Source organism: Rhizobium lusitanum (assembly GCF_014189535.1).
In the GTDB taxonomy this organism is placed as follows: Bacteria; Pseudomonadota; Alphaproteobacteria; order Rhizobiales; family Rhizobiaceae; genus Rhizobium; species Rhizobium lusitanum_C.
Window position 1 is genome coordinate 168899 of sequence record NZ_CP050304.1, and the last position, 57671, is coordinate 226569.

The following is a 57671-nucleotide window of genomic DNA, read 5'->3' on the forward strand; positions in this document are numbered from 1 at the left end:
AACTGGGCACCAATACGCTGCCATCGTCGTCGGTTTTTTTCGACGATGTGGAGGCTCACGAGGACGAGGTGATCGGGACGATCGATGGCGGCTGGGAGCAGTTGCTCGACGTGCTGAACACGGAGCGTGTCGTCACGACGGCGGGTTTGGTCGGCGCAGGATATCTCGGCATTTCGCTAGCCGTAAACTATGCGAAGGAACGCAAGGTCTTCAACGGCAAGCCGATCGGCAGTTACCAGGGGGTCCAATTTCCGCTTGCCCAGCACTGGGCGGAGATTGAGGCCGCGCGGCTGCTTAATCTCAAGGCCGCCTCCAATTTCGACAATGGATTGCCCTTCGGCTCGGAGAGCAACGCCGCAAAGCTGATCGCAAGTCAGGCCGCTTCGGCTGTCATCGAACGAGCAATGCAGGTGATGGGTGGAATGGGATACGCCAAGGAGTTTCATGTCGAACGACTGTGGCGCGACGCACGACTGTTCCGGTTCGCTCCGGTCTCGGAGGAGATGATTCTGAATTTCATCGCGATGAACAATCTCGGTTTGCCTCGCTCTTACTGACCTTTGGGGATCCTGACCATGCGGAGTTTCACGGTCATTTTTCCCATTACCGCCAAGGCCCGACCAGTGCTCACCAGACCCTGACACTATGTCGTTCGGCCAAATAACAGCTCCAATCTTCACTGTTCGAGGAAAACCAAACTGAGAGATCAAGACGCAAAATAAATTTCTGAAAGGGGAGGACAGGAAATGAAATACTGCGAAACGATAAAGGGTTACCGGCGTAGTCTAGCTGAACGACGTCCTGCGAACAAATTTTCCAACGGGAGGACAGATCATCGCTTTCGCCGGCAGGTGCTTGTTTCTTTCGGAATTGTGCTCGGTGTACTTGTGGCAGGTGTGCACCCCGCCGCGGCAACAGACCCTTCGGAACCGCTACCACACATCGAGAAATTGGCCAGGCCATCCTTAAAGGACAAGAAGGACGCGCAAAAGGACAAAAAGGACGTTCATTCCGAGAGTATCTCAAACAGGCAGCCGATGGACTCCGCCGCGCGCGCCCAGGCCCTGGATAAGGTATATGGCTATAAGGGATGGAATATCATATTTCCATCTTTCGCCGACAGCCTGACTCAAGACGATGGTTACTGGCGAACTAGGCTGGCATCATACGGCTTTGGGTTCCAGACCCAAAACTCAGCCATATTCCAGGGCAATATTCTCAACACACCTCGGAATGTGCCCTCGGCTGGCTTTCTGCCGTGCCAGCCAGCAAACATTCGCTACAATTGCGCGGGAGGGCGTTCGTATGCCGGGCAGCAGCCCCTAGCCTACATTTCTGGCCTTGGGTTTTTGACATATGACATGAGCCAGTGGGGGATTCCTGATGGTCAGATTGCTGCCGCCGGTAGTTATCAGATCTCCACGGACCAGCAGTTCAGTCCAACCACTTTCCGTTTCCAGGGCCTGTCATGGTACCAAACACTGGCTGATAAAAAATTTGAATTCCAAGTTGGATACTTCCCGTCCATGCCGGAATTTGCCGGAACGTTCGTTGGTGGTCTCGTAACAAGTCCGTTCGGTCCGTCTGCGTCAGTGCCAATCGTCTTGGGGCAGTCGCCAAATAGTATGGGAACTCCGAACTTCCGCGCAACATGGAACATCACTGACGAACTATATGCGCAGACAGGCATTCAGAGAAGTCTACCGGTTAATGGGCCTACGGGGAATCCAATTTATGACGAAGTAAAGTCGAATCCTTCGGGCTTTGGCTTCACGTCTTCAGTCCCCGGAACCCGAATATTGTATACCAACGAGCTTGGCTACAAGACGCAAGCGGCGCCAGGGAATCCATTTACATGGCTTCGTACCGGTTTAATGTACAACTCGTCCACATTCAAAGATTATAGCCGGCTCCTCGTGGATCCTACCGCGACGAAGGATGGTGCGCTCGGGTTCTACGCTCTTGGTGACTACCAGATATGGCAACAGGATCCGTCCTCACCTAACACCGCATATCGGGGGATCTATCTGGGTGGCACCTTTATGTACGGCCCGCCGGAAACAACGGCTTTTACGCAGTACTATGAGGCTCGCGCCTATTGGTTTGCACCGTTCGACAGTCGACCACGAGATATGCTCTCCATTATTTATAGCCACAATAAAGTGAGCAAGAATGTTCAGAGAGTCATAAATAACTTCTCTGAGTTCACAAATTTCTCCGCGATTGATTCTTCAAATAGCATCACAGCCTCGTATATGTTTAATATTAGGCCAGGACTATACGCGACTTTCGGCGCCGGATATACCGACAAACCAAGTCTTCAGTACTTCAAAGGCGAAGGAAGTTCTCTAAGCTTGTTATTTAGTATCTATGCAATGCTGTAGGTATGCAGCATTGATGGAGTCTCGTGCGTGACTTCCGACAAGTCATCTGCGAGGGCTTCCCCTCGATGAAAAGGAGCGTCCGGGCGGTGGCTTTCAAGATCCCGCTACGGACCGCCCAATGCGCAATTCCATGAGGAGGACAAGATGAGGCAAATACTGCATGTGAAGCCACGAAACACGAAACAGGGAGAGGATGAAACCACGATGGGTCAGCTCGATGCTATCCTTACGCTCGCAGGCAGGAGAGCGCTTATAACCGGAGGGGCATCCGGCATGGGCCGGGCGGCATCGCTGCTGTTTGCCGCTCATGGCGCCCACGTCATCATCGTCGATCGAAACGGTGAGGGCGCCGACGACACGGTGGCAGAGATCCGCCGGCTGGGAGGGTCTGCAGAGGCGCACAGGGTCGATTTGGTTGACCAAAACGCTCTTGATGGATTCATCGACACATTCGTGCGTGATGACGAAGTCCTCGATATTCTGTTCAATCATGCAGGGCTCCCGGGCCCGCCCGCATTCCAATACGATGCCGAGAGTTGGTATACCTGCATGGCGATCAACGTATGGGTTCCGATGATCCTGACCAAGCGACTGTTGCCGCAACTTCGTCGCTCTAAATCTGCTTCCATCATCTGCACGGCATCGATCGCGGGGCTTCGTGCCGTGTCTTTCCTGCCGACATATTCTGCGAGCAAGGCCGCGCTGATCCAGTTCGTGAAGTCGGCTGCGCAAATGCTCGCGGCCGAGGGCATTCGAATAAACGCGATCTGCCCAGGCGCGACCGATACTCCGGCTTTGCGACGGGATCTCAGTGACGGGACGCTCAACACGACGATTGAGGCTATTGCGGCCAGTGTGCCGATGAAGCGAATGGGTACGCCACAGGATATGGCGCACATGGCACTATTTCTCGCGTCCGATGCGTCGAGCTTCATGACGGGGGTCGCCATCCCCGTCGATGGCGGTGCTACCGCCTGACATCGGCCTTCGCACACATTGGAGCAATTTGCTTGCTCCTGAATACGCAACGAGAACCTATCGAGAGGATGACAACGTGGAAAACACTCAACTGCATCTCCCCGGCAAGCTTGGAAACCCTGATCTGGTAATCAGGGACGACCCGCGCGCCGACCGGCGCCTCGTCGCCGCTTTGGACGCGGCTCAAATGGGCGGCGAGCCGCCGGTCTATATCGACGCAAATACGCCACTTGAGGGTATCCTCCAGTACCTCAGTGCGGCCGAGGCAGGGTCCGTGGCATTCTTTGAAGCCTCGGTCGCTGGCATACCGCCGGTGGAGGGTGTGACGACCAGCGTCGCGAAGACGACTGGCGTGGATGGAAACGAGATCACGCTTTACATCCACCGGCCGGATAATACCGACGGTCCGATCCCGGGCGTGCTGCACCTGCATGGCGGCGGAATGTGCATTCTTGACGCCGAAGGGCCGCTCTACACCCGGTGGCGCAACGATCTAGCCACCAGGAAACTGGTGGTCATAGGAGTTGAGTTTCGCAACGCCGCCGGCAGGCTTGGTGCGCATCCTTTCCCCGCCGGACTTAACGATGTCACATCCGCGCTTCGTTGGGTGAACGAGAACAAAGGGAAGCTCGGTATCTCCAAGCTTGTCATTTCTGGTGACTCAGGTGGAGCTAACCTTGGCCTGGCGGCCACACTCAAGGCCAAGAGGGAGGGACGGCTGCCTCAGATTGATGGCGTGTACGCCCTTTGCCCGTACATCTCCAACGCTTATGTCCAGAAGTCGCCCGCTCTGCAATCACTCTACGAAAATGACGGGCTGTACACTCCCCTTGCTGTCGTGGCCGCGACCGCGATTGCCTACGACCCCAACGCAGAGAACGCTGACAATCCGTTGGCGTGGCCCTACCACGCCAGCAAATCCGATCTCGAAGGACTGCCTCCCCATGTCGTTTCGGTAAATGAACTCGACCCATTCCGCGATGAAGGCCTTGGCTATTACCGGAAACTCCAGGCTGCCGGCGTGCAGTCAAGAGCCAGAACGGTCAACGGCACATGTCACGCTGCCGAGATCAACTTTATGAAGGCAATCCCGGATGTGTATCACGCGACGCTCGGTGACATTGCCGGTTTTGCGTATTCGCTTTGATCGCTGAAAGGAAAAACGTCATGCAAAAATCCGCCATCCAGGAAAAACCTCACCCGATCGATGTTGACATGCTGATTGTCGGGGCGGGCATCACGGGCCTCTACCAGCTATATTGCGCGCGCCAGGCGGGCTTCAGGGCGATAGTGGTCGAGGCAGGCGATGGCATCGGGGGCACGTGGTTCTGGAACCGCTACCCCGAGGCCAGGTTCGATTCGGAGAGCTACACATACGCCTATTTATTCTCCAAGGAGCTCTTTGAAGACTGGCGGTGGACGGAGCATTTCGCCGGGCAACCCGAGATCGAACGCTATCTCAACCATGTCGCGGACCGGTTCGAGTTGCGTCAACATGTTCGCTTCGGTGCCAAGGTCACCTCCGCGGTGTTCGACGAGGAAACTGGCACGTACACCGTCAAGACAAGCGATGGCAGCACGCATATCACGAGGTATCTCGTCGCGGCCACGGGCGTGCTTTCGGTGCCGTTCTTCCCCGCCGTGCCCGGGCGCGATGACTTTATCGGGGAATCCTATCACACAGGGCTTTGGCCTTTTGCGCCCGTCGATTTCAAGGGCAAGCGTGTCGCTGTCGTCGGGACCGGCTCGAGTGGCATTCAGGTCATCCCAGCAATCGCCGACGAGGTGGCCTCACTGACGGTCTACCAGCGCTCGCCCAACTGGTGCACCCCGCTTAACAACCGGCCAATCACGATTGAAGAGCAGGAAGAGCTTCGGGCCAACTACCAGGCAATCAAGCAAAAGCTCGATACCAGCATCAGCGGCTTCCTGCACGAACCGAACGACCGTGCCTCCACCGATGACAACAAGCACGAGCGCGTTGCCTTCTTCGAAAAGCTTTGGGCTAGTCCTGGTTTCTCGAAGATGACCGCCAATTACACTGATTTCTTTACGAACCCCGATCTCAGGAAAGAGTTCTCAGAGTTCCTCGCCGGCAAGATTCGCAGCATCATCAAAGACCCAGCAACTGCAGACAAGCTCATCCCGAAGGATCATACATACGCCCAGAAACGCCCTCCGTACGCGACCGGATTTTATGAGGCGTTCAACAAGCCCAATGTTTCCCTTGTCTCCCTTGATGAGACCCCGATGTTGCGCGTGACGCAAACTGGCATCGAGACGGCGGCAGGGTTGGAGGAGTTTGACATCATCGTCTGGGCGACCGGCTTCGATTTCGCTCGCGCGCTACACAGCATGGGCATTCGCGGACGCAACGGAGTCGCACTGGAAGAGGCCTGGAAGGATGGCCCGAGCACATTTCTCGGTATCCAGGCCGCCGGGTTCCCGAACCTCTTCTTTCCTGGCGGTCCACATGGTGCTGCCGCAAACAACCCCCGCTACAACGGCGATCAGATCGACTTCATCATGGAGCTTCTCCGCCACATGCGCGAACACGGCTACACCGTGGTGGAACCCACCCAGGATGCGGAGGACGAGTGGAGTAACATGATCAACAGTCTAGCCACCTACACTCCTTTTTCCCCGGAGCACAGTTACTTTTTTGGCTCCAACATTCCAGGCAAGCCACGCAAGTTCCTTCTTAACCCGGCGGGGCGAGGAATGCTCTTCCAGGTCATGGCCAAGAGCCGCGAGAGCAAGTTCAATACGTTTGCCATGTCGACTGTGACGGCTGCCGCCGTTTCCGCGTAGCGCCGGCAGGAAAGACAGGTTGGTCAGGCCAGAGAGGACAATGGACGATGATGGGAACCCATACTGCCATGCATAGTGGTGCGGTTTCCGCGTCGGCCGTTAGAACTGCGTCGATAGGAGGATGGGTATGGTGATGACAACAAGAGCCAATTTGGGTGCCCGCGAATTCCGGGTAGCCAGACTATTCCACCCCACTATTCACGTACCGGACATTCCGGAAGCCGAACGATGGTTCGAGCGCGTTTTTGGGCGCAAGAGTACGTCCCTGGAGGTGATGCTGCCATCGACTCCCGCCTACCCCACCGACTATTCGACTTTCACCGTCGTGCGGGACGTGCTGTTTGACTCCATCGATCCCAAACGGCACTTCGTATCCGGTTTTCAACGCTATCCCGCGGTGCAGGTGCCGACCCTCAAGGGGCTCGGCTGGTACGTCGACGGGATGGTCGAGTTGTACGGTGATCTTCGTCGCCATGGCATTCGTTCCATGAACCTGTCGGACGAAATCGCAGATGGTGACGATCCGCCATTGTCGCCGGGAGGAGGCGTCGTGGTTTTCTTCACGGTGCCGGCGGACGCCGGGTTGCAGTACCAGTTTTTCCGCGAAGGAACGCCGTTTCCTATCGATCCCCGGGCGACGCCTGGTTGGATTCTCCCGCCTGTCGACGACAATGACCCCCTCGGCATCGAGCATTGCTCCCACCACACGATCCTGACAAGCCGTCCTGAGCGGGCACTCAACTTTGTCGTGGACACCCTTGGCGGGGTGGTCTTGCACCAGGGGCGCAACAACGTGCTGGGTACTACGAGCACGTTTGTCGCACTTGCCGATGGCCTGCTGGAATATGCGGTGCCCGATGTCAGGACGCTTAGGCACGCTGACCTGGAGGCACCAGAGCCAAACGATTCCTACCATTCCATCACCTGGAAGGTAAAGGATCTCGACCGCGTCGCGCATCACCTGGCGGCAGAGGGTGTGGGCATCCAGGTACGGTCCAAAGACGTGATCGTCACAGACCCAGCCACCAGCCTCGGTATTCCATGGGGATTCACAACTTCGCTCCGGCCAGGCGATCCGCGACGAGGTGGCGACAACATGCAAGCGTAGGCAGAAATGCGGCGCCTAATCCGCAGGGTGGTGATCAATAGGAACCGGCGCAAAAATGGCTGACGTTGCTCCGTCAGCCCCAGCTGACGACCATCACGGGGAGAAGGGATGCTTGAGCGCTGAGATTTTCAAATGCGTATGTCTCACGAGACAACAGCAGGCCTATGAGGCGGCTAGTCTTCAAAAGCGCCGATGACGTCTACGGTCAAGCCGATTTCGGCGAGTATGGGAAAGACACGTTCAAGGCTGTTGTCATGGGTCTCCCGACGTAGATCGGTTATTGCATCAGATACGACGACGAGGCCGTAACCGAGGTCATAAGCCGCCCGGGCGGAGGACTCGATGCCTATACTTGTTGCAACCCCGACAAGCACCAAGCGTGTAATGCCGCGTTCCTTCAGGATGGGATCGAGTTCCGTGCCCGCAAAACCGCTCCAAGTTGTCTTCTCGATCAGGATGTCTCCGGGGACCGGATGTAATCCGGGAAGCGGCGAGAGAAAATCAACCGGCGCCTCTTGGCCTTCCGTTTTAACGCTGCCGTTTCGGCTTGGACGCGCATTTGGACGAAAGGTGACGAACACGACAGGGAGCTGATGGCGGCGAAACACCGTGACCAACTTCGAGGCGTTCTCGATCACACCGGCGATTGGATGAATGAAGGGATTCTTTGCCGTGCCCTGCTGTAGGTCGATGATAACAAGGGCGGTGTCGATCCCGATCGCGCGGAGGGTCATTTTAAACTCCAAAATAGGATAGCTTCGAGAATTATGAATTCAGGGCGAGCCGCGACTTGGCTGCCATTGGAGGCTAACTGGTCTACCCAATTTGAGCGAGGGGTTTCTGTGGCAAACGGAGTTGGTACGCCGATCGGTATGCGGGCGCAATTCAGTCTTTGATGACGTTTGTCATTTTGTCTCCTGCAGCGGACGAATTTCTGGCGTGCACAGATGAGCATTCGGTTAAAGATGGCGACGTCGATCGCAGCCTCCGTCTGTTGAGCGGGTAATGATCTCGCCACGCCGGGCCTTGACACCGTGCCTTTCTACCCGCCATTGGCCCGCGCCATCGATCTTTAACCCGGCGCCTTCAACCAGAACTTGAAGGCCCCTATCTGCGATAAGCTGACGGTCACTGCCTTTGGCGGGTCGCATCCAGGCTCTTGCCCACTGGCTGAGGGTCTTGTGGTCGGGCATGGGAAGCTCCAATCCCATGAGCTTAGTCACCAAGCCCAGCAATCCTTCACCCTTTCGGAGCGACAACCCAAACGCCATGCCGAGCGTCAAGGTGGCCTCGATGGCAAGATCCGAATAGCGCGGTTGGCCGCCGCGTGTCGTGCGTCTTGGCGAAGACCCCGCTTCATACTCCCGCCAGTTCGTCACCTTGAATTTCATCTTGCCGATGCGATAACGGCGAGCGACGTTATGCTTATGCTGTTTTACCATTTGGTGCTGACCCGGCTGTTCTGCCCAACCGAATGAAAAGCAATCAATCTCAAGCCGCATTCAGGGTTGTGACGAAATGAAAAACTGGGTGAATTCTGAGCAGAAATCAACAGAGCGCCGTCAGTACACTGCGTCCTGGCCAGTTTGTGGTTGGCTGATGATCCGATAGCATGGTGCCTATGGGGAGCATCATGCCCGCTGCGACCGTCAAGAAAATGAAGTTAATCAACGTAGCATAGGAGGCAAGCTTCTCGAACTTCAGAACCAGTTTGTAGCCGACGATTGCCACCACCATTGCAACGACGCCGAGGACACTCTGAAACAGTGTCCCTTGTTCCATTCCGGTAACATCCACCATGGCTTGCGCGCCAGTTTGAATGAAGAAGATGGCGAAACCGAACTGTACACGGGATTGGATCATCTGGGGCAGGTCCATGCGCGGCCCCTGGGCGCCGTGAACAGCCTGAAACATTGTGCCGCATGTACTTCCCACGACGACCGCAACCAGAGCCCACACAAAATCCAGGCCATAGAGCGGGCCGACAGCTCCGGTATAAAGTGTAATCAGCGTCGCATTTATCATGAACCACAGTTGGAATTGTGATCGAAGATTGCCGTGTCGTTCAGCTTCCGGAACGAAGTCGAAGGAGCGCGCTTCGACAAGATCTTGGTTTTCCATTTCCCCCCTTGTGGATGCCGAATCCGGACATCAAAAATTGAATTCGTGATTGGTCATCGATGTGACGCCGGGGAGAGTAGGGCTCGTTTTCTGTCTGTGCTCGTCTTTGCTTGCCGTATCCTTGTCACAGGTGGCCATTTTTGGCCCACGGGGATCGTGCACGGGCGCGCACCATACGTGCTGCTGGCTCAGTGCGCAGTGCAGTCTCATGTCGTCCCGTTCTGCGACGGCTGGCCAATTGAATGGACTGCCCCGGACCATTTGATGGACGGAGCGTGATTGGCAACTTCGAGCAAACGATTGGCACGGAGAGACCAGCACCGGGCGAGGAAAGCGCTTAGTCAGATGCTAAAGCTTGGTCACATCGAACATACCGTCATTAGGAGAACCCTTCATGAGGACGCTCATCCTTGCTCAACTCTTGCTGTGCAGTTCGGGTTTGCTGATGTCGCAGGCGTCCGCTCAAGATCTGAAACGAGCCGATGTCATCCACTGGTGGACTTCGGCATCCGAAGCAAAGTCGATCAAGGTCATTGCCGACGCGTTCAAGGCGGCCGGCGGGGAATGGGTCGATGCCGCCGTGGCGGGCACAGACGCTGCAAAGGCGGCGGCAGCTACCCGCATACAAGCCGGCGATCCGCCCGCTGCGGTGGTCTATAATTCCGTTAAAGACATTGATGATCTTGTCGCCAACGGGCAGATCACCAACCTCGACGATGTCGCCGCGTCCGGAAAGTGGAAGGCAAACATGCCGGCTGCGATCCTCAGCGCGATCACACGCGACGGACACATCTACGGCGCGCCAATCAATCTTGGGGTCAACAATTACCTTTGGTCTTCCCCGATTGCTCTTGCCAAGATTGGCGTCACCGAGCCACCCAAAACGTGGGACGAGTTTTTTGCTGCCGGCGACAAGCTCAAGCAGGCGGGCATCATTCCATTTGCCCAGTCCGGAATGTGGTACTGGTATCTGATGACCTTCGGCAACGTTCTGGCAACCCAAAGCGCGGACGCCTACACGAAGTTCCACATGATGGATCCGACTGTTTTCGATATGCCCCAATTCAGGAAAGCCGTCGAGATTTTCGCCCGGCTGCGTGACTATTCAGATCCCGGAGTTTCAGGGCGTGAGTGGAACGCTTCCAACTCCATGATCATCCGTGGCGAGGCCGCCTTCCAGTTGATGGGAGATTGGGCAAAGGGCGAAATTCTCGCTGCCGGTAAAGTGCCGGGCAAGGACGTCCTGTGTACCGTCGGCCTCGATAATTCTCCGGTCTCGATCAGCGGCGATGTCTTCGCATTCCCGGCGAATACGAACGCGGACACGGTTGCCGCCCAGAAGCTTCTCGCTGAAGTGGTTACTACGCCGGCTGTCCAGCTCGCATACAGCGAGACGAAGGGATCGTTGCCCGTCCGCACCGATGTCGAAGGCGCCAAGTTCGACACCTGCGCTCAAATCGCCTTGGACCAGGAGGCGGCACATTCCAGCGTGCCGGGCTATCCTGTGCTTCTGTCACCCGATGCAGCGGGGTCGATCGCCGATGTACTCGGAAACTTCTGGGTCGATACATCGGCGTCCGGAGACGATCTGATCGGCCAGTTGCAGGACGCATTTTCCTCGCTCCGGTAGCGAGTCTTCGAGCCCTTTCCATGAGGGACGCGCAGGATTTTCATTCAGGAAGGATTGGCCCGTTGAAGAAACCGCTCACTGGTATTGGCGCGCATATCGCCCTCGCGCCCGCCTGGATCATTCTGATTGTCGCCTATGTCGGCACGGTGATCTGGACTGTCCAGATCTCGTTCACCAACTCCAAGGTCGTTCCGATCAACACATTTGTCGGCCTCGACCAGTATGCCCGCCTTTTCACGTCGCTGCGATGGTTGCAATCCTTGCAGAATATGCTGGTGTTCGGCGTCCTGTTCATTGGCGGATGCCTCGTCGTCGGGTTCGTTCTGGCGGTGCTTCTCGACCAAAAGATAAAGGCCGAAGGGGTCTTCCGCACCGTATTCCTCTATCCCTACGCGGTTTCCTTTATCGTGACCGGCCTTGTCTGGCAGTGGATCCTCAATCCGACGCTCGGATTGCAGCACGCCGTTCAAGGATTTGGCTGGGAAACCTTCACCTTCGACTGGTTGGTCAGACCGGACAGGGCGATCTTCGTCATGGTCATCGCGGGGATCTGGCAGGGCGCGGGTCTTGTCATGGCGCTGCTGCTGGCCGGCCTGCGTGGTGTGGACGGAGACCTTTGGAAGGCGGCGAAGATCGATGGTATCTCGCCGGTGCACTACTATTTGCGGATCGTGCTGCCGATCCTCACACCGACGATCGCCTCGGCCGTCGTGCTGCTCGCTCTTGGTGTCGTCAAGGCCTACGATCTCGTCGTGGCGCTGACCGGCGGCGGGCCTGGAGCGGCTACGGAGATGCCGGCGAAGTTCGTCATGGACTATCTCTTCGGGCGTCAAAACCTCGGTCTTGCCACCGCCGCGTCCACCGTCATGCTGGTGAGCGTGATCGCAATGCTCGCTCCCTGGCTCTACTTCCAGTCCTATCAAAAGAAACGCAAGGCAGTCTGACCATGGCGAAAGACATCTTTCCCGAACATGCCAGTGGCGCGCGCCCACGACAGATCGACGCTGCGCGTATCGGTCTCTACGTCTTCCTGATTGTTTCTGCCGCAGTCTTTCTCTTCCCGCTCTACGTGATGATCGCAACGTCGCTGAAGAGCATGGACGAGGTTCGCCAAGGTTCGATCTTTGCCTGGCCAGCCTCTCCCTCGGTGGAGGCCTGGAAGACTGCCTGGTCCAGCGCCTGTACCGGCCTGAGCTGCGAGGGCGTGCAGGCAGGTTTCCTCAACTCGATCAGGATCCTCGTTCCCAGCACAATACTCCCCATCGCGCTCGGTTCGGTCACGGGATACGCCTTGTCGTTCTGGCGTCCAAAGGGCGGAAACATCCTGTTTGGCGGGCTGCTTCTTGGCATGTTCGTGCCCTATCAGGTGTTCATCTATCCGCTCGTGCGCTCACTTGCGGCCACCGGTCTGTACGGAAACCTCGGGGGCATCGTCACCGTCCATACGGTCTTCGCGATGCCGATCATGGTCCTGTTGTTTCGCAACTACTATGCGGCCTTGCCGCTGGACCTCTTCAAGGCCGCGCGCATTGACGGTGGAAATTTCTGGACAATCTTCTGGAAACTCATGCTGCCGATGTCGGCCCCGATCATCATCGTGGCCGTCATCCTGCAAGTGACGGGCGTGTGGAACGACTTCCTGTTCGGCCTGATTTTCGCCGGTCGCGACAATCTGCCGATGACGGTGCAACTCAACAATATCGTCAATTCGGCGCGCGGCGCAAAAGAATACAACGTCCATATGGCGGCGACCATCCTCACCGCGATGCTTCCTCTCGTCGTCTATTTCTTCTCGGGCCGCTGGTTCGTGCGCGGTATCACGTCCGGCGCTGTGAAAGGCTGATCCATGTCCAAAGTTTCCGTCAAGAATCTCAATATCACCTTTGGGCCGGTCAAGGTCATCAAAAACCTCGATCTGGAGATCACCAAGGGCGAGTTCCTCGTACTACTGGGATCGTCGGGTTGCGGCAAATCGACGTTGCTTAACGCCATTGCTGGCCTTCTCGATGTATCGGCGGGCCAGATCTGGATCGGCGAGAAGAATGTGACATGGGCCGAACCGAAAGATCGCGGCATCGGCATGGTGTTCCAGTCCTACGCGCTTTATCCGCGGATGACCGTCGAGCAGAATATGTCGTTCGGCCTGCAGATGGCCGGGGTTGCGAAAGCGGAGATCGTGCGCCGCGTCGAAGACGCCGCGCGCATGCTTCAACTCAAGCCCCTCATAGCGCGCCGTCCATCGGAGCTGTCCGGCGGCCAACGCCAGCGCGTCGCCATCGGTCGCGCGCTCGTCCGGGATGCGGGCGTCTATCTGTTCGATGAACCGCTTTCTAACCTTGATGCCAAGCTTCGCACAGAACTGCGTGTCGAACTCAAGAAGCTGCATGCCAGCCTCGGCTCGACCATGATCTATGTAACGCATGACCAGATCGAAGCGCTGACACTGGCGGACCGGATTGCGGTCATGCAGAATGGCGTGATCCAGCAACTGGCGTCACCAGCCGAGGTTTACGAGACGCCCGTCAACCGTTTTGTCGCCGGTTTTGTCGGTTCGCCAGGCATGAGTTTTCTCGAAGGCAAACTGAAGGTGTCCGGCGATGCGATCCTGTTTTCGACAGATGAGGGTGATCTCGATGTCTCGGGATATGGTTTTGCAGTTAAGCCCGGCGATGGGCAGCCCGTGACGCTCGGTATAAGGCCCGAGCAGCTGAGCCTTGACAGCGCAGAAGGCCGCAAGGCGAGCAAGCTGGCGGTATCCGTTTACGAGCCCATGGGCGCTGATACGCTGATCTGGGGAACGGTGCTGGGACAGGGCGCTTCTATGCGGATCGACGGCGAACGTCGCTTCACCCCGGCCTCCGGTGAGAGCCTCGATGTATTCTACCGGCCAAACCGTCTGTCCATCTTCGACCAGGCCAACGGAAACCGTGTCTAATAGAAAAATGGAGATCCTGACAATGTACACTGTCGCTTTCATCTTCAAGCGCAAGCCCGGCTTGCCGCTGGACGAATTTCTTGCCTATTACCGGGATAGTCATGGGCCATTGATGATTAGTCTGATCAAGGACAAAGGACTGATTTCCTATGAGCACCTTCCCGTCGATACAACTGTGACCGATGGTCGATACGTCGCCGATGACGGCCCGGCTTTTGATGCGATTTCGGTCTACAGCTTCGGCAGCAAGGAGGAGGCCGAAGCCTGCTGGGCCATTCCGGAAGTGATCGCCGACAGCGCAGCCTTCATCGACTTCGACACGATGGTGACCCTGCCCGCAAATCGTCGAACTGTCTTTCCGGTTTGATCGATGAGCGTCCTTTCCAGCCTGGCGAAGCCGCCCTTCAATCTCGATGCGGAAGCCATCGTCTGGGTCGAGGGGCTGCTTGCCCGCCTCAGCCTTGATGAAAAGCTGCAGCAGCTTTTCGTTCATTTGACGATCGGCGACGAGCCCGGGCCGATCGAACATCTGATGGCGCGAAAGCCCGGCGGTATCCACCGGTTTTTCGGCAACCGGATCGAGGAGGCATGGCAGGGAACCCGCCGCGCACTAGAACTCGAAACCGTTCCCCTCCTGATCACCGGCGATCTCGAGGCGGGCGGCCACGGTCCCTACAGTATGAGCCGGATGCCAAATCAGCTGTCAACGGCTGCGGCGGACGATCTCGAGCTTTCTGACCGGCTGGTGCGTGCCCTGGCGCGCGAAGGCCGGGCTCTGGGGTTCAACTGGTCTTTCACACCGGTGGTGGATGTCAGCAGGAACATCCACAGCGCAATTGTCGGCACCCGCTCCTACGGGTCGAACATCGAAACAATTATCGCCCAGGCAGTGACCCACATCAGAGCATTGCAGGAGAGCGGCATTGCTGCCACGGCGAAGCATTGGCCGGGGGAGGGGTTCGATCCACGCGACCAGCATCTGGTGACGACGATCAATCCGCTGTCCACAAGCGAATGGGACGACACGTTCGGGCGCATCTACCGCGCGGCTTTCGATGCCGGCGTCATGACGGTCATGTCCGCCCATATCGCCCTACCGAGCTGGGCTGAGAAGCTGGGCGTCCCGGACAGCGTGGAGCGTTATGCCCCCGCGTCGCAATCGGCGGCGCTCAATTTCGGCCTGATGCGGGACGAACTCGGCTTTAATGGTTTGATCGTCTCCGACGCGACCGAAATGGCTGGGCTCGGATCCTGGACGGATCGCGCCACGGCGGTGCCGCGCGTCATCGCCAGCGGATGCGATGTTTTCCTGTTTTCGAAGGACGTTGATGCCGATCTGGCTTTGATGAAACAGGGCATGCGGCAAGGGGTTCTGACGGAACAGCGGGTCGAAGACGCGGTCACCCGGGTCCTCGGCCTCAAGGCCGCTCTCGGGCTGCACCGCAAAAGCCGCGATGAACGCTTGCCGGCGCTGGATACGGTGCGAACCAGGGTTGACACCGATGAACACCGGGAAACCGCCCGAGCGGTTTCCGCAAAAGCCATCACGCTGGTGAAGGACACGACTGGAACCTTGCCTCTGACCGTTGAGAGGCATCGTCGTATCGTCATCATTTCGTCTGGAACCCGTGAACATCCGATCAGCGGCCCTCCAAAGCAGCTTGACGGTCTCATAGACGGGCTGAAGACGTCAGGCTTCGATGTCCGGCATTTCGATCCGGCGCAACCGCCGGCACCGGACAATGCCGATCTCGTGCTTCATGTGCTGGCCGTGGAGTCGGCGCTCACACTTTCGCGCATTTTCATCGACTGGAACCGTGATCACGGCGGCTTCCCACATTCGCTGGACCGGTATTGGCATGAAATTCCGACCGTGATGGTGTCCTTCGGGCATCCCTATCATTTGTTCGACGCGCCGCGTGTTCCAACCTACATCAATGCCTACACGACAATCGATGCTGCCCAGGAGGCGGTCGTGCGAAAGCTGACCGGTGCCGAGCCATTTTCGGGCGTAAGCCCGGTCGATGCTTTCTGCGGGTTGCCAGACGCGAGGTACTGATAAGGTTTCTCTGACGTTTGATATAACCCGCCGTGGCCCCCGGAACCGGACTAAGCATCGGCCCAAAGCCTCGCAGCGCTCATGTCCCGAGCGGCGATCGCCACCATAGCGCGCCGGTGCCGCAAGCTGGCGGCAGATTTTTGCGCCGATGCCAGATGCATCCGTTACCGACACTTTCCCAAAATGTATAATAGGTGGGCGGGCGGTTTCTATATGATTCTACGCACGACAATACAGGACTCAGCGTGTCAATGTTGCCATCGGCATCTGTCGAGGTTGTTCATCAGACCGTCCCGCAGGCGACACGGTGGCGGCGTGACCCCTTTTGATGGAGATGGCCGTTTTCGACGGTGCTGCAATGGCATCGGTTCAGGCCATGTTGTTGAAGAGTGTGCCGCGATGAAAAGCCGGCAATCGGCGGCGCGTCAATGCCTTGCCAGCAGACTGTTTGGGCTGTGACCATACGCTTTCTTGAACGTTCTCGAAAAGTGAGAAAGTTCGCAGAACCCTGCGGAGAAGGCAGCTTCGGTGACGCTGGAAATCTTTCGTTCGGTCAAGGCGGTGTACGCCCAAGCCAGGCGTTGCGCCTGAAGCCAGCCCATCGGCGTGGATCCTGTTTCGGCGAACAAGCGGCTGAGAGTGCGAACCGAAACGTTTTGGTCACGCGCAATCGCCTCCAATGTCAGCGAGTCGTCCGCGAGGTTGCTCTTCATGTAGCTTTGAACGCGCTGCAGTAGCGCCGAATGCGTGGAATTATGAAGAACGCGATTGCCGCCCGCCTGGCGAATCGCCGCGGCGATCATATCCAGCGTTGGGCCGCTGAATTCCATGGTGTCGATGCCGTCCGCCTTCGAGGCGATTTCGAAGGATTCCTGCATAAGTGACCCGACCAGATGGCCAAGGGGCCCGCCGGCCTTCAAAACCACCCCACCAAGGTCGTCCACGTTGGGAAGCCTGGCTTCGATTGTCGGTCTTGATATCCGAAGCAGTATGGAACGGTAGGCGCGCTTGTGATGATATAGATACGGGCGGCCGGCATCGTAGATCAGCACGTCACCCGTTTCATGCGCCTGTTGCTTACCATTCTGCTCGAACTGGGCGCTGCCTTCCACCATGAGGGAAACAAAAATATCATCGCGAGGACCACAGCGGAGATCGTGCTTGCGTCGTTCGTATCGAATGGGCGAGGATATGACGTCGCTGATTTCGACGCTGCCGAAGTTCAGGACTGCCGTGCGGGCATTAAAATCAGCCTTGTTTTCAACCGAGCCCAAGCAATGCGCATAGTTGCGGCACACGACTTCATGCCAGTAGTCGAACCTGTCCTTCAGACCCATGGTCTGCGTGGAAAACGGAGACTCCATCGCATTCTCTCCCTGACAAGCCGACATGATAGTAGGTGTAAGCAATATTCATGCCGACCTTCTACCCACCTGCAATATCTGCCAATTCAGCCATCTCCCCAATATGTCTGCCAAAAAATAAGGCATTAAATCGAGAAGTGTGCCTCGGAGACGCGCGCAACGCACGTTGCTGTAAGCCTCAGATCGCCTGCGACGCTTCAATCGCTACCGATTGGCAAGATAAGCCAAGTCTTTGGCATCCACAGGCAATCACCGAACTCCCCGCCGGATAGGATACGTCATGAAAGCGGACCGATGGCTGGCGAGGCCACACGGTTCGCTCACGTATCCAACGAGCGAGGACCCGGACGATGGGAAGGCAGTCAGTGCTCATAGCGACCGGCATTTCCAAGCAGTACGGTGGCGTTTTCGCTCTGGACAATGTTGGCTTTGAGTTAGTGGCGGGCGAAATTCACGGCCTTTGCGGGGAAAACGGCGCCGGCAAGAGCACGCTCGTCAAAATCCTGGGTGGCCTCGTTGAGCCGAGCAGCGGAGAACTTACGATAGACGGTCATGGCGTCGTGCTCGGCAGGCGAATTGACCCCTCGCTCATCACGATCGTCCATCAAGAGCTGTCCATCCTCCCGCATCTGAGTGTGCTCGACAATATCGTCATCGGAATGCAGGACAAAAGCATGCTGTACCTGCGAAAGCGTTATGTTGCGCGGGTGAAGCACCATCTTTCCGCGGTCGGACTTGATCATGTCGATCCATGGTCACGTGCCGGCGGTCTCTCCCTTGCGGAGCGTCAGTTGGTGGAGATTGCCCGAGGCCTTGCGAGCGGCGCCAAGGTCTTGCTGCTCGACGAGCCTACGGCCACCCTTTCCGATGCAGAGATCGAAAAAGTTTTCGCCGTCATGCGCAAGCTGAAGGATGGCGGAACGACCATGGTCATCATCAGCCACCGGCTTGATGAAATTTTTGCAATAACGGATCGCGTCACGGTGTTCAGGAGTGGGCGGCACATCTTCACCCGCGATACCGCCGCACTGACCGGGCCAGAACTTGTTCGCGCCATGCTCGGCCACGATGTCGAGCGTGGCGTGGAGCGGCCGGTCCGTGCAACTGGCAAATGCCGACTTGCCCTGGAAAAGGCCGAGGTCGCGGGGGCCTACGAGCCCTGTGATCTCACCTTCGCGGAAGGCGAGATCGTGGCCATTGTCGGTCAGCTTGGCTCGGGCGCTGACGTCATCCTGAAATCGCTTGCCGGCCTGGCGCCTCTTACCACCGGCGCCCTGCGGATCGACGGGCGGCTCGAAGAGCTGTACTCCATTCGGGATGCGGCGTCACAGGCAATAGCCTATGTGCCGGAAGACCGCGCCGCGAAAGGCGTGTTTCTCGATGCTCCTATCGGCGTTAATCTGACGTCGCATTCCCTCGCCGATCTCTCCCGGGGAGGCGTGATCTCAAGAAGGCGAGATCGAAAGCGCACCCGGGAACTGGCTGAAGCTCTCACGATTGATCCCCGCCGAACGCTGGAAAACGTCTCGGTTCTGAGTGGCGGCAATCAGCAGAAGGTGGCTCTGGGCAAAGCGATTGCTCCGGCCCCGGACGTCCTGCTTCTCAACGAACCGACGCGCGGGGTCGATATCGGTGCGAGAGCCGATATCTACGACCGCCTCCGCCGGAGGGCGGACGCGGGTCTGTCGATCATCTTCTATTCGACTGATCTCGAAGAAGTTCTGGAGTTCGCAGACCGGGTCATCACGGTCTTCAGGGGCAAAATCATTCGCGACGCGTCCCGCGTCGGATTGACAAGCGAAAGCATTCTTCACGACATCCTCCACGGCCCTGAAAAGGAAGCAGCATGAGCATGTCGGTCAAGACAGATATTGCAAAGATGACGCGGGCGAAATGGTTCTCCGGGCTGCTCGCTCCGACACGCATTCAAGCAACGGCGGTGCGGTTCGCGACCTTGGCCATGATTGCAGTGGCCGCTGCTGCCGTGCCGGGTTTTGCCTCGGTCCAGAACCTCAGCGCGGTAATGTTCTCTGCCTCCGCCATTGGAATTGCCGCCTGCGGCCTGGCGTTGGTGACCATCAGCGGAAAATTGTTCATGCTGTCGATCGGCGCCACAACGGCTGTCTCCACGATCGTCTTCGCCAGCCTGTTGGGCTACGGCGTTCCGGCTGCCCTTGCAGGGACTGTTCTGATCGGCCTCATCTGCGGGTTGATACAGGGTTGTCTCGTTGGTTTTCTTAGAGCCAATCCCATCATCTCGACCATAGCCGTTGCATCGATCATCACGGGGATCGGCTCATGGTTTTCCGCGGGGCGCACGATCACTGGTGACGGGACTTCGCTCTGGCTGGGCGTTGGCCATGTCTTGCCCGGTATTCCAAACCAGGTTCTCGTCTTCGTCGCCGTCTTGCTGGCGGCCGAGTTCCTGCTCTCTCGCACGAGAGTGGGCCGTGAACTGCAGTTGAATGGGATCAATCCCGTCGCGGCCGAGTTTGCCGGCCTGCGGACGGGGACGGCCGTAACCGCGGCTTATTGCTTTGCCGGAGCCGCCGCCTCTCTTTCCGGCGCTTTGATCGCATCGCAGGCGGCTCAGGGAAATCTGTCGCTCGGGGCCGACCTCGATTTTAGCGCAACCGCCGCAGTGCTGGTCGGCGGAGTTTCAATCTCGGGAGGGCAGGGCCGTATCTACGACGCCGCGACCGGCGCTTTGTTCCTGGCGATTGTCGGCAACATCCTGATTTTGAAGGGCTACGCCTTCGACACGCAATTGATGGTCAAAGGCGCGGTCGTCCTGCTGTCCGTGTTGGCCGGCGCCGCCCTGACCCGCAACCGCAAGAAATGAGGAACGGATATGCTCGAACTTCGACAACAGACCGCCTCGGACCTGCTTCGCAATTTCCTGCTGATAGCCGTGCCTGCGGGCTTCGCGTTGACCACCGACTACTATTTGTCGAGTGGCAATCTGTTTGCGCTCGCCCAGACATTTTCTCTGGTCGGTCTTGTGGCACTTGGTCTCTCGCTGACGATGATCGTCGGTGAGTTCGATCTGTCAGTCGCGCCGATGGTGGCGGTGGGCGGGCTCATCCTCGCCAAGACCGGGGAAAGCAGTGCGTTTATCGGCGTCGCGCTTGCTGTTCTGTTCGGGGCGGCAGTCGGTCTGCTGAACGCGCATCTGGTTTTCCGACTGAAAGTTTCTTCTCTGGTGACCACACTTGGCGCCATGATCCTTTTGTCCGGTTTCGCCTTTTGGATCGCGGGTGGGCAGGTGGTCCCCTATAACAATTTCGATGCGGCCGACGCCGTCGATCAGAAGATGTTTTACATGCTCTCCCCACGCATTCTGGTCACCTTGGCTGCCTTCGTGCTTGCTGCTTTCGTGCTGCGCTTTACCCGCCTGGGTCGCGATCTCTACGCAACAGGCAGTCACCGGCAGTCCGCCATCATGAGCGGCGCGCGCACGGGCCATGCGTTGTATTTTTCGTTCTGCACCTCTGGCATCTGCGCTGCGCTCGCCGGCGCTCTCTTGTCGATAAGCCTTGCGACGGGATCGCCAACACTGGGCAACACGCTGCTGGTTCAGGCGGCTTCGGCAGCCATCCTCGGCGGTGTGGCGCTCGGCGGTGGCACGGGCCGTCCGCTTGGTATCGGCGTCGGCGTCGGCGTGCTCGCCGCGCTGAACAATGGTCTGAGCCTCGCTGGCGCAAACTCCGCGACCACGCAACTGGTCAACGGAGCCGTCCTTGCCGTCGTCGTCATACTCGGCGGAGACCTGGGACGACTCATCAAATCGCGTCGCCGGATTCTCGCTTCGAGGTGAGTGGTCGCCATCCCCATCAACCCCAAAACCAATAAAAGGGAACTTAATGATGTTGCTCAAATTTGCAATTCGCCGGGCCATGTTCACGGTGACAGCCTCGGCCGCAGTTGCTGCGTCCGTCGCTTACAGTGGCGCTGCGCGTGCAGCCGAAGGCAAGTCAGTCGTCCTGTTGTCTCCGACCGAAGAGTGCACATACTGCGCCGACTATGTCCGCTTCTTCAGGACCGCTGCGGCCAAAAAAGGCCTGAAACTCGAAATCACCACATCGCCCTTCGATCCCGCCAATCAGGCCAACCAGGTCGAACAGGCGATCGCCAAAAAGCCTGACGCGATTGTCCTCTGGCCAGTCGATGCGAATGCCTTGGTGCCGTCGATGCGCAAGATCAAGCAGGCAGGAATTCCGCTTGTCATAAGCGACGCTCCGCCCAACGCTCAGTCGGAGAGGTTCTGGGATGTCTTTACCGGGGGCGACAACGTGGCCGTCGGAAAACAGTCGGCTCAAGCAATGGTCGGTGCCTTCAAGGCCAAGGGTCTTGGCACTGAGGGCGACATATTCGCGATCACCGGGACGCCGGGTACTCCGACCAGCATCATCAGGATGGAGAGTTTCAAGCAGGAACTGGCAGCAATTGCTCCGGGCATCAAGATCGTGGGCGAGCAACCGGGCAATTGGGACCAGAGCGTCGCGACAGATGCGGCAGCGGCCCTCTTTACGAAATTCGGCCCCTCGATCAAAGGCGTCTATTCCGTCGAAGACGTCATGATGGCCGGAGTGATCGTTGCCGCGCAACGTGCCGGCATCGATCCGGGGAAATTGGCCCTGGTAGGGGTCGGTTGCGAGCTTCCCGGATACAACAACATCGAATCCGGCGTTCAATATGCGACGGTTCTTTTCGATGCTCGGTCGGATGCGCTTTATGCCGTCAACGCCGTGTCGGATCTGCTCAATGGAAAGACCCAGGAAAAATACGTCTACTTTCCGGTTCCTGTCGTCACGAAGGACAATCTCAGCGTTTGCAATGCGGCGTTGGGCAAGTAGCGGGCGGAAATCGAACTCCGCGCTCAAAAAAAGAATGAAACGCAGCCAAGCCAATTGGCTTGGCCGCCTGCCGGCTCAAGGAAACACCCGATGACGAATGACCCGAAAAAGACGCTACGGCTCCTGATGCCGCAATGGCAAGGTGGACATCTACCGGCCTACCACTTCGGCGCGCAGTTGCTGGCCTGGCTGGCCCCACCTGCAAGTGGGCCCATTGCCGAGGTTCAAGTGGATCTGCCGACGACCGGTGGGCTTCCTCTCGAGATCGGCATCGTTGGTCGCTCGGCCCTCCTGCGCCAACTTCACTCGGCACAGGAGATCCTCAACGAACAGACACCGGATCGAGTAGTGATCCTGGGTGGCGACTGCCTCGTCGATTTGGCACCATTTGCGTATCTGAACGAACGCTATGAGGGCGATCTGGCAGTGCTTTGGGTGGATTCCCATCCCGATATCCTGACGCCGGAGCATTTTTCTCACGCACACGCTATGGTTCTGGGCAATCTGATGGGCGAGGGAGACGCCGATTTTGCCAATACGGTGAAACGTCCGGTCAAGGCAGCGAACATCATGTATGCCGGTCTCGACGAAATGTCGCCTGGTGAACAGGAATTCATCGAAAGGCACGGTTTGCGCAAAGCAACCCCGTCCGAACTCGCTATTTCAAGTGAACCGGTCCTCACATGGCTGAAAGCGACCGGTGCCCGAAATGTCGCAATTCACCTCGACCTTGATGTATTGGATCCGGCACAGTTCAGGTCCTTGCTGTTTGCAAACCCCAAGGCAGCTCCTGATGCTTTCGCCGGCATACCACAGGGCAAAATGCCAATTGCCGACGTGGTTCGATTGCTCCGGGATGTGGCGCAGATCGCGGACGTGGTAGGTCTAGGCATCACGGAACATCTGCCATGGGATGCAATCGCACTCAAGGAAATGCTGGCAGCGCTGCCATTGCTTGGCACGTCTAATGGTTGACCCGCATACGATAGTTTCCCGATTGGAGGTCTGGCTGGCGAACGACGCCAGTGTCGCCGAAGGCTCGGATGTAGGAGAGAAATCTGCGATCGAGGCGGTTAGTCCCATCGCTATGCCTGATTTGGTCTGCCGAGGATCAGAACTCTCTTATAACGAGTAGTCTTCACCTGAAGTTCCATAACATACATTATGCATTTTCAATCTAGAGTTGCTAATATTAACTGGAGATCCTCAGGTCAGGCCTTCCACCTGAACACCAGCATGGAGTGACAAATGCAGAATTGGCTGGATAAGCTAACTGACCTCGCCGCAATAGAGGCCGATCAGGATCACATCGAGGAAGCCCTCTCCGGTCTAACGGAGCAGATCGGTTTTGGCGGCTACGCCTATCTCAACGTCCAGCCCGGGCATGTGCTGGCAATCTCGAACTACCATCCAAATTGGCGATCCCTTTACTTTGAACGAAATTATTCCCGACTAGATCCGGTGGTGAAGCGAGCGAAGTCATTTAAAAGGATCTTCACTTGGGCAGGCGAACAGGAGGGGCCGCGCCTCTCCAAACCCGAGCGCACCTTTTATTCACAGGCTGCAAATTTCGGAATCCGTTCCGGCATTACCATTCCAGTCAAGACCGCAAACGGCGCGATGTCTATGTTCACCTTGGCTTCTGAGAAGCCGACAATCGACCTAGACCGAGAGATTGATGCGGTGGCTGCCGCAACCGCTGTCGCTCAACTTCACGCCCGTATCGCCTACACGCAAGCAAGGCCGACCGCCGAGAGCCCGGCCTACCTCGACCCCAAGGAAGCCGCTTATCTCAAATGGATGGCGGTCGGCAAAACGATGGAAGAGGCGGCGGATCTCGAAGGTGTCAAATACAATAGCGTGCGGGTCAAGCTTGCCGAAACCAAGAAGCGGTTCGACGTCCACACGACAACGCACCTGACCGCTCTGGCGATACGTAGAAAGCTGATTTGATCCTCAGCTCTCGGGGACTTTCGGGATATAGCCAATAATGTCGACCAAGGTGTTCACGACGCTCATCTGAGCATGCATTTCGATGCAAGCCTCAATGTAGGCAAGATGTTGCGCGCCTCCGGCAACGGCTCCAGACTTATAATCATCCGGCAAGGCCTGAAACAACTGGTCAGCTTTTTCCACCAGGCTCCGGTGGGTACGGATTGCGCCCACGGTGAGAGCATCGATGTCGGCTAGAGGCAGCCCGCGCGTGAGCCCAATCACGGCCCGAAGCTCAAGCTTGTCTTTCGGCGGCACGTCTTGAGATTCCATGCTTTCCACCCCCCATTAAGTCTGCGGTACGCCCCGAAAACACTAATCTCTGATCCCAAGCCGAGGTTGAAAACTCTGCCTAAACAGGCTTGCGACCTCTAGTGCTGTAATTCACCGATTTTATCAGCGATCCAAGACATATTTGTAGTTCACAGGGACGAATTACGCCATTTCGGCAGACATGCCGGTACGCGAGAGCCTCCATGCGCGCGATTGTATCGTATACTCTGTAGATGAATGCACTGCAACGCGCATGACTCCGAACTATGAATATTCGAGAGATCTTCGCGCTGAATCTGAGGACCCTGCGAAACGCCAAGAGGCTTTCGCAGGAGGAACTCGCGCTCCGCGCAAACGTCCACCGCACCTATGTCAGTTCTTTGGAGCGGTGTGTCTATAGCCCGACGATCGATATGGTCGACGGCCTCGCCCAAATCCTTGGCGTAGAAGCGTTCGAAATGCTCGTTTCAAAGCGCAATTCGGGTGAAAAGAAGACGGCCAAGTCCGGTTCCGGATCATCCTCCGCCGTGTGATTCTACGTGAGTGAAGCTCGCGCTGCTCCAGACAAATTCCGATCATTCTGCCGCGCAAAAGCATAGATCTTTGCGAGTTCATGGTTCATTCTTTGGCGTCTGGTCCCCCGCTGCCCCTTCCGCTGCAAGCGTGCACAGCATCAGAGCCGTCTCATAGGATTTTTCGAAAGCAGGAACGGGGAGGAATTCGAAGCGCGAATGGAAATTATAGGCGCCGGTGAAGAAATTCGGAGTGGGTAATCCGCGCGCCGACAAGGCCGCCCCGTCGGTTCCTCCACGCATGGGGTTAAGCTTTTTTCGATCCCGAGCCTGTCCAAAGCGTTGAACAGCAGTTCAGCTGAGCGGCTGTCGGCCCGGAGGTAGTCCCCGATGTTGTGATAAGTGTCGGCCACGCGGTATTGCACCGATCCTGAAGGATATTGCGACCCAATCTGTTTAACGACATCGCCGATACGCTGTTTGCGTTGCTCGAATACGGCCTTGTCGAAATCGCGGATCATGACCTTCAGCCGGGCCTCACTGTCGTTGGCAACAAGATCCTTGAACCAGAAATATCCTTCGCGTTTCTCCGTGCATTCCGGTGTTTCGTTGCGGTCGAAGTGGGAAATGAAGTCGAGCGCCATCAGCAGCGGGTTGACCAGCACGCCCTTTGCCGACATCGGATGAGCACTGACGCCGGTAAAGACGATCTCGCCCGATGCGGCGTTGAAATTCTCCACGACGACCTCGCCAAGTTCGCAGCAGTCGATGGTGTAGGCAAAGTCGCACGGGAAGCGGCTCAGATCGAGCGCCTTGGCACCCCGTAGCCCGATTTCCTCATCTGGAACGAAGGCAACAACAATGTCGCCGTGAGGCTGCGACGGCTCAAGCTTGGCAAGGAGTGTCATGATGACCGCGATGGCCGCCTTGTTGTCCGCTCCGAGCACGCTCGTTCCGTCGCCGACAATAATATCCTCACCCTGCCAGCCGCGGATTTCCGGATGTTCCGCGATCCGCAACCAGATATCTTTCTCCGGGTTGAGGCAGAGGTCCCGCCCCTCGAAACGTTTGATCTGAGGCCGGATGACCGGGGAGAGGCCGACATCGACCGTATCGAGATGCGCGATGAAACCGATGCGTGGAGCGCCCGGTCTGTTACCGCGCTTTACGCCCGTCACGATGGCATGTTCATCAAGTACGACATCATCAACGCCAAGGACGCGCATTTCCTCCGCCAGTAGTCTCGCGAGTTCGAGCTGACCCGGAGAAGAGGGCAGATGCGTCGAAGCCGCGTCACTCTGGCTTTCGATAGCAAGATACCGGAAAAACCGGCCGATAAGTTCGTCGCGAATGCCCATCGTTTCTTGTTCAGTCGAATACATTCAATTCCTCACTGGCGATAAATAATGATGCTCTTTGGCGGCGGCGTCCCGTGAGCAGTAGACGGCTCTCCCCTTCCCTACCGGCTCATGAGAACTCCAAATCTCCGCTACCAGGCTACAATCCGGCCAACCACTCAGATGCGAAGAATGCCGATCCCGTCTTCCAGTTCGATTTGCGCGCCGAGTTTTGCTGATTGCTCTTTGAATCGATGCAGGATTCTTTCAGCGATTTCTCCCGTCGCAAGGTGTGGAACCAGCCGGCTCTCGAGCAGGCGATCCTTCAATCCGTCCTCCCCGCCGATCACGATCGGATAGAATCTGATGTCGATCAGATCGTTATCCTGCCCGTAAGAACACATACCGACAACACTCTCCCATACCTCCGGTGCCAGCCACGTCGATTTTTCCGACCTGACATGGAAGATGAAATTGCCGAGACTGTAGAAAATCGGGCGGCGACGATAGATTTCCATGGGTTGAAGCACCGGAGCGCCGTGGCTGACGAACATCGCCGCACCCGCATCGATGCACCGTCTTGCAACGGCGCCGACCCAGTCCGGCACCTGATACCAGTCGGAAGCCCAGTGGTGGTGGTGCAGATAGGCTATGACGAGGCAGCCATCCCCGGCTGCAGAAGAAATCGCCGCTAGGTTCCTGGCAACGTCGTGATCATCGACTTTGACGCTCCTGCCGAAGCTGTTTGATCGTTTGAAGATAGCCCGCGCGATCGCGATCTCGTCCTGCGGATCGACAAGCGGCCGATCGTCCGGCTGGCTGTCATTGGCGAGGTCGATCGGCGTGTAGCCGACATTGTCGCTAATGGAGCAAAGCTGCCCGAAGGCTGCGTCATCGACCTTGATGACCTGCGACAGACGTAATCGGTTCACGCCGGGGCGTTCAGGCCGGCCGATGTCTGCATTCGCAGCATACATGAAATCGGGACCCGGACCGCCATCCATGGCGACGATGGCGACACGCCGTCCGCCGATCGTTCCAGTGCCAGCCTGCGCAGCCTCAAATTGGTTGCGGCCGAGACCCGCATGGAGGAAGCCTCTTTTCTCCACTTCCTCCAAGGTCGACAGTACGCCGGAGGGGCCAAGATCGAAGGCATGATTGTTCGAAAGCGAAAGTGCCCGAAACCCAATCCCCTGGAGCGCATCCAGGACGACAGGATCGCTACAGCCAAAGAATGATCCCTTGAGCGGCCATCCTCCGTGGCTGCCAAGGATCGTTCCCTCGAAATTGGTGAACGAAAGATCCGCCTGGCGAAGCAGGGCCTGAACCTCCCGAAAGGCCGGGGCGCGGATAGCGCGGATGTCGTATTTTATGAGCGATTGGCCCGTGACGGCCAATGTGAACCTGTCAGTCATAAGTCACCTTTTGCGGCAGTAAGAACCATCAATGTCTGGAAAGTTGGAATTCAAGGCCGGGCCGGCTTAGGCGGGCTTGCCGGTGGCCCAATCGGCTCTCAACACGTGAACCGGCCGGGCCGGGCGTCGATGAGGGCGCGCGTGTAGGGATTTTGCGATTGTGAGAAGATGAAATCGGAAGGGCCAAAATCCTCGACCCGGCCGTCTTTGAAGATGTAGACGGAACTGCAGAGCTGCTGCACGACGGCGAGATCATGGGAGATGAAGATCATCGTCATTCCCTGCTCGGCAATGATCTCCTTGAGGAGCCTGACGATTTCGGCCTGTACGGACACATCGAGAGCCGACGTGGGTTCGTCCGCAATGATGATCTGCGGCCTTGCCAGCAGCGCCCGGGCAATACAAATGCGCTGCTTCTGGCCACCCGACAGCTGATGCGGATACCGGAGGAGCATATTCCGGGCGAGACCGAGCCGGTCCATCATTCGTGCCGCCTCCCCCGGCTGATCGCTGGGATGCATGCCTGCACCAAACCGGATGCTTTCGTGCAGGGTCTCTCTGACGGTCATCCTGGGATTGAGCGACACTGCGGGATCCTGGAAGATCATCTGCACGCGACCGAGAAGGCGGTTGCGGCGGCCGCTCTTCGAAACATCGAATTCGTCTCCGCCGATCGTGACCCTTCCCGTGGATCCAGCATCCAGTCCGGCGATAATTCGGCCGAGCGTCGTCTTTCCGCTTCCGCTCTCGCCGACAATGCCGATGATCGCACCACGCGGCAGCTCGATGCTCACATCCCTCAACGCGAACTTGGCCGTGTTCCGGCCAAGGCTCCACGAGAACGCTTGTGGTGCGAAGGTCTTCGAAACACCGGCGGCGGCGAGCAACAAGTCGTCACCCTCCCCTCTCCCGAACGAAATGGTCCGACTGCCATTGGCCTTCGCCGCTGTTGCCGAAGTCCTCAACCGCGGGACTGCGGCAAGCAGGCTGCGCGTATAGTCGTTCCTGGGCGCATCCAGAATGGTCGCAGTGTGATCCTGCTCCACCACCTGGCCCTTTCTCATGACAAGAACCCGGTCGGTAATCTCGGACACCACCCCCATGTCGTGGGTGACCAACATGATGGAGACGCCCGTCTCGTCGACGAGGGTCCGAAGCAATCCAAGTATCTGCTTTTGGACCGTGGCATCCAGCGCTGAGGTCGGCTCGTCAGCGATGATGATGTCGGGAGATCCCGCCAGCGCGATAGCGATGACCACCCGTTGCCTTTGCCCTCCAGAGAATTGGTGAGGATAATTACTGTATCGCTGCTGCGGCTCCGGAATTCCGACGCGATCAAGGAGGTCAAGAGCACGTAGACGCGCGGTACGCCTAGAAAGTGAGCCGTCGAACGCCAGAATTGTCTCTTCGATCTGGGCACCGACGCTCATCAGGGGGTCGAGCGAGGCAGTATGATCCTGAAAAATGGCGGAGATCCGCCGTCCTCGGATGGCGCCCTCCCCCTCTCCCGTGGCGTCGATCGGTTTGCCGTCGAATTCGATCGTACCCGACGTCTGCTCAAACTCAGGACTAAGCAAGCCGAGGATTGCATTGCCCACTGTCGATTTTCCGGCTCCCGATTCACCGATGATGCCGAGGATCTCGCCTCGCCCAAGCTCGAAACTCACGTCGGCCAAGATCATCACTGGTCCGGATGCAGAGCGATGGCGCAGGCCTAGGTTCTTCACCTGGAGTAGAGGTGCTTTTCCACTTTCTTCAGTCATACCGGACGGCTCCTTGGATCGAGACGGCGTCGAACATCTTCACCGACGAGGTTAATGCTTGCGATCAGCCCGAAGAGGGCGAGGCCTGGGAAAAGGCTGATCCAGTATTGGCCGGTCAAAAGGTATTGGAACCCGTTTGCGACCGTGGAGCCGAGCGACGGCTTGTCGATTGGAACGCCGAGGCCAAGAAAGGACAGGGTCGCTTCCAGCGCGATCGCATGGCCGACTTCGATCGGGATCAAGGTCACGGCCGGCGCGATGCTGTTCGGAAGCAGGTGACGAAAGATGATCCTAGATGTCGGCAACCGCATCAGCCGGGCCGCGTCCATGTAGGACTTGTTGGTCTCGCTGAGCGCCACGCTGCGCGCCAACCGGGCATAGCTTGCCCACTGGGCGATGATCAGCGCCAGAATGATCCGGTCTATGCCGGGGCCAAGCGTGACGATCGCGATCAGGGCGACCAGGATCGTCGGCAGGCTGAGCTGAAGATCAACGAGCCGCATGATCACGATATCGACCCACTTGCCGAAATAGGCGGCGCTGACACCGGCCGTCAGTCCGATCAGGGCGGCGATGGATGCACTTGTGACCGACACCACCAGGCTGATCCGCAAGCCGTAGAGGATACAGCTGACGATATCCCTGCCGAGCCCGTCTGTTCCAAGCAGGTAAAGATAGCCACCGCTCCCCAGCGTGCCTGGAGGAGAAGATGCCTCCCATCCGTAGATTTGCAGGGGGTCGTACGGGTTTTGTGGAGCGATCACCGGGGCGGCAAGAGCAAGCAGGATATAGGTTGCAAGCAGCACTTTGGACGCGGTCAGCCTCGGCCATTGAGGACGCCGGTTCAACGCCCGGAGAATGTGAGCTTTCATGGCAGTTCCCTTTATGAGGACAGGCGCACGCGCGGGTCGAGCACGGCATGGAAGAGATCGACAAAGGCATTGAGGGCGACGAAGGCGACCGAGATGAAGGTCAGTGTCGCCATCACCACGGGCCGGTCGAGGAGTTGGATGGAGTCGATCAGGAGCTTGCCGACGCCCGGCCAGGAGAAAATCGATTCCACGACCACTGCGAAGGCGAGCATGCCGCCGAATTGCAGGCCGATGATCGTCACGATCGGCACGCTGATGTTCGGCAGGGTGTGGCGGAGCAAGATCCTTCGTGAAGAAAGCCCTTTCGCACGACAAAATCGCGTAAAATCCAGGCTTTCGACCTCGATCGTGCCCGATCGCGATAGTCGCGCGATGAGCGCGATGTTTGGTATCGCCAGCGCAAGCACCGGAAGAACCATGTGCCACAACCCGTCCCACGTCAGGACGCTCCACTCCCGTCCGAGGAAACTTGCCGTCGCGCCCCTGCCCCCGGATGGAAACCAGCCTGTCAGGATGGCGCCGGTGAGGATCAGCATCATGCTCAGCCAGAATGATGGAACGCTCAGCGCGAACACGCTCGATCTCAGGATCGATCGGTCGAGCAGCGTGCCCTTCCTCCGGCCGGCCAGGAGCCCCACTCCTATTCCGGCCGGAGCCGCGATGAGCATCGCGATACATGCGAGCTCGAGTGTCGCGGGAAGCTTGCTCATGACCAGCTTGAGGGCCGGCAAATGATAGATATATGAGGTTCCGAAGTTTCCCTGGACGACGTTGCCGATGAAGAGGAAGTACTGGCGCCAGATCGGCTGATCCAGTCCCAACGCGATCGTCGCGCGCCGGATATCCTCAGGCGTGGCGGTCTCGATGTTGACGATGTTGAAGACCGGATTGCCGACGCTGTGAATGCCGATGAAACCGATCAACGACATGGCAAGGAGAAGGAGGAAGGCTTGGCTCAGCCTTCCCAATGCAGCTGAAATCAAGGCCATGATCGTTCACTCCGTGGCTGGAAGCGTCTGCATCGCGGTCGTCCAGCCGCGGGGGTGCATCACATAGGAGCCAACCCGCGGGCCGTAACCGACGATATGATGGAAGTGGTAGAGGGGAATGATCGGCTGGTCGGCCATCACGAAGTCTGTCGCGTCGGCGAGCGCCTTGTTCCGCTCCGGGCCCTCCTGGATGCTTTCCGCCTTTGCAAGCATCGCGTCGAAAGCCTCGTTGCGATAGTGCCCGAAGTTCAAGGCTCCGGTTCCACGTTCGGGATCTGGCGACGCCAGGAGAGCGTGGAGAATGATGTCGACTGCCTCGCCGGATGTGCCGCCGTACCAGACGCCATAGTCGCCGCTAGCTCGCTTCGTGTTGAACACCGAGAACGGAAAGACAGAGGGCTGGACGGCGACGCCGATACGGGCCCAGCTTTGCGCGATCGCCTGGAGACTCTCGCCGTCGCCGGGATAACGGCCGGTAGGTCCGGCGAGAACAACATTGAAGCCGTTCGGAAAGCCGGCCTTTGCCAGAAGCGTCTTCGCTTCGTCGTAGTTCGGAACCTCCGGCTTCAGATTAGCCGAAGTGCCCGGCAGACCGCCCGGGAAAACCTGCGCCGCGGCTGTGCCGTAACCGGCAAGGATCTTGTCGACAAGAATTCCGCGATCCGTCGCCATCGCAAGCGCGCGGCGCACCAAAGGGTTCGTGAAGGGATTGGGCATCTGCTCGCCGGATTTGCTTGTCACGCCGGGAAGTGTTTCCCGCCCCACGTCGAATTGCAGGAAATTGACGCGCGCCGCACTGACGCTCTCGATCTTGGCGCCGCGCTGTTTCAGGGAGGCCACGTCGCGGGCAGGAATGGCGTCCGCTATGTCGACATCCCCGGTCGTCAATGCCGCCACGCGAGCCGCAGGGTTCTCGATGATCCGGAACGTCACCGCCGACCAAGCAGGCCTGCGGCCCCAATAGTCGTCATTCCTGGTGAGCTTCAGCATCTCGCCGGAACTCCAGCTCTCGAACTTGTAAGGCCCCGTGCCGATGGGAGGGCTGCCGGCATTGAGCTCCTCCGTAGTCTGGAACCCCTGCCCCGGCCGATGCATAACGAAGATCGACGAAAACGACAGCGGCAGGTTGGGGACATTCCCGTTCGTGTCGACGACGACGGTGAGAGGATCGGCTGCCGAAACGGCCTTGATCTCGCTCACATAGGAGCGAAAGCCGCCGCTTGGTGGTTTCAGGAAATCCCGGATGCGCTCGATCGTGTAGACGACGTCATCCGCGGTGAAAGGCGAGCCGTCATGGAAGCGGACGTTTTCCCGCAGCTTGAATTCCCATTGCGTGTCAGACGTCGCGCGCCAGGAAATGGCAAGGCCGGCCTTCAGGTCCAGACGCTCGTCCTGATAGACGAGCCGTTCGTAGATATGAGACAGCAGCGAGGTGTTTTCGTTGAGATTTGCGTAATGGGGATCGAGCGTCATCAATTTGTACGACGTCGCGATCCGAAGCTCCTGTGCCTGGGCCGGCCCCGAAAGAATGCTCCAGAACGCAAGCGAGATCAGCAAGGCCGACAGAAGAAGCGGACGAAATGAATTTTCTTGTTTCATGACGAAGTTCCCATTTTTGATTTCTTGGCGCAGCCAGCACCGTCGCGGCGGAACGCGTTCCACCACGCATTCATCATTGGCGCGGAGTTCCCAGAGATCCCGCATGCAGCACTTTGTAGAGTATCCTCTGCATATGGAGGCGCTTTGAAGCACGACCCCTCCGACCGTGATCATCCGGAGAACAGTTGCGTAAAATCTCGGGACAGTAAGAATCGAACGCCAGTTCACCCAAGAGCAACTCGGACTGATGGCAGGTGTTGATCGCTGCTACGTCGCTGCGCCGGAAGGCGAGAAGGACATTTCCACATCGATCTTCAGCAGATCGGCAATGACGGAACGGATTTGCGGCCAAGGATACTCATCGCTGATGAGCGAGGGTTGCCACTTGGTGACAACGGCATGGAGCTTCGCAGTTGCGCCGATGATCGATTCCGCCGGCGTATCCCATAAGGTTTCCGCCACCTCGTGCTCTGCGGTTGATGCACGCCGTTCTTCTTCAAGGGCTTCGCTGTATCCGACACCTTCGTCGGCAGCCTTTCCAGCGTCAAATGCTTGCAGCGGTGAGCCGACCATCGAAAAGAGCTTGGTTTCGAGCCCCTGCTGTCTGAGGCATGATTCGATCACATGTTGCCGGGCTGCACACCATTCGCGCCAGATCGTGAACGCGAGATCGTCACTGCAAGCTTCCAGCGGTGCGGTGAGCGAGGCGGCGAGCTCCGGATATGTGGGTAAAGACGCCGCTACGAAGGAATGGAAGTCTCTCCGGGTGACCGGAGGCAAAGTTCTGCTATTGTCGGAATCAGCCATGATCCGAGCTCCCGTAAGCTTGATTGTGGTTAGGCTGTGCTCGGTGCTCGCAACACCGGTACAGCCGTTAGACTGTCCATTGATATACAAGGTAAGTTTCAGATGCGCAACCAAAATCACCATGGTATGGTGATATGAAGGGAATTCAGTGCAAACTGGCGCGTGTTGCGCTGGAATGGGGAGTTCTTGATCTTGCGAAAGCGGCTAATGTCTCAACACAGACAATCACCCGCTTGGAGCGGGGCGAGCAGCTACGACCGAGCACATTGAACAACATCCAAAGTGTGCTTGAAGATGCTGGAATAGAATTTATTTCGGAAAATGGCGGTGGTGTCGGCGTTCGCTTCAAGAGGCCGATGTCGTGAGGCACCGGATGGCGGTGGGTTCCATCAGGCAGAAGCATATGAAAACTGCCCTATTGGAAAGTGAATACCACAGCCTATAGCGACAACTTTACGCTCTTTCCGTCATGGCGGATGAAGCTGGAAACACATGCTAGCTCTGGAAGGCAAATTTGCATTCGCCGACTTGCAAATTAACGTTTCGCCGCTGTTCTACTTAACATTTCGCCCACATGCTAATTTCAGACCGCACAAAGTCCAGCAAAAGGCTCACAAGGTCACCTCGGGAATTGGAAGGTGACCACAGAAACAGATTATTGATCCATTTTATTGGGTTGATTTTTTCACGATTTTGCACTAATTGATCCATTAAAAGGGTCAGTTAATGCGACTAGCGCTTCAAATCCATTTTGATAGTGAGTGGCATCAAGCTGCTACACTCGAGATACGCGACGACGATACTGGCTATCAAGGCGCGTCGATCGTTGACTATGACCTCGACTATTTCATTGCGGCGGCGTCCCAAGAATTCGCGCTAGGCAAAGCGGTCTGCGACTTTCGCGCGCTGTCCGTCCGGTACCCGGTGGACCTCGAAAATCGATATGGCCGTCATTGGCCTCCCTTTCTTCTGGACCTGATGCCGCAGGGACACGCACGGCGGAAGCTCGCCGAACATCTTGGTCTCATCGAAGCGTCCCGGGCATCTGATCTTCCGCTGCTCCTTCGATCGGCGGCGGGCGGAATAGGCAATCTTCGAATCAGGGAAGCGGCGGAAGCGGAAGCGGAGCGTTTGCAAGGCGTGCAGCGCCAAGGCGTTGCCGAGACGGACATTCTGGCGCGCTCGGATCGGTTCATGGAAGTCGCCGATCGTTTCGGAATGCTCGCCTCCGGCTCAAGCGGCCTTCAGGGCGAGTGGCCGAAAGTGTCGATGACTCAAGCGAGCGACGGACTATACTACCCTGACAGCTTCGTCGCCGACGACGAGGCAATGCGTCATGTCATCGTCAAACTGGTTCGTAGCACCGAGCCAGTGGATCGTCTGATTCTCGAAGGCGAAGCGCTCTATTCCCGTATCGCTAGCGAAATCGGCCTGAATGTCAGTGAAGTCTCAACGTACGCAGAAGGCGTGCTGATCATCCCTCGTTTCGACCGGCAAAAGGGGCAAGACGGTGAAGTGGTGCGCCTTGGTCAGGAGAGCCTAGTCTCTGCCATTGGCGTCGCCGATTTCGGCCATATCGGATCGCACGAAATCTATATCGACGTTCTGAAGCGATATTCGTCCGATCCGTTCGCTGACATAGTCGAATACCTGAAGCGCGACATTGCCAACCTGGCGCTCGGCAATCCCGACAATCATGGCCGGAACTCGGCATTGAGCAAGCTTCCCGAGGGAAGGATCCGGCTGTCGCCGCTATTCGATTTCGCACCCATGCGACTGGCCAAGGAAGGAATTATTCGTTCCACGCGCTGGGCTTCCATGCGCGATGCAGGCCGCGATCACCTTCCGGATTGGAAACTGATCTGCGCCGAGCTTATGCCTGACCCGAATGAACAGGCGCGCCTCATGGCAGCGCTCAGTCAATTCGCCTCGCGTCTGAGGCAGGCGCCGCGAATTGCGAGGGACATTGGCGCGCCGCCCGAAATCCTCGAGCGGGCCATGAGCCGCTGCATCGACTTTGCCGACAGCGTTTCAGTAGCCTGCGCGTAGTATCGGACAAGGAGCGGATCAAATGGCTCGCTGGAAAAAGCCCACGAAAGACGAAATTCTCGAGCACCGCCGAAATCTGGCCGAGCGGGCACGCCAAGGTGCACTGCGCCTACCCGGCGCCGTGGTCGAAATTCGCAAGAGCTTCGGGATGACGCAAGACGAGTTTGCCAAGATGCTTGGACTTACCCGCCGCCAAGTCGCCGAAATCGAAGCCGGAACGGCAAATCCAACGTTGGAGACACTGGAGAAGATCGGCCGGCTGTTCGGGTTTACTGTGGGTTTTGTACTGAGGACAAGCCGCGAGGACGTCGCGAGATCGCCGTTCGACCGACAACAACAAGCTTGAGAGATACAAAAATTGGTAGGACAATTTTGATTCCAAAGCCAATGGTAATCCCCTGCCAATTGACGAGCTTCAAAAGTAGAATTTTCTCGGGCTTTATGATCGAGGAGATTTTGATGAAGACTTGAGGTGACATGGTGAAAGTGGTCCAGTTTTTCTGTTAGTTTTTCGGCGGATTTTCCTGTTGAGCGAATGGAGAATTTGTCATGAAGAAGAAGCGTTTTTCGGTCGAGCAGATTGTCGCCGTGTTGAAGCAGGCTGAGCTTGGCTTGCCGGTCGCCGACCTGATCCGTCAGGTTGGAATATCGGAACAGACATTTTATCGTTGGAAGAAGCAATACGGGGGACTTCAGTCCGATCAGGTCCGGGAACTGAAACAAGTGCTTGAGGAGAACACGCGGCTGAAGAAGCTGGTGGCGGAACTGAGCCTGGATAAGGCTGTGTTGCAGGATGTGCTGTCAAAAAAGTTTCCCGGCCAGCGCTCATGAAACAGGTTGTTGCCTATGTGACGGCGTGTCACGGCTACAGCGAGCGTCGGGCCCGTGCCCTGACACGCCAACATCGTTCAACCCAGCGCAAGCCGATGCGACGGGATCCCCGCACGGAGCTTCGCCAGCGGATGCATGAGATTGTCCGCACCCGCATCCGCTATGGCTATCGAAGGGTTCATATCATGCTGAAGCGTGAGGGCTGGTCTGCCGGCCGCAACCTCGTCTATCGGCTCTATCGCGAGGAAGGCCTTGCTTTGAAAGCGAAACGGCCACGCCGTCGCAGGATGGCGAGCCACCGGGAGAACAAGGTTCTGCCAACCGGCCCCAATCAAGCCTGGGCCCTCGACTTCATCCACGACCAACTGATGAACGGGCAGAAGTTCCGGGCATTGACGGTGGTCGATGTCTATACGCGTGAAGCACTGGCTATCGAGGTCGGCCCGCGATTGCGTGGAGAGCATGTCGTTGATGTTCTCAATCGGTTGGTCCGGCGACGCAATGCTCCGAACCGGCTGTTTGCCGACAACGGCAGCGAATTTACCGGTCACATGGTCGATCTCTGGGCGTATCACCACAAAGCCCGCATCGAGTTCTCTCGACCGGGAAGACCCACGGACAATGCCTTCATCGAAAGCTTCAACGGGTCGTTGCGCGACGAATGCCTGAACGTGCATTGGTTCGAAACCCTATCCGAGGCCAGGAGGCAGATCGAAGCCTGGCGTAGGGAATACAATGAGAGCCGTCCTCACGCGGCTCTTGGCTATTTGACGCCGTCGGAATATGCTGGCGGCGCAGTTACTTCGGTGGGCCAAAACAGCCTCACCAGCGTCGGAGGCTAACGCTCCAAGCTGGACCACCAAACCCAAGCGCTTCAAGCCCAGCATGCACTAACATTCGACCCGGATCATTCCGCGGGGGAATGCCAGCGGGATAAGGCGAACGTCATGGCCGGACCCTAACAACTCGCGCGCCCACAATGGGCCGTGCCGCCATGAATTTCGGAAACTGAAGACGCGAGAGTTTCTTACGAAACAATACCCGGCCGTCCTATGCCGCACCGTGAACTCGGAAAACCTGCTTTTCAAGATCGACGCCAACAATGCTAACTTCATCCATGGATGCCTCGCGACATAAAGCATCACCATCATGGCATACTGCGATGCCGGTGGGAGGGGCATCCAACCCTTCAGTGGAAATCAACAGAAATAGCAACAATAACTCCGCGGCAATCGTGGGTCGAAATGGTTCAAGGTGCCTAACGCATTTCGGCTGTCGATGAACAAACAACGGCAATAGCCTGCAGGAGCTCCAGTAACTTGGTTCTGATTGAGAGATCGTCGATCGCCAAGAAGGCTTGAATTATATCTGCCGGGAGAGGTTCAGGATTGAACTCATCAGAGAGGCCGGATGTTTGTGCGAGCATTTGCCTTCCCTGCACAAAGAAGGAGACCGGAACTTGCAGAACTTCCGAGAGCATGACGAGGCGGCTGGCGCTCAATTGGCTAGCGCCCGATTCGTACTTCTGGATTTGCTGAAAGCTTACTCCCAGCTCTTGTCCTAGTTTGCTTTGGCTCCATCCGCGCAATATGCGCGTCCGGCGGATTCGATTTCCAATTGCGGAGGCGAAGGATTTTGGCTGCCTACAGTTGCTATTCAAATTGCACCTCCTCAAGCCACCAGGCCGCAGAAAGGCCTTTGTCCCTGTGGAATGCGTGAAACGCTAATCTTTCCAAGATAGTCGCTGCTTTGTTTTCCTTTATGAGAAGTGAAAACAGCTTCAGGACGACACTCATGTGGACAAAGTCCACAAATTTGATGCGGACTTTGTCGCAAATGCGAAACTCACGTTTCGCAAAGTTGCTAGCATTTCTCTTTTCTGAGGATGCGCTATGCTTCCTACTGTTGCATCTTCGCAGCATTTCCCTTGCAGAATCATCAGTCCATTTTGCATGCATGGGGTCAGCTTTCTTGTTATTTTGCAATCCTCACATATAATCGTCGCGAATTGGAACCAAAGCAGTCCTTTTGCCTCAGGATTCGATCACATTACGCGCGCCAACTCTACGTATACGCGTATTTCACACATTGGCAATATTGGAATTTAAATAGATGAGCGAATTAAGCGATAATAGCAGAATAATGTCCGAAATACGCTCAGATCATCCCGAAGGCGAAGCCGGCCTCGCCGCACAATGCATCGCGGCCCTGCTAACCCGACACGGCATTCCAAAGTACCGTTTTGCGGTCACCGTTTCCGAAATCCTCGGGCTTTCCTATTCTTCCGCAAATCGCCGCTTGACGGCGAATGCCTCGTGGTCGCTCGAAGAATTGAAGCGTGTCGCCGAGCATTTCAACGAAACGCTGGAAGAGCTCATCACGCTCAATAGTGCAGATGCCCTGCTCGATGCTTCCATTGTCATTGACAACCATATCGTGCCCTGCCGGATCCGGTTGGGAGATGTCGTTGGGCAGGTGCCTCCGGGAACACTGGTTGCCGCCGAGATCGATGGCGCGTGGCGTGTGATGCCCACTGACGCCAGATCGATCATCCCGGCGCACGCCGTCACCCGTCTGTTGATCGAACCGACTGTCTCTCGTCGTCGGGTCGCCATTCTCGACGACCACGCCGATACTGCGGAAACCATCGTGCACTATATGGAAATGGCGGGCCTTGATGCGGTCGCGTTTAACGATCCTCAAGCCTTGCAGGACCATGCCGACTTCGATGCCTATGTGCTCGACTGGATTATTGAGCGAGACGCACGCCGCCAAACCGCGCTGGAGTTGGTCGAGAACATTCGCGCCCGCAATGCCCTTTGCCCGATCATCATCCTGACGGGGCAGATCAGGACAGGCAATGCCGACGAAGAGAATATCGCCGCGGCTCTGGCACGGCACAATTTGAAATTCTTCACCAAACCGGCGAGCATGCCGATCCTCCTCGCCGCTTTGAACTCGAGCTTCAAAACTGCATGATCGTCAGCAATTGCTGCCGGCGTATCGGCTTGTTCAAGACCGCGTCGAAGAGAGACAGATCGTGCTTCGAACCGTGATGTGCGGCTGACATTGCAACAAGCTTGGTCTTATGGTGCAAATCCGTCTTGCGGATCTGCGCCGCCAGAGCCGATCCGGTCATGATCGGCATGTCGAGATCAATGAAGATGACCGAATAGGTGTGTGCGGCCAGAAAATTCAGCGCTGTCATACCAGAGGGAGCCATATGGGTCACAAATCCAAGCTCTTCAAACACACTTGAAAGGCTTTTCAAAAGGTCAGGATGGTCGTCAACGACGAGCACCCGCTTCTGAGCATCGGACGTCTCGTATGAACGGTCCGCCGCTGGAACCGCGGGGATTGCAAGATCAAATATGCTACCGCCGCCTGGCGGGCTGCTGATTGTCATGCGCGCACCAAGCTGCCGCAGCAAAGTCTGGACAACCGACAAGCCAATACCTCGCCCGCTGCCGAGGCTGGAAAGCCCCTTCGCATCGACGCTGTTCTCGATGACCCGTGGCGGCAATCCAGGGCCGGTATCCATCACACGCAGCGCCAATTCGCCCGCCATCTCATCAAATGGTGCGAGATCGACCTGAACATAGCCGGTGGGCGTATATTTGACCGCATTTGAAACGAGGTTATGCAACAACTGCGCAATGCGCTCGCTATCCGCAACCACGAAAACGGCCTCATCTGGGCCTGTTTGCCGCAGCTCCAGATGCTTGGCCTTTGCCGCAGCTTGATAATTTTCCACCACCTCCCGAACGAGCTCACCGGCCTCAAACACGCCCGGTTGCAGCTCGATATATCCGGTTTGAGCACGAGCCAGCGTCAGCATGTCGCGAAGCTGGACCGCCAGGCTGTTGGCCGCCCGGCGGATGCGCGCGGTTAACTCGCTCCGGACTTTCACCTCTTGAGGTCGTTCCAGCACGTCCAACGCCGAGACGATGACCTGAAGCGGGGTTCTGAGTTCGTGGCTGACCATCGCGAGGAAGCTGATCTTGTCTGCGACCGCCGCTTCAGCAGCCGCCAAGGCGCGCGTCTTCGCCATGATCGCCCACCAGTAAAATACCGAAATGATAACAAAGGACAGAATTGCGCAAACCAACAGTCCCGCAATCACGAGAATAATGACGTGCCCTGCCTGGATGGTCTCGAAGGACTTTTCCTTCAGGTCGCTATCCTGATCCCAGGCCGCTTTTGATATCCTATCCAAAGCATCGGATATATCTTCCAGTTTGGGCAACAACGTCTGTGCATCCGCCGATGACAGACCGGGCTTAATCGCAGGAAGGACATCTGCCACGAATTTTGCCAGGGAGGCTCCATCCTCGGAAAAGCCGGGAAGCTTCCTATATCCGTCGTTCAGATCGGAGGGCCGTAGTATGATATCGATGCCAGATGTAAAGACATCGATGTCAAATGAGAGCCCATCCGGTTCACCGGCAGATCCATCGGCAATCATCTTCAAATCCAGCCTGACGGCTTCAAGCTCCCTCACCGCCTGCGCGGTCGGCTTGTAGAAATATAACGGGTTCCTGGCGCTGGCGGAATCCCAAAGCACGTATTCCGCTCTTATGGCGCTCCAATTGTACGCCACGACGCCGATGCATATGGCTGCAATTGCTGCGGGAATGCTGAACCACGCCAGATGGAATAATCTCATTCCACGTCTATCCCGCATAGCTGCCAGACGAGGTATGACGACGCAGCTGGCGTGTTCAGTTCTTCCCTGAAACTGTCGCGAGGATACATGACGAAGACCGGTCCGAAATCTCTAATCGTCAGCCGGACCCCGTCCTTGCTGGTCGCAAGGATCGTGCCGTACTTCTCCAGATAGTTGGCATCCACCTCTACGCTGAAGTCATCGAGCGCGGTAAGGCGCAGTGTCCTTCCCGTCGCGCCGACCTCGCTCAATACCTTGCTCAATAGAGGACCGGTGAAGTTGCTTTTGGGAGTCCATGGCGTCGATGTCGTCACCGTCGATGTCGGCAGAGCGAGAAACTCGCGTTCGGACATCTCATAGGCATTGTTGGCGCTGTTCGTTGTTCTACCAATTTTGCCTGATATCGTCAGGAAGACATCCGGCTTGCATCCCTTCGGAATATGGGTCGCCGCGTTCGCGATGTCTCCACTCAACCACATGCCGACCAACAACAATCCGAGCGCAATTACTAACTTTTTGGACATGCCTACCAATCCTGCAACCAATTTGCAGTCTGGCATAGTTCCGATCATTTTCGAAGGGTATTCACGTTCCCGTTGCGGTGGATCGTTCAGGGCAGAGCGCCGACCACGCCACTTCCCCACGCCAAAGGTGACATATGGGCAGCTCATCGCTTGGGAAAGCGATACTCCCGCCTGAAAGCAACTGGTGCGAAATGATTTCTGCAGTCCCGCCGGACCATCTCCGGCCCGACCTCGATCGTCAATCCACTTTGGCCCGGTCCGCCCCTTGCAGGATCGCGTTGCTAGCGAACTCGCTTCCATTGTCGCTGATGATCATCTTGGGTTTGCCGCGCTCCTCAATAATCCGGTCAAGCTCACGGGCAACACGCTGACCGAAAAGCAATGTATCGGCGACGAGTGCCAGGCATTCCCCCGTGTAATCGCCGAAACCGACCGACCTTGGTGATGTAAATCCAGGATCACTATTGTCTCCCTCAGCTTGATCACCAAAATCCCCTTTCCGACCGGCGGCACCTCAAACTTGGGAAGGTGTAAACGGCACTATTGGGGAGTATTGTTTCGGTATCGACAGACACGACGTCGAGCGATCAACGATCATTGGTTGCCATCCGGGACCGGCCCCTGCTAAGGCTGAGCGAACCAACCCGAAAACGCCAAGCGATAATTGCCTGAGGACGAATTGGGTACTACGTGATGGATCGAGTCCGCGGAGGGTCGAAATAAAACCAACCTATTTTGTATTGGTTTGATTTTAGCCGCCGGCACCGTTCTACTAAACACAAGTTCGCCGCCGTACTCCTCATCTGATGGACCTGCAAGATAGTACAACACTGTAATAATATAATGGCCTTTTCCCTCCTTCAAAAAGTCGCTGTGAGGGTCAATGAATGATAGGGGATCAAACGACGTTATAGAAAACCGCGGTTCAACCGCCCCTACATCGATCTGAACGTTGTCGCATATCTCTTTAAGTCCGGCTTTAAGTAAAGCTGTCTCTATCTCTTTAATAAGGTGAACATTTAAGCTGTGTGACGCGGGAATTTTCCCCGGCGATGCGAAGCACGAGTAGTACCAATATCGAAATGGATCAAAAGAGCAGGCATCGAAAATGCGCTTGATATTTTCGTTAGACGCAAGCTTTGAAGTCGGTATTCTACGATTGATATCACCACTTTTAATACACAGATTCCACCCTGTTCCGGGATCACTATTCCGCTTCCAACTCTCAATCGCCGCTCGTGAGAATTCATTGCTTGTCTCGGCGTCTAAAAAGTCATCAATAATTGCCGCGTTACCCTGAGTTAACACATCAGCTGCATCGCGCCGGTCAACCTTAAGCACTTCCATTGTATACCTCGTGAAACGTGTGGTTCGCCTAACTTTTGCTAGGAATTCTAGTTGAGGTAACTTCCAAAAAGTTGAATTTTTCTATCGGTTCTCTAAGTGAATTTACATCTGGAATCTTCAATTCCCTTAAGAAGAAGACTATCTATTTCTATTTGTCCAAACTCATGATTGGCATTGCGCAATCCCGACGCACTAATCAGGCTATAAACAACGCCGTCTAAAAACTCTTCGCTTTTTGGCATCTGGTAGCCAAGTGCTACAATGCTTTCCCGGTTAAATCCCGCTTTCTCAATGACTCTCTGGCTAGCTGTGTTTGTAATAGCGTGACCTGTGCTCACTCGTTTTGCACTCAATATAGAAAAGGCAAAGGCTGTCACAGCCACGAGTGCTTCAGTTGCATATCCCCGATTATAATATTCAGTTGCTGTCCAGTAAGCTACTGAATAACTAGGAAGCTTCGCATTCCTAACACTAAGTATTGTTGCGCATGCAATTTCTGCCACCGACGAACCCTTTATAAATCCTAGGAAATAAAAAAGATCGCTGCTGTAGTGCTTTTCCAAGCTGTTCATCGATCCACTGTGTTGACGCAACCGGAATGTCCTCCTTGGGCAGCCAATGTGAAATATCCTGACTAGAAACCTCAAGTGATGAGCTAACCGCTTGCAAATCTGACTGGAGTGGTGGCCGCAGAACAAGCCTTTCACTCTCAATGAAGTTGTATTTCATTTGCTGCCCCTATCGTGTTCCATTCCGCAGCACGGAACGAACATAACAACCGGCGTCGAATGTATGCACCGTCGTCGCGAACGGTCAACACCCCATCCTCCGACACTCACCAACCATCCTGTCGGGTTGCCATTGATCGAGATTTCCGCCGGGTGCGTTCGCGCGTGCCTCTTCCCGTAGCCGGTGTTGGTTCGTCTGCGGGAAACACCAATGGCCGTTCCTGGGAGCGTGCTAATTTTGCTTGCGTAGCAAGCACTGCCTTCACGACAGCTGATGTCGAATGCTCGAACTGGGTCAATAACGAAGGAAACGCCGCAATTGTATAAACAGCATAACAGTAACGATAATTCTCACCATAGTATGTATTTCTCTAATATCAGTAGAGTAATCACGAGTTGGTGAATTCTCGTCAATAATGACCTGTTGCGCTCAGTTTGCGACAATGCTAGCCGTTTAGCGTGTCTACCGTAAAGTTAGGCACATATTGTCTGAATACATACTTATCCGGTGTTATGAACGGTATGTATTACTGTGAAAATGCATCTCTATTCTAATATAGGAGACCGTAGTGGATAACAACAAGCCCCAAGATACTACTACCGACAAAGACAAGCTTCGTGAACTTTTGGAGGAAGAGCTTAATCAAGTTGCCGGCGGTGACGGCGATGGTGACGGTGATGGTGATGGTGATGGTGACGGCGACGATGATGGCGGCGGCGACCAGGCGTCTGCAGGCGGCCAGCCTGAATGTAACGACGGCCCCGGCCCCTACGGTGGCGTCGTTACCTGACAATAGTATCTGTGTGGCGCCTTAATTTTGGGATGGCCCCACATCGAACAACAGGGTCGCCGTTTCACGACGGCGGCACAACTGATTGTCTATTGTCGGAGGTGACAGATGTCGGAAATCGCGCTGGCTGAAAAATCCAAGTGCTTGGCGATCGTTGGTCTTGCAGCCAAAAAGAATATAGAGGTAAGGACTCTCGAAGATTTGAACAGAACGGATGTTCGAAATTTCGTTATCGATAGCTGTGATATATTGTTATCTGAGACCATTGACGTAATGAAAGGCAGACTTTCAGACGCAGCAATTGGCATTGGCGCCGTAGATATTCCAAACTTTATAGCCGATGATACTACCTTGAATAAAGTTTGGGGAGCGGCCATTGCGTTTGGTATATATAACAATATTTTCTCGCCATCTGTGAGCGGCGTTACTGGCCTCCCTTATTCTCTATATCGTGCTTCAAATGCTGCAGTAGAGCAAATGAAGCGAAATAATATTAAGTTGAGCACCCCAGATACGATCCTCAAATTTCACACCGACGGTTTGACAGCCAAGGATGACATTGGCGTCCCAAAATTTATCGCGCTTTACAACATCATTATAAACTATCAGCAGCCAGGGCGATTCCACTGGGTTCCTTTCGTAAAATGGAAGGAATTTGATAAGTTCGCTCGCGAGGTTGGAATTGACGTGCCTTATCGAATCGCATTGACACCTGCGGTTATAACAATGCCTGACGGTGAAGAGGTTGTCGTAAACAATCGCATCATCGAGGTACCGATTTTTTTCAGAGTGAGTTGCCTCGGCCGATTATGTTCTTCAATGGAGACGTACTTGGGCCGGCCGTGGGTAATCCTATTGATGACACGGTGATCGCAAGGATGTTGCGGTCAATTTCGGAGCAGTCTGAGAGGATATCCATCCCCCAAAAGACTCGACGTTTGATTGTTGTCAACAATCAGCTAGGCCTGCACGCTCGTGACATATTGCAAGATCCAATAGCGGGTTCAAAAATCACCCGGTCGTATATAAGGAGTCTCTCAAGCGAGGCGGTAAGTGTCCTAAAATCACCGGCCTACGTTTAACGAGATAAGTTGGCCTTCGTTGATTATTTTTGCGGCCCGGGAGAACTAGATGCCACGGATAGCGCTTGTCTACTTTTCGCAGAGTGTAACTGATTACACACCTCTTGACCTTGCATACATCGTTGCGAATATAACGCCCATACTTGGGAAGTCATATGAGTTCGATATCGTCAGATTGCCTCATCGGCGTGAGAAGACGCGCCTCATTGAAGAACAGACAGAGGCTCGGCAAAGAACAATTTCGGCCAACGCGAACCAGCTGATCGATCGTAAGCCCGATGCAATATTCTTTTTGCGGATAGCGTTGTGTGGAGTAAAGTATTTGCTTTGGGACGCGCAAAAGCTATCGCTTCAAGAATTCGAGAGAAGGCCGCACACATATTTTTAGGCGCGTGCAGCCATAAGCTGGAACCCGACACTGCCGATAAAATTGTCAATGACCACTATTTTGATTGTGCGGTTCGGGGGCCGTCAGAGGATATTTTTGCAAATCTACCCTCCATCCTGGGTCGGAGATTTGTACCCGGAGTAATTTACGATAATGCCCGGCTAGCGGGCACCAATGAAGGTTTTGAAACCGTTAGACCGAGCATACCGAAATCGGCCTCATATAACAGCTTGGACCAGGTCGCTTCGCCGTATCTGTCCCACGTTCTCGACGGCTTTTTAGCTGAGCAACAGCAGCGGCGTGATGGGAAGTTCAGGGCTTTTCTATCTTCTTCACGAGGTTGTCAGTTCGCCTGCCATTTCTGTTCGCGAAGCGTTAAGTACGAAAAAGTGAGATACTTCTCGGCCGCTCGATTTTACGGGGAGATAGAGTATCTACATACCAATTTTGGGGTAAATCGCTTTTTCGTTCTGGATGATGCTTTCCTCTGTTCGAAGAAACGGCTCAAAGAATTGAAGGACGAGTTTGAGCGGTGCAAAATCACCACTCCTTCGTTAGGTATTATTTCATTGTATGTCATGGCTCGGCCTGAGAGTATGGACGTTGAAGTCATTGAATTCATGTCAGCACTCAATGTACGGTACCTTCAAATTGGCCTCCAGACTATTAATCCTGCATTGCAACACTTTATGGGGAGGCCAATAGACGTAGCATATTTCCGCGAGATTAAAGCGTGGCTAGATAAATACAAAATAGCATTGCAATTGGACGTTATTCTTGGTTTCCCAGGAGATACCGTCGAGTGGATGATCAAAACTGTCACATATGCGACCTCACTTGATCCCGCATCCATCCAATTAAAGCAACTATATTTAAACCCGTTCACAGCTTTCCATGTCGACCAATTAAAGCACGAACTTGCAACTGAGGAAGATCAAACCCGCGACGCATTCGATGCGGATTTTGACGCGCCTTATGTGGTCGGAGGGCGCGGACTGGACGAGCGTTATTACGTCGATACGAATACCGCCATTATGGAGGAAATTCAGAAGCGACCTGATATCAGATGGAAGTATCTTTCGAAACGACAGCGTTTTGTAAGCACGAACTTCTATCCGGGGGTTCCGAAGACATCGGACGCACAGCTGCACGCTGGCGTATGAGATAGATGCTCCCCGATAATCGCAAGGTCAATTAAAAGCTTGGAGTCATTAGGTGGACAATCGTCTTAGCGAGCTTCGGTCTGGAAAAGACAAGGACTTAAATACCAGCCATTGCTTATTAACCGTTTGGCAATCCGGTACGCAAGTGCACCGTACCAAATCCGCTGTATCGGACTATCCAGCCGCTGTGCAGGCACTGGCGTCCAAGTTTCGAAATGCAGACTTTATTCATCTTGAGATCGTTAGCCCACCTCCAGCCTCAAGCTCTAAAAGCCTTCGCCAGATGTTCGAGCGTCGGTCGGATGGCCTTTATGCTGTAGAAATCGCCACCGATTCGGCTACCCAATACATTTACGCATCTGACATTTTAACTGATAACATAGGCCTTCGAGACCGTGTAAAGGAGTTCGTAACGAATACGGGCTGCGATTTATCGGATCCGCAAAGCCCCCTTTCTTTGGATGCCAGGTTTTCGCAAATGAAGCTGTTCATTCCAACAAGTGGCAGATACCTAGATTTACACAGAGGTTCTGCACACGGAATATTCTTTTCCTCGGTCGAGGCGGCAACAAAAGCGCTCGCTGAACTACTGATTCAGTGGGCGCTAAACAACGCTTCTCCGGACGGAAGCCTGCCATACAAGGTATATCCGTCCGGTCGTCGTTTGGAACCAACTCACGACAATCCTATTCGCCAGTGGATGACCACTTGGGCGCTCGCGACCCACGCAAAAAAAGTGAATGATGAAGAGCTGCTCCGTATTGTCACAAAGAACATCAAATACAATATGAGAAAGTTCTATAAGGCGGTCGGCGAGATCGGGCTCATGGAGCACAATTCCATAAGCAAATTGGGTGCGAGCGCGGTTGCTGCTTTGGCGATCTTCAGCCACGAAGGAAATGATGGCCTACATCGTGCGGAGTTGAAAGCTCTTCTCGCGGGTATATCGTGTCAGTGGACGGCTTCGGGAAGATTCAAAACGTTCTTCAGTCCCTCGAACTGGAGCGGCAACCAAAATTTTTATCCGGGTGAAACGCTCCTCTTATGGTCAACGTTGTTGGACTATCAATCGACCCCCGAACTGAAAGAGAAATTCGAAACTAGCACCAGTTACTATAAGGAGTTCTTCAGGAATAACCCCAATCCGGCGTTTGTTCCGTGGCATACCATGGCCCAATTTAAAGCTTTTTGTCGGGACGAAAATTCTGATCGTGCCGACTATATCTTCGAAATGAATGACTTCTTGGTAGCAATTCAGCAAAATGATATTTCTGACAAATCAGATCTCACGGGGAGCTTTTACGATCCCGCTCGCCCGGAATACGGCCCACCGCATGCCTCATCTACCGCTATATATGTTGAATCACTTATTCATGCGTTGAAGATTGCCCGCCATCAAAACGACAAAGTGCGAGAAACACGCTATCTAAATTCCATTCTCCTGGGTTTTAACAATCTGAACAAGCTGCAGTTCAAGAGCGAAGCTGAGCTCTTTTACGTTGCGGACAAGAGGCGAGCATTTGGCGGCCTTCGCAGCAATCCTTTTGACAATATTATCCGAATAGACAACATCCAGCATGCGCTAGCAGCATGTAACGCATGGGAACTAATTGGATCCGAATCATCTAGCGGCAACTAGCCCTTTTTTTGGTATGCTTGAATGCCCGAGGATGAAGACAGTTATGTCCAAAATACCGCACTTCGTTTGCCATTAAATGGAAAGCCGGAGACAAGCAGCAAGCCCTTGGTGCCGCTCTTCCGCCTCCAGGCAATTGAGGCGCGCGCGCCGTCCCACCTCCCACGCGTGATCCAAATACGTGTACCCTATATGACTGCGACGGCAATTTTTGCTGTCGCAGTTCTATTTCTGCTGGCAGGCCTTTGTGTTTTTGGTCGCCTGACGCAAATTGTCATTGCTGAAGGTATTCTTGTCCCGGATAAAAGTAGTGTCAAAACGTATCCCCCGAAAGCAGGAATAATCGTCAAACAGTTTGTCATTCAGGGCCAGAAGGTTCGGAAAGGCGATCCTTTATATGCGATATCTGGCGATCAATATGATGATCGCAATGCCGCCATACTGAACCATCAAAGTGAACTAATAAGGCTCAGGGTCGCCAATATCCAACAGCAAAAGGAATTGGAGACACGACAGGAGGAGGAGCAGGTTAAGCTCTTCGAGCAGCAAAAACAGGATTCCCAACAGCAGCTCGAGATATTCGAGAAATCCGCTGAGGCTTTTGCAGATTCAGTGGAGTTGGATCGCAATATTCTGTCGCGCCGCCAAAAACTCCAGGCACAAAATGCGGTATCTGTGGAGCAAACAGAGCAGGCGGGGAAATTGCTCTCGAATGATCAGGAGCGTTTGCTGTCCTTGACCGAGAAGCGGCAAACGCTGCTTCGTCAAATTGCACAATATGAAAGTCAAGCGCGCCTCGCGCCTATTGAACTATCAATGAAATTGTCGTCGTTGGAGGAGCAAGCTACAGCTCAACTCCTTGATTTATCAAGAACAGAAATGGAGCGAGAAACAATCGTTCAGGCACCAATCGATGGAGAAATTGCTACAGAGGTCGCGTACGTTGGGCAACGCGTTACGCCAGATCAGCCACTTGTGGTGGTGAATCCATCTGATTCGAAATTAATCGCAGAATTATTCGTAACAAGCGCCGGGATAGGCTTCCTGAAGCCAGGCGGGCGTGCTGCCCTCAAATATGATGCTTATCCATATCAGACATTCGGGTATTTCATGGGACATATCCGAAGTATAAGTAATGTTGCCCTTATGCCACAAGAAGTACAAACGCTGCAATTTAAACTTGCCACCAACCAACCGGTCTTCAAGGTGGTTGTAGATTTGGATCAGCAGGATGTAACAACCTATGGATATAAGACAGTCCTCCTACCCGGATCTACGTTCTCAGCAGATCTTTCGGGTGAAACACGCAACATTTGGCAATGGATACTAAATCCGCTTTTGTCAGTTAAAGGATATGCCTTTTCTAGCAGTGGAAATCCCAAATGACGATCGATTTGCAGGCAGATACAGCGAAGATCTTTGGCAAGCGCAGACATCTACCTATATTGAGGCAGACGGAGGCGGCCGAATGCGGCATCGTGTGCTTGGCAATGATCGCCGCATTCTGGGGCAAGAATATAGATGTCACAACCATTCGGCAGCGCTTCGCCATATCGTCGCGAGGTACGAACATCCGCACGCTGATGAAAATCGGCGACCTGTTAGGTCTTTCTAGCCGCGCGGTCCGAATTGATATCGTCGACCTCGACAACCTTAGGCTCCCAGCGATTTTACATTGGGAGTTCAAGCATTTTGTTGTTCTGCGATCTGTGGGACAAAAATTCGTAATACATGACCCCCGGCTGGGAACTAGAAACCTTCGAAAAGATGAATTGAATGATAAGTTCACAGGTGTAGCCCTCGAACTTTGGCCAGCCAGTGATTTTTCACCTCAAGGGTCTACGAAGCGCTCATCGTGGCGGTCACTTCTGGTAGAACCACGTGGTTTTGCGGTGATGTGCGCGAAACTGCTAACCATTGGCTTAGCTATTGAAGCTATATCCCTTTTGACACCAATGATAACTCAATGGGGTATAGATAATATTGCATCCTCTGGTGATTTGGATCTGCTTACTGTTTTAGCAATGGCCCTTGGTACCCTTTTGGTCTTGCAGGCCGCTTTCACAGCGTTAAGGGGATGGGCGGTAAACTCGGCTACAACCTCATATATTCTTAACTGGAAAATGCATATTTTTGCGCATATGACGACTTTGTCGATGCGCTATTTCGAGTTGAGACGCGTCGGCGATATAACATCACGCTACGACTCTGTTGAGCGCATAATCGGAATATTGAATGATAGTTTCGTGGAAGGTATCCTTGATTCTGCAATGGGGATATTCACGATATCCATACTGTTTGTCTACAATGTCCCGCTTACGCTCATCACCCTTTTGGGTGCCAGCTCTTATGTTCTTTTACGAGTTATTCGGTATGGCTCAATACGGGAGCTAACGCAGGAAAGCTTGCTAGCGGATGCGAGGGAAAATTCCAGCCTAATTGAAACTATAAGAGGCATTCGACCGATTAAGCTTTTCGGTCGGGAGAAAGGTAGAGAGCAAGAATGGGTGGCGGCCGCTGTTGATGAAGCAAATGCGTCCTTGGCGTTATCCAAAACGCAGGTATTGTTTAGATTCATTTCCAATCTTATTAGCGGCGGAGAGCAAGTAATAATTTTTTGGCTGTGCATGCGGATGGTTACGCAAGGACAGATGACTATAGGTATGATCGTCGCCTATGCTGCCTATCGAAGTCAATTTTATTCAAGCGTCTCAGGTCTGGTAGACAACTATATTAGCCTCCAAATTGTCAAGATACATGCCGAACGTGTGGCGGATATTGTCTTAGCGACGCCGGAAGAGAATACGGATTTGGTCGAAATGACGGAGAGGATCGGAGCACTCTCTGCGGAGATTTCTGTGCAAGATGTGACGTTTCGCTATGGAGCATTTGATACTTTTGCTTTGCAGAACATCTCGATCAAGATCGAAGAAGGCGAAAATGTCGCGTTAGTAGGTCGATCAGGCTGTGGAAAGAGCAGTCTTATGAGCCTCTTGGTAGGGCTTTATGAGCCGGAGGAGGGGCGGGTGTCTTTTGGCGGCATTCCATTGGCAGGACTGGGCTTGGCTGCTGTAAGGCGAAAAATCGCGGTAGTGATGCAAGACGACATGCTTTTTGCGGGAACGATAGCCCAGAATATAGCATCTTTCGATGCGAACCTTGAGCTGGAGCGCCTTGAGGAATGCGCGCGGATCGCCTGTATTGATCAAGAGATTATTACGATGCCTATGGGTTATGGCAGTCTTGTCTCAGACCTTGGAAGCAGCCTCTCTGGAGGTCAGCGGCAACGAGTTTGCATAGCTCGAGCGCTATATAAACAACCACGTGTTTTGCTTATGGATGAGGCGACCAGTCATCTAGACGTGGAAACAGAGCGTGAGATAAATGCAAAAATTCAGAAACTGGGTATCACGCGGATCATTATTGCTCATCGATTGGACACCATAAGGTCGGCGTCGCGGCTTGTATTATTGGAGTCGGGCAAGATCATTGCGGATACCAAGGCAGGGAATGGCTACGAAGAGATCATAGATGCGATTATTGGCCGGAGACTCTGAGCGTGTCAGCCTTGTTGTAAATCAGCACCAAGATTGTGCCCACTTAAAAGGATACACTTTTGATGACCAGTTATTGGCGGCAGAGAGCGGCGTTGCCTAGTGTTTCCGGCAAGCTTCGGACTGCACTAACTGCTTCCTGTCTTGTCTCTGCCACCTATCGGGAGCTTTCGCATAGTGAGGATTGCGGTTATAGGAGGCGGTCTGACAGCAGTCGCCTTGCTCGAAAGTTTTTGCCACTCGCGCGACATCATCAGGCCGGTGATGATTGTCACTTCCGTCTTTTCGCGTCTTGAATTGGATCTTCGGCGCCATGGTGGTTCTCCTGAAAGGAAGATGGTCCTTTGAGTCAACTCTGACAACTTAAGCAACCGTACTCACGGATTGACGGCGTTACGACGGCTAACCCTGAATTCGAAACCCCATAAGACACGGCAAATCCTCATTCACTCAGTCGCCGGATCATGATGACGTCATCGATTTCCCTGTCACCGTCCACCAGTCCGCCGGGGATCCGGCCGAACTCGATAAATCCATGGCGCTGATAGAAGCGCAATGCAGCAGCATTCTCGGCGTTGACCGTAAGCTCCATTTGGAGAATCCCTAGGTGTCTCGCATAATCCGAGATCATGTCCAGAAGATCTACGGCAATTCCTGTTCCGCGTTCGCTCTTTCGAACGTAGACGCGGACAAGCACGGCGCGATGGGCCATCTTGTGCGGGCGGAAACGCACGAGCCCCATAATGCCGATGGGCTCGCCTTTGCTGAACGCGATAAAGACGGGATCATTCAGCCTTTGCCGCCATTCCTTTTCGGGAAGCATTTCCCAGTCCTCAAGTCGGCTTGCGAACGAAGCTGGTTCGCAACGAAGAGCCTCCAGCCGGATGCGCCGGAAAACATCGATCTCGTCAGAAGCAATTCGCCTGATCAATATTCGCTCTGCTCCCATGACGGACTCCATAAAAGCGAAACGCCTGCTCTGGAAGGGATTTCGAATCCAATCGACCATTCGCTGCGGGGAGAGGAACTCTCTTTCCGGGGCCCAGTGGATCGCCCCGCCCGCCGCTGCTAGGGCTATACCCACTGCCACTCCGCGGAGACAGGATGAATGGCTTCAGCCTCGATATGCGCCGATAGGTCCGCCCAGATCGGATCGCTGGTAAAACTGACAAGATCGCCGGCGGCCTCCGCGAGAGAGGAGGCGCCATATCGGACAGCCACCTCCATCGCTACCCCGTTCTCTTCGATCGCCATGAACGGTGAGCCCTGCTTTGGGCGCAGGACCCGGTGTCCCCACATCCCGGGCCGCTCGTCCGCACGCAAAGCATCAAGCAGATCGTGATCGTGATCGTGATCGTGATCGTGATCGTGATCGTCCGAGGATTCGAGTGCGATGGCAACAAGATACCGCATGAGGGGATAGTAGACGGTCTGCCGGCATCCGCCGAGAACACGAACGCCCGGCAGGATCGACATCACCAGAAACGTTAGCAGCAGATTCGGCACCAATTTGCGCTGGCGCAGTGAGGCCGCGATGCTTCCAGGGTCAAACCTCACCTTACGGAACGAAGAGGATCCGCCTGAAAGAACGCCGTCCTGCAAACGCAGGGGAAATAACCTGCCATCCTCCAGGCCCCAAAAAAAATCGGTTGTTTGACGTATCCATCCTGTCCAGGGTCCGGTATTGAGCCGCTCCATGGTACGCAATATGCTTTCCGCAAACAGGCCGTCTCCGACAAAACGGGACGAGAGCCACGATGTCGGATCCTCGAAATGTTCCGCGACGAGATCGGCAACATCGATGTCGTCAAATTGCAGCAGCCGTAGAGACGGCGGAAACGATCTTCGCCATAGGACCTGATTGGCGGCTTTGATCGCTTCGGCAGCCGACGGGAAGTCCTTGTCCGGCAAAATAGCTTTGAGCAGTTCAGCCGCGGCATTGGCAGGTTCGCCGCCATTTTGTCCCGCCAGCGTGAAGCGATAAGGCCCATTGAGGCCACAAATACTGTAAGGATCCATCCGGCTTCGCGACAGGCCGAACACGTTCACCACCTCGCCGCCAAGCGAAAGCCATCCGGGGCCCTTTTTCGACTTCTCTATGAACTTCACCGTCGAAGAGCTGTAGCAGATGTGCCACCGCTGGGCATGGGCGGTGAGACCGAGTGCGCTGAATAGGTGTGTGTAGAAAGCATCGGGCTCGATCAGCAAATGACAGTGAGGACCTGTCTGTATGACCGGCGATGCAGCTATTTGCCGGCCTGCTTCCTCTGCATCGTCCTGACTGGCCCCTGACCTCAACGCGATACGAACGACAAATGTCCGAAGCCGAATCATCGCGTCGTCGCGAACCGAACATCGGCCGCGGCGGCCTTCTGCGTAAACTGCAGATGCGTAGTCCTTGAGCGGAAGCGCCCAGAATCGGGCAAGGTTGGGCATAAGAGAAGACAACGCCTGTCTTACATCCTCCGCAGCACTTTGACCGCTCGTGGCACTCGACAGCTCTTTGCTCATTTTTGCTGATCCCGCATGAGGAAGCGACCGCTCAGCTTTCGCTGCTAATCGACTGCGGCGGCCGCCATGCCCAGTCTGCTTGCATCGGATTTTTCTCGTCATTCACGAGGATGTGCGGCACCTGCTCGTGGCAAAACTCTGGCGGTATCGCCGGTTTCACCATCGAAGTGACAAAGTCTTGCAGCGAATTCAAGGAATTGGATGAGACGATCGTGTAGAAATTCCCGCTATTCCACGTGACGACGGCATACCGGAAGTACGATTGGAGAGCCAATCGCGATGTCTCCAGGTCGACCTGGAAGTCGAACATCGTATCCAGAACGCCACGCCTTTTATCTACAATCTGCCTCGGTGTAAAAAACCGCGATTTGAACACCTCGTCCTTTTGGCGCTCTCGTTCAAGATAGGCCTCGGTGTTTCCGTGGGCGAGCTTTTGCACCTGAACCAACACGCCATCGGGCCGGACGCGGGGCGCTATGAAGCCGGTTTGATTGTCCCTGTCACGCCCGTACATCTGAAAAGTCGTGTCTTCGAGCAGGACATCATATCCGTCCCGGAAAGGCTGAAGCGTTTCATCTGCCGCATAGCGCTCATCGTCCAGTTCGAAGAACGGCCCGTGGTAAAACTGCGCATCGTCGCTGCCTCTTCGGGCGAAAAAGCAGACACGGTTGCCGTCCGTGGGACTGCAATTGAGGGTTTTCAGGCGCCCATCACCGAGCTTAGCCAGCGCTCTCGTAAGGGTGCCGGCGCCGGCTCCCAGTGTGTAGATCGTCGCAGCACGTCCGTGGCGCGCCCACGTCTTCTCCGCAAACGAGAAGATGGCGGCGCCCAGGCGACACTCCTCCTCCAGCCGATAGGGAATGCTTGCAAAATAGTGGCTATCGAAATGCCCCCACAGACGCCGGTGCGTACTCATTGCTTGATCACCGGCGTCTGACGCTGAGCGAGCTTCAAGTCTTCTACCTGCTTCAGCGATGCCACCGCGCGCTCATGAGCCGATAACTGCTGAACTGTGCGCATCACCGGCCAGGCTTCTTTCAGCCGCTCCTTCTCCTGAGGTGCCAGTCCCTCTGAGAGCTTGTCGAACAGCTGGCCGTTGGGATTGCGTGCGGCATTCGTCAGCAGGGTCCGCTCACCGAACCGTTCGGATACCGCCTTGCCAAAATCATCGATCTCGGCCTTGGCTTCGCGGTTGCTAAGGGCGTATCCCATCGCTGCGAGAAGATCGTTGCGGTCGATTGCGTCGCGCACCCGTTCCAGCACGCTCTGCGCCGTAGGCGACAGCGCCGGGATATCGATCGCGACGCGCTGGCGCTGTGTCTTCTCCTCACTCTCGAGCCGCTGCACGGCGACTTCGCGTATCCGCAGATAGGTTTCGATGTCGCGTTTCAGTGCCGGCACGTTGACCTCGGCGACGCGGCGGGCCTCGCGATCAGACTTGCTGGAGAGAACCCCGGTCTTGCCCTTGAGCGGGCCGATCGACGACGGATCCGCGGCAAGCTTGTTCAGCGTCTGCGACGCAACTTGGCTGTCGGCAAGGACCGCGTCGAAGTTCATCGCCCGGAAGGCGGTCTCCGGATCGGCGAACACATAGCGGAACCGCGTCGAGACCTCTTCCCACTGCTTCTTCACAGCGGGATCGTCCGAAGCTTTCCGGTCGACGGCGTCGCTCATCGCTACTGGGAACAGTTTTACGCCTGGCACCATCGGGCGGGTCTCCTTGTTCGTTTGAGTTTTTGGGGTCTGCAACAGGCCGAGGCGTTCGCCGGCTGCTCGAAGGCGAACTGCAAGATCAGCAAGTTTCGAGCCCTGGCGCAGCGTCCAGTCAAGCCGGTCGCGCAGCAGGGTCCGGGCGACATGGACGACGTGCAGCCCACGGTTTTCGGCAAAGGCGAGCGCCGGGCGGTAGAGGCCGCCTCGCTCGTAGTCGAGCGTGGTCTCCTTGGCATTCCTGCGCGACAGGATCTCCGTCAGACCGCCTGCCTTGGCAAAGGAACGACGGCCATAATAGAGTGCCAAGTCCTCGCGATGGCGGGTCATCGCGACATAGGTCAGATGGCGATCCAGCGAGAGGGACGCGAGTACCTTCACCCTGTCGACGGTGGCGCCCTGGCTTTTGTGGACCGTGGTCGCATAGCCATAATCGAGATCGTTGTAGAAGCGCTGCTCGACCGACACCTGGCGACACTGATCGCCCTCGCCGATCACGACAGAAATGCGGTTCGGCGCTGCCTCGACGACACGGCCGATCATACCGTTCTTAACGCCGAGCGAACCTTCGTTCTTGAGGAAGACGATCTGGTCGCCAGCGTCGAAATGGCGGATACCGTCGGCAGTCCTGAAGGAATGCCCCTCACTGAGAATGCCTCGCTCGACCAGCTTCTCGCGCGCCATGACATTGAGCATGCGAACGTCGCGGCGCAGATGCGCGAGCATCAGCATGGATTTTGATGGATCGTAGTCGCGGTTCCAGTCGGCGACCAGGTGTTCGACGGCCTGAGCTTTCAGCTCCGAGCCAAGCACCTTGCCCTCTGAACGATAAGTGATGAGCGCTTCGCCAACGCGGCCGCGTGCCAGGTCGAGCGAGGCTTTGCGC

49 protein-coding genes and 3 pseudogenes (2 of these 52 running past the window's edge) are annotated in these 57671 nt (G+C 55.7%); 30 read left to right on the top strand and 22 right to left on the bottom strand.

Annotated elements, in window-relative coordinates:
- The 6 genes from HB780_RS00905 to HB780_RS00930 all read left to right on the top strand — a co-directional run.
- Positions 1–557, top strand: the end of a protein-coding gene (locus HB780_RS00905; RefSeq protein WP_183685893.1) for an acyl-CoA dehydrogenase family protein. It extends 616 nt beyond the left edge of the window; 557 of the gene's 1173 nt are visible here — the last part of the coding sequence; its start codon lies off the left edge, out of view; it ends in the stop codon at positions 555–557.
- A gap of 189 nt (positions 558–746) precedes the next feature.
- On the top strand, positions 747–2384 hold the full coding sequence (locus tag HB780_RS00910; RefSeq protein WP_183685894.1) for a carbohydrate porin: 1638 nt from the start codon (positions 747–749) through the stop codon (positions 2382–2384).
- Between the two features lie 204 nt (positions 2385–2588).
- The gene (locus HB780_RS00915; protein WP_286202841.1) at positions 2589–3362 is read left to right on the top strand and encodes an SDR family NAD(P)-dependent oxidoreductase; all 774 of its coding nucleotides are present in this window, start codon (positions 2589–2591) and stop codon (positions 3360–3362) included.
- Between the two features lie 76 nt (positions 3363–3438).
- A complete protein-coding gene (locus HB780_RS00920; protein WP_286202811.1) occupies positions 3439–4509 on the top strand; it encodes an alpha/beta hydrolase fold domain-containing protein in 1071 nt (356 codons plus the stop codon).
- A gap of 20 nt (positions 4510–4529) precedes the next feature.
- The gene (locus HB780_RS00925; protein ID WP_183685898.1) at positions 4530–6173 is read left to right on the top strand and encodes a flavin-containing monooxygenase; all 1644 of its coding nucleotides are present in this window, start codon (positions 4530–4532) and stop codon (positions 6171–6173) included.
- 127 nt (positions 6174–6300) lie between these two features.
- Positions 6301–7281: a VOC family protein gene (locus tag HB780_RS00930; protein ID WP_286202812.1), complete on the top strand. Its 981-nt coding sequence runs from the start codon at positions 6301–6303 to the stop codon at positions 7279–7281.
- Positions 7282–7454: 173 nt separating this feature from the next.
- Here HB780_RS00930 and HB780_RS00935 read toward each other — a convergent pair whose 3' ends face one another.
- The 3 genes and pseudogenes from HB780_RS00935 to HB780_RS00945 form a co-directional block, all read right to left on the bottom strand.
- Complete coding sequence (locus tag HB780_RS00935) at positions 7455–8015, bottom strand: cysteine hydrolase family protein (RefSeq protein ID WP_183685900.1); 561 nt, start codon at positions 8013–8015, stop codon at positions 7455–7457.
- A gap of 282 nt (positions 8016–8297) precedes the next feature.
- Positions 8298–8672 (bottom strand): annotated as a pseudogene (locus HB780_RS00940) (transposase); the annotation flags it as partial.
- Between the two features lie 157 nt (positions 8673–8829).
- Positions 8830–9402 carry a cytosine permease gene (locus HB780_RS00945; protein ID WP_183685904.1) on the bottom strand — a complete coding sequence of 191 codons (573 nt, stop codon included), beginning with the start codon at positions 9400–9402 and terminating at the stop codon, positions 8830–8832.
- Between the two features lie 394 nt (positions 9403–9796).
- On the opposite strand from HB780_RS00945, the gene HB780_RS00950 reads away from it, so the two are divergent.
- From HB780_RS00950 to HB780_RS00975, 6 genes are read left to right on the top strand one after another with little or no spacing between them, the layout of a single operon-like run.
- Positions 9797–11032, top strand: coding sequence for an ABC transporter substrate-binding protein (locus tag HB780_RS00950; protein ID WP_183685906.1), 1236 nt, complete (start codon positions 9797–9799; stop codon positions 11030–11032).
- Positions 11033–11052: 20 nt separating this feature from the next.
- Positions 11053–11976, top strand: coding sequence for a carbohydrate ABC transporter permease (locus tag HB780_RS00955; RefSeq protein ID WP_435693843.1), 924 nt, complete (start codon positions 11053–11055; stop codon positions 11974–11976).
- 2 nt (positions 11977–11978) lie between these two features.
- Positions 11979–12875 carry a carbohydrate ABC transporter permease gene (locus tag HB780_RS00960; protein ID WP_183685908.1) on the top strand — a complete coding sequence of 299 codons (897 nt, stop codon included), beginning with the start codon at positions 11979–11981 and terminating at the stop codon, positions 12873–12875.
- Positions 12876–12878: 3 nt separating this feature from the next.
- Entirely contained in the window at positions 12879–13967 is a 1089-nt protein-coding gene (locus tag HB780_RS00965; RefSeq protein WP_183685909.1) for an ABC transporter ATP-binding protein, read from the top strand.
- Between the two features lie 22 nt (positions 13968–13989).
- The gene (locus tag HB780_RS00970; RefSeq protein ID WP_183685911.1) at positions 13990–14334 is read left to right on the top strand and encodes an EthD domain-containing protein; all 345 of its coding nucleotides are present in this window, start codon (positions 13990–13992) and stop codon (positions 14332–14334) included.
- Between the two features lie 3 nt (positions 14335–14337).
- Positions 14338–16026 carry a glycoside hydrolase family 3 protein gene (locus tag HB780_RS00975; RefSeq protein ID WP_183685913.1) on the top strand — a complete coding sequence of 563 codons (1689 nt, stop codon included), beginning with the start codon at positions 14338–14340 and terminating at the stop codon, positions 16024–16026.
- A 425-nt stretch (positions 16027–16451) separates the two neighbouring features.
- Here HB780_RS00975 and HB780_RS00980 read toward each other — a convergent pair whose 3' ends face one another.
- Positions 16452–17390: a helix-turn-helix domain-containing protein gene (locus HB780_RS00980; protein WP_183685915.1), complete on the bottom strand. Its 939-nt coding sequence runs from the start codon at positions 17388–17390 to the stop codon at positions 16452–16454.
- A gap of 365 nt (positions 17391–17755) precedes the next feature.
- Here HB780_RS00980 and HB780_RS00985 point away from each other — a divergent pair, with 365 nt between their 5' ends.
- From HB780_RS00985 to traR, 6 genes are all read left to right on the top strand, one after another.
- The gene (locus HB780_RS00985) at positions 17756–19240 is read left to right on the top strand and encodes a sugar ABC transporter ATP-binding protein (protein ID WP_183685916.1); all 1485 of its coding nucleotides are present in this window, start codon (positions 17756–17758) and stop codon (positions 19238–19240) included.
- Complete coding sequence (locus tag HB780_RS00990; RefSeq protein WP_286202813.1) at positions 19237–20232, top strand: ABC transporter permease; 996 nt, start codon at positions 19237–19239, stop codon at positions 20230–20232. The genes HB780_RS00985 and HB780_RS00990 overlap by 4 nt, the downstream gene beginning before the upstream one ends.
- A 9-nt stretch (positions 20233–20241) precedes the next feature.
- Complete coding sequence (locus HB780_RS00995) at positions 20242–21207, top strand: ABC transporter permease (protein WP_183685918.1); 966 nt, start codon at positions 20242–20244, stop codon at positions 21205–21207.
- A 46-nt stretch (positions 21208–21253) separates the two neighbouring features.
- Entirely contained in the window at positions 21254–22246 is a 993-nt protein-coding gene (locus HB780_RS01000; protein ID WP_183685920.1) for a sugar ABC transporter substrate-binding protein, read from the top strand.
- A gap of 90 nt (positions 22247–22336) precedes the next feature.
- Positions 22337–23221, top strand: a complete 885-nt coding sequence (locus HB780_RS01005) for an arginase family protein (RefSeq protein ID WP_183685922.1) — start codon at positions 22337–22339, stop codon at positions 23219–23221.
- Between the two features lie 273 nt (positions 23222–23494).
- Positions 23495–24199, top strand: coding sequence for an autoinducer-binding transcriptional regulator TraR (traR, locus tag HB780_RS01010; RefSeq protein ID WP_183685923.1), 705 nt, complete (start codon positions 23495–23497; stop codon positions 24197–24199).
- 3 nt (positions 24200–24202) lie between these two features.
- Here traR and HB780_RS01015 read toward each other — a convergent pair whose 3' ends face one another.
- Positions 24203–24511: a transcriptional repressor TraM gene (locus tag HB780_RS01015; RefSeq protein WP_183685925.1), complete on the bottom strand. Its 309-nt coding sequence runs from the start codon at positions 24509–24511 to the stop codon at positions 24203–24205.
- 266 nt (positions 24512–24777) lie between these two features.
- Between HB780_RS01015 and HB780_RS01020 the strand changes: the two genes are divergently transcribed.
- Positions 24778–25044 (top strand): helix-turn-helix domain-containing protein, encoded by a 267-nt coding sequence (locus HB780_RS01020; RefSeq protein ID WP_183685927.1) that lies wholly within the window; start codon positions 24778–24780, stop codon positions 25042–25044.
- Positions 25045–25122: 78 nt separating this feature from the next.
- On the opposite strand, the pseudogene pepT reads toward HB780_RS01020, so the two are convergent.
- From pepT to HB780_RS01055, 7 genes and pseudogenes are all read right to left on the bottom strand, one after another.
- A pseudogene (gene pepT / locus HB780_RS01025) lies at positions 25123–26381 on the bottom strand (peptidase T).
- Positions 26382–26539: 158 nt separating this feature from the next.
- A complete protein-coding gene (locus tag HB780_RS01030) occupies positions 26540–27775 on the bottom strand; it encodes a CapA family protein (RefSeq protein WP_183685929.1) in 1236 nt (411 codons plus the stop codon).
- Positions 27776–27873: 98 nt separating this feature from the next.
- The gene (locus HB780_RS01035) at positions 27874–29538 is read right to left on the bottom strand and encodes a dipeptide ABC transporter ATP-binding protein (RefSeq protein WP_183685931.1); all 1665 of its coding nucleotides are present in this window, start codon (positions 29536–29538) and stop codon (positions 27874–27876) included.
- Positions 29535–30410: an ABC transporter permease gene (locus tag HB780_RS01040; protein ID WP_183685933.1), complete on the bottom strand. Its 876-nt coding sequence runs from the start codon at positions 30408–30410 to the stop codon at positions 29535–29537. The genes HB780_RS01035 and HB780_RS01040 overlap by 4 nt, the downstream gene beginning before the upstream one ends.
- A gap of 11 nt (positions 30411–30421) precedes the next feature.
- Entirely contained in the window at positions 30422–31399 is a 978-nt protein-coding gene (locus HB780_RS01045) for an ABC transporter permease (RefSeq protein ID WP_183685935.1), read from the bottom strand.
- Between the two features lie 6 nt (positions 31400–31405).
- Entirely contained in the window at positions 31406–32998 is a 1593-nt protein-coding gene (locus tag HB780_RS01050) for an ABC transporter substrate-binding protein (protein ID WP_183685936.1), read from the bottom strand.
- A gap of 267 nt (positions 32999–33265) precedes the next feature.
- Positions 33266–33805 carry a hypothetical protein gene (locus tag HB780_RS01055; RefSeq protein ID WP_183686424.1) on the bottom strand — a complete coding sequence of 180 codons (540 nt, stop codon included), beginning with the start codon at positions 33803–33805 and terminating at the stop codon, positions 33266–33268.
- Between the two features lie 134 nt (positions 33806–33939).
- Here HB780_RS01055 and HB780_RS01060 point away from each other — a divergent pair, with 134 nt between their 5' ends.
- The 4 genes from HB780_RS01060 (at position 33940) to HB780_RS01075 (ending at position 37527) form a co-directional block, all read left to right on the top strand.
- Complete coding sequence (locus tag HB780_RS01060; protein ID WP_183685938.1) at positions 33940–34170, top strand: helix-turn-helix domain-containing protein; 231 nt, start codon at positions 33940–33942, stop codon at positions 34168–34170.
- Positions 34171–34945: 775 nt separating this feature from the next.
- Positions 34946–35854, top strand: coding sequence for a type II toxin-antitoxin system HipA family toxin (locus HB780_RS01065; RefSeq protein ID WP_286202814.1), 909 nt, complete (start codon positions 34946–34948; stop codon positions 35852–35854).
- A gap of 22 nt (positions 35855–35876) precedes the next feature.
- On the top strand, positions 35877–36200 hold the full coding sequence (locus tag HB780_RS01070) for a helix-turn-helix transcriptional regulator (RefSeq protein ID WP_183685942.1): 324 nt from the start codon (positions 35877–35879) through the stop codon (positions 36198–36200).
- 203 nt (positions 36201–36403) lie between these two features.
- A protein-coding gene (locus HB780_RS01075; RefSeq protein WP_435693844.1) for an IS3 family transposase occupies positions 36404–37527 on the top strand; the annotation gives its coding sequence in 2 pieces (ribosomal slippage) (positions 36404–36665 and positions 36665–37527; 1125 coding nt in all).
- Positions 37528–37943: 416 nt separating this feature from the next.
- Here HB780_RS01075 and HB780_RS01080 read toward each other — a convergent pair.
- Positions 37944–38345 carry a helix-turn-helix domain-containing protein gene (locus HB780_RS01080; RefSeq protein WP_183685946.1) on the bottom strand — a complete coding sequence of 134 codons (402 nt, stop codon included), beginning with the start codon at positions 38343–38345 and terminating at the stop codon, positions 37944–37946.
- Positions 38346–38827: 482 nt separating this feature from the next.
- Between HB780_RS01080 and HB780_RS01085 the strand changes: the two genes are divergently transcribed.
- Positions 38828–39664, top strand: coding sequence for a helix-turn-helix domain-containing protein (locus tag HB780_RS01085; RefSeq protein WP_183685948.1), 837 nt, complete (start codon positions 38828–38830; stop codon positions 39662–39664).
- On the opposite strand, the gene HB780_RS01090 is transcribed toward HB780_RS01085, so the two are convergent.
- The 5 genes and pseudogenes from HB780_RS01090 to HB780_RS01110 all read right to left on the bottom strand — a co-directional run bounded on the left by HB780_RS01090 (position 39651) and on the right by HB780_RS01110 (position 43794).
- The gene (locus tag HB780_RS01090; RefSeq protein WP_183685950.1) at positions 39651–41351 is read right to left on the bottom strand and encodes a hybrid sensor histidine kinase/response regulator; all 1701 of its coding nucleotides are present in this window, start codon (positions 41349–41351) and stop codon (positions 39651–39653) included. The two genes, HB780_RS01085 and HB780_RS01090, sit on opposite strands and share 14 nt — an antisense overlap.
- Positions 41348–41875 carry a putative pterin-binding protein gene (locus tag HB780_RS01095; RefSeq protein ID WP_183685951.1) on the bottom strand — a complete coding sequence of 176 codons (528 nt, stop codon included), beginning with the start codon at positions 41873–41875 and terminating at the stop codon, positions 41348–41350. Before HB780_RS01095 ends, HB780_RS01090 begins: the two co-directional genes overlap by 4 nt.
- 241 nt (positions 41876–42116) lie before the next feature.
- A pseudogene (locus HB780_RS01100) lies at positions 42117–42296 on the bottom strand (IS3 family transposase); the annotation flags it as partial.
- 203 nt (positions 42297–42499) lie between these two features.
- Positions 42500–43222 carry a 2OG-Fe(II) oxygenase gene (locus tag HB780_RS01105; RefSeq protein ID WP_183685953.1) on the bottom strand — a complete coding sequence of 241 codons (723 nt, stop codon included), beginning with the start codon at positions 43220–43222 and terminating at the stop codon, positions 42500–42502.
- 92 nt (positions 43223–43314) lie between these two features.
- Entirely contained in the window at positions 43315–43794 is a 480-nt protein-coding gene (locus HB780_RS01110) for a GNAT family N-acetyltransferase (RefSeq protein WP_183685955.1), read from the bottom strand.
- A gap of 725 nt (positions 43795–44519) precedes the next feature.
- Here HB780_RS01110 and HB780_RS01115 point away from each other — a divergent pair.
- The 6 genes from HB780_RS01115 (at position 44520) to HB780_RS01140 (ending at position 52567) form a co-directional block, all read left to right on the top strand.
- The gene (locus tag HB780_RS01115; protein ID WP_183685957.1) at positions 44520–44741 is read left to right on the top strand and encodes a hypothetical protein; all 222 of its coding nucleotides are present in this window, start codon (positions 44520–44522) and stop codon (positions 44739–44741) included.
- Positions 44742–44849: 108 nt separating this feature from the next.
- Positions 44850–45611 carry a hypothetical protein gene (locus HB780_RS01120; protein ID WP_183685959.1) on the top strand — a complete coding sequence of 254 codons (762 nt, stop codon included), beginning with the start codon at positions 44850–44852 and terminating at the stop codon, positions 45609–45611.
- Between the two features lie 518 nt (positions 45612–46129).
- Complete coding sequence (locus HB780_RS01125) at positions 46130–47374, top strand: B12-binding domain-containing radical SAM protein (RefSeq protein WP_183685961.1); 1245 nt, start codon at positions 46130–46132, stop codon at positions 47372–47374.
- 52 nt (positions 47375–47426) lie between these two features.
- Positions 47427–49013, top strand: coding sequence for a hypothetical protein (locus HB780_RS01130; RefSeq protein ID WP_183685963.1), 1587 nt, complete (start codon positions 47427–47429; stop codon positions 49011–49013).
- 21 nt (positions 49014–49034) lie between these two features.
- Entirely contained in the window at positions 49035–50396 is a 1362-nt protein-coding gene (locus HB780_RS01135; protein ID WP_183685965.1) for an HlyD family secretion protein, read from the top strand.
- The gene (locus HB780_RS01140; RefSeq protein ID WP_183685967.1) at positions 50393–52567 is read left to right on the top strand and encodes a peptidase domain-containing ABC transporter; all 2175 of its coding nucleotides are present in this window, start codon (positions 50393–50395) and stop codon (positions 52565–52567) included. Before HB780_RS01135 ends, HB780_RS01140 begins: the two co-directional genes overlap by 4 nt.
- Before the next feature lie 439 nt (positions 52568–53006).
- Here HB780_RS01140 and HB780_RS01145 read toward each other — a convergent pair whose 3' ends face one another.
- The 4 genes from HB780_RS01145 to traA form a co-directional block, all read right to left on the bottom strand.
- Positions 53007–53513: a GNAT family N-acetyltransferase gene (locus tag HB780_RS01145; protein ID WP_183686426.1), complete on the bottom strand. Its 507-nt coding sequence runs from the start codon at positions 53511–53513 to the stop codon at positions 53007–53009.
- Positions 53514–53638: 125 nt separating this feature from the next.
- Positions 53639–55075, bottom strand: a complete 1437-nt coding sequence (locus HB780_RS01150) for a hypothetical protein (RefSeq protein WP_183685969.1) — start codon at positions 55073–55075, stop codon at positions 53639–53641.
- Positions 55076–55106: 31 nt separating this feature from the next.
- Positions 55107–55991 carry a class I SAM-dependent methyltransferase gene (locus HB780_RS01155; RefSeq protein ID WP_183685971.1) on the bottom strand — a complete coding sequence of 295 codons (885 nt, stop codon included), beginning with the start codon at positions 55989–55991 and terminating at the stop codon, positions 55107–55109.
- Positions 55988–57671, bottom strand: partial view of a Ti-type conjugative transfer relaxase TraA gene (gene traA, locus HB780_RS01160; RefSeq protein WP_183685973.1) — the 3' portion only. It continues 1619 nt past the right edge of the window; the window shows 1684 of its 3303 coding nt (coding positions 1620–3303); its start codon lies off the right edge, out of view; the stop codon is at positions 55988–55990. Before traA ends, HB780_RS01155 begins: the two co-directional genes overlap by 4 nt.

Bases quoted from the DNA above. Each gene is read 5' to 3' on its own strand.
- HB780_RS00910 (WP_183685894.1), top strand. From the start codon at position 747: ATGAAATACTGCGAAACGATAAAGGGTTACCGGCGTAGTCTAGCTGAA.
- HB780_RS00915 (WP_286202841.1), top strand. From the start codon at position 2,589: ATGGGTCAGCTCGATGCTATCCTTACGCTCGCAGGCAGGAGAGCGCTT.
- HB780_RS00925 (WP_183685898.1), top strand. From the start codon at position 4,530: ATGCAAAAATCCGCCATCCAGGAAAAACCTCACCCGATCGATGTTGAC.
- HB780_RS00930 (WP_286202812.1), top strand. From the start codon at position 6,301: ATGGTGATGACAACAAGAGCCAATTTGGGTGCCCGCGAATTCCGGGTA.
- HB780_RS00935 (WP_183685900.1), bottom strand. From the start codon at position 8,015: ATGACCCTCCGCGCGATCGGGATCGACACCGCCCTTGTTATCATCGAC.
- HB780_RS00945 (WP_183685904.1), bottom strand. From the start codon at position 9,402: ATGGAAAACCAAGATCTTGTCGAAGCGCGCTCCTTCGACTTCGTTCCG.
- HB780_RS00950 (WP_183685906.1), top strand. From the start codon at position 9,797: ATGAGGACGCTCATCCTTGCTCAACTCTTGCTGTGCAGTTCGGGTTTG.
- HB780_RS00955 (WP_435693843.1), top strand. From the start codon at position 11,053: ATGAGGGACGCGCAGGATTTTCATTCAGGAAGGATTGGCCCGTTGAAG.
- HB780_RS00960 (WP_183685908.1), top strand. From the start codon at position 11,979: ATGGCGAAAGACATCTTTCCCGAACATGCCAGTGGCGCGCGCCCACGA.
- HB780_RS00965 (WP_183685909.1), top strand. From the start codon at position 12,879: ATGTCCAAAGTTTCCGTCAAGAATCTCAATATCACCTTTGGGCCGGTC.
- HB780_RS00970 (WP_183685911.1), top strand. From the start codon at position 13,990: ATGTACACTGTCGCTTTCATCTTCAAGCGCAAGCCCGGCTTGCCGCTG.
- HB780_RS00975 (WP_183685913.1), top strand. From the start codon at position 14,338: ATGAGCGTCCTTTCCAGCCTGGCGAAGCCGCCCTTCAATCTCGATGCG.
- HB780_RS00980 (WP_183685915.1), bottom strand. From the start codon at position 17,390: ATGGAGTCTCCGTTTTCCACGCAGACCATGGGTCTGAAGGACAGGTTC.
- HB780_RS00990 (WP_286202813.1), top strand. From the start codon at position 19,237: ATGAGCATGTCGGTCAAGACAGATATTGCAAAGATGACGCGGGCGAAA.
- HB780_RS00995 (WP_183685918.1), top strand. From the start codon at position 20,242: ATGCTCGAACTTCGACAACAGACCGCCTCGGACCTGCTTCGCAATTTC.
- HB780_RS01000 (WP_183685920.1), top strand. From the start codon at position 21,254: ATGATGTTGCTCAAATTTGCAATTCGCCGGGCCATGTTCACGGTGACA.
- HB780_RS01005 (WP_183685922.1), top strand. From the start codon at position 22,337: ATGACGAATGACCCGAAAAAGACGCTACGGCTCCTGATGCCGCAATGG.
- traR (WP_183685923.1), top strand. From the start codon at position 23,495: ATGCAGAATTGGCTGGATAAGCTAACTGACCTCGCCGCAATAGAGGCC.
- HB780_RS01015 (WP_183685925.1), bottom strand. From the start codon at position 24,511: ATGGAATCTCAAGACGTGCCGCCGAAAGACAAGCTTGAGCTTCGGGCC.
- HB780_RS01020 (WP_183685927.1), top strand. From the start codon at position 24,778: ATGAATATTCGAGAGATCTTCGCGCTGAATCTGAGGACCCTGCGAAAC.
- HB780_RS01030 (WP_183685929.1), bottom strand. From the start codon at position 27,775: ATGACTGACAGGTTCACATTGGCCGTCACGGGCCAATCGCTCATAAAA.
- HB780_RS01035 (WP_183685931.1), bottom strand. From the start codon at position 29,538: ATGACTGAAGAAAGTGGAAAAGCACCTCTACTCCAGGTGAAGAACCTA.
- HB780_RS01040 (WP_183685933.1), bottom strand. From the start codon at position 30,410: ATGAAAGCTCACATTCTCCGGGCGTTGAACCGGCGTCCTCAATGGCCG.
- HB780_RS01045 (WP_183685935.1), bottom strand. From the start codon at position 31,399: ATGGCCTTGATTTCAGCTGCATTGGGAAGGCTGAGCCAAGCCTTCCTC.
- HB780_RS01050 (WP_183685936.1), bottom strand. From the start codon at position 32,998: ATGAAACAAGAAAATTCATTTCGTCCGCTTCTTCTGTCGGCCTTGCTG.
- HB780_RS01055 (WP_183686424.1), bottom strand. From the start codon at position 33,805: ATGGCTGATTCCGACAATAGCAGAACTTTGCCTCCGGTCACCCGGAGA.
- HB780_RS01060 (WP_183685938.1), top strand. From the start codon at position 33,940: ATGAAGGGAATTCAGTGCAAACTGGCGCGTGTTGCGCTGGAATGGGGA.
- HB780_RS01070 (WP_183685942.1), top strand. From the start codon at position 35,877: ATGGCTCGCTGGAAAAAGCCCACGAAAGACGAAATTCTCGAGCACCGC.
- HB780_RS01085 (WP_183685948.1), top strand. From the start codon at position 38,828: ATGTCCGAAATACGCTCAGATCATCCCGAAGGCGAAGCCGGCCTCGCC.
- HB780_RS01090 (WP_183685950.1), bottom strand. From the start codon at position 41,351: ATGAGATTATTCCATCTGGCGTGGTTCAGCATTCCCGCAGCAATTGCA.
- HB780_RS01095 (WP_183685951.1), bottom strand. From the start codon at position 41,875: ATGTCCAAAAAGTTAGTAATTGCGCTCGGATTGTTGTTGGTCGGCATG.
- HB780_RS01105 (WP_183685953.1), bottom strand. From the start codon at position 43,222: ATGGAAGTGCTTAAGGTTGACCGGCGCGATGCAGCTGATGTGTTAACT.
- HB780_RS01110 (WP_183685955.1), bottom strand. From the start codon at position 43,794: ATGAACAGCTTGGAAAAGCACTACAGCAGCGATCTTTTTTATTTCCTA.
- HB780_RS01120 (WP_183685959.1), top strand. From the start codon at position 44,850: ATGTCGGAAATCGCGCTGGCTGAAAAATCCAAGTGCTTGGCGATCGTT.
- HB780_RS01135 (WP_183685965.1), top strand. From the start codon at position 49,035: ATGCCCGAGGATGAAGACAGTTATGTCCAAAATACCGCACTTCGTTTG.
- HB780_RS01140 (WP_183685967.1), top strand. From the start codon at position 50,393: ATGACGATCGATTTGCAGGCAGATACAGCGAAGATCTTTGGCAAGCGC.
- HB780_RS01145 (WP_183686426.1), bottom strand. From the start codon at position 53,513: ATGGGAGCAGAGCGAATATTGATCAGGCGAATTGCTTCTGACGAGATC.
- HB780_RS01150 (WP_183685969.1), bottom strand. From the start codon at position 55,075: ATGAGCAAAGAGCTGTCGAGTGCCACGAGCGGTCAAAGTGCTGCGGAG.
- HB780_RS01155 (WP_183685971.1), bottom strand. From the start codon at position 55,991: ATGAGTACGCACCGGCGTCTGTGGGGGCATTTCGATAGCCACTATTTT.